The sequence below is a fragment of the Sphingomonas sp. BL2 genome, assembly GCF_056680015.1.
This window is the reverse complement of record NZ_CM155261.1, coordinates 1805746-1862659: the sequence shown is the minus strand read 5'-3', so window position 1 is coordinate 1862659 and position 56914 is coordinate 1805746. Positions and strand designations below refer to the sequence as shown.

The 56914-nt window shown below is 66.3% G+C and carries 53 protein-coding genes (2 of these 53 running past the window's edge); 25 read left to right on the top strand and 28 right to left on the bottom strand.

The features are described 5' to 3' along the window. The 4 genes from glgC to AC1ME3_RS08575 form a co-directional block, all read left to right on the top strand. A protein-coding gene (glgC, locus tag AC1ME3_RS08590; protein WP_480955795.1) for a glucose-1-phosphate adenylyltransferase crosses the window boundary here: on the top strand, nt 1-10 show its 3' portion. It extends 1250 nt beyond the left edge of the window; 10 of the gene's 1260 nt are visible here — the last part of the coding sequence; its start codon lies beyond the left edge, outside the window; its stop codon occupies nt 8-10. A gap of 148 nt (nt 11-158) precedes the next feature. Continuing rightward, complete coding sequence (gene glgA / locus AC1ME3_RS08585; protein ID WP_480955639.1) at nt 159-1604, top strand: glycogen synthase GlgA; 1446 nt, start codon at nt 159-161, stop codon at nt 1602-1604. Beyond that, the gene (locus AC1ME3_RS08580; RefSeq protein ID WP_480955638.1) at nt 1601-3220 is read left to right on the top strand and encodes an alpha-D-glucose phosphate-specific phosphoglucomutase; all 1620 of its coding nucleotides are present in this window, start codon (nt 1601-1603) and stop codon (nt 3218-3220) included. Before glgA ends, AC1ME3_RS08580 begins: the two co-directional genes overlap by 4 nt. Before the next feature lie 18 nt (nt 3221-3238). Further along, nucleotides 3239-4075 (top strand): HpcH/HpaI aldolase/citrate lyase family protein, encoded by an 837-nt coding sequence (locus tag AC1ME3_RS08575; RefSeq protein WP_480955637.1) that lies wholly within the window; start codon nt 3239-3241, stop codon nt 4073-4075. A gap of 137 nt (nt 4076-4212) precedes the next feature. Here the strand turns inward: AC1ME3_RS08575 and AC1ME3_RS08570 are convergent, their stop codons facing one another. The 5 genes from AC1ME3_RS08570 to AC1ME3_RS08550 form a co-directional block, all read right to left on the bottom strand. Beyond that, nucleotides 4213-4503 carry a plasmid stabilization protein gene (locus tag AC1ME3_RS08570; RefSeq protein WP_480955636.1) on the bottom strand — a complete coding sequence of 97 codons (291 nt, stop codon included), beginning with the start codon at nt 4501-4503 and terminating at the stop codon, nt 4213-4215. A 65-nt stretch (nt 4504-4568) separates the two neighbouring features. Beyond that, nucleotides 4569-5150, bottom strand: coding sequence for an ABC-type transport auxiliary lipoprotein family protein (locus AC1ME3_RS08565; RefSeq protein ID WP_056061054.1), 582 nt, complete (start codon nt 5148-5150; stop codon nt 4569-4571). Between the two features lie 8 nt (nt 5151-5158). After that, on the bottom strand, nt 5159-6124 hold the full coding sequence (locus AC1ME3_RS08560) for an MlaD family protein (RefSeq protein ID WP_056484780.1): 966 nt from the start codon (nt 6122-6124) through the stop codon (nt 5159-5161). Next, nucleotides 6124-7032 carry an ABC transporter ATP-binding protein gene (locus AC1ME3_RS08555; RefSeq protein ID WP_192975118.1) on the bottom strand — a complete coding sequence of 303 codons (909 nt, stop codon included), beginning with the start codon at nt 7030-7032 and terminating at the stop codon, nt 6124-6126. The genes AC1ME3_RS08560 and AC1ME3_RS08555 overlap by 1 nt, the downstream gene beginning before the upstream one ends. After that, nucleotides 7032-8141: an MlaE family lipid ABC transporter permease subunit gene (locus AC1ME3_RS08550; protein WP_480955635.1), complete on the bottom strand. Its 1110-nt coding sequence runs from the start codon at nt 8139-8141 to the stop codon at nt 7032-7034. Before AC1ME3_RS08550 ends, AC1ME3_RS08555 begins: the two co-directional genes overlap by 1 nt. Before the next feature lie 62 nt (nt 8142-8203). Here AC1ME3_RS08550 and AC1ME3_RS08545 point away from each other — a divergent pair, with 62 nt between their 5' ends. Continuing rightward, nucleotides 8204-8908 carry an HAD family hydrolase gene (locus AC1ME3_RS08545; protein WP_480955634.1) on the top strand — a complete coding sequence of 235 codons (705 nt, stop codon included), beginning with the start codon at nt 8204-8206 and terminating at the stop codon, nt 8906-8908. Between the two features lie 792 nt (nt 8909-9700). Continuing rightward, complete coding sequence (locus tag AC1ME3_RS08540) at nt 9701-11113, top strand: PKD domain-containing protein (protein WP_480955633.1); 1413 nt, start codon at nt 9701-9703, stop codon at nt 11111-11113. A 400-nt stretch (nt 11114-11513) separates the two neighbouring features. Here AC1ME3_RS08540 and AC1ME3_RS08535 read toward each other — a convergent pair whose 3' ends face one another. From AC1ME3_RS08535 to AC1ME3_RS08525, 3 genes are all read right to left on the bottom strand, one after another. After that, complete coding sequence (locus tag AC1ME3_RS08535) at nt 11514-12782, bottom strand: DUF445 domain-containing protein (RefSeq protein ID WP_480955632.1); 1269 nt, start codon at nt 12780-12782, stop codon at nt 11514-11516. A 501-nt stretch (nt 12783-13283) separates the two neighbouring features. Beyond that, on the bottom strand, nt 13284-16505 hold the full coding sequence (locus AC1ME3_RS08530; protein ID WP_480955631.1) for an efflux RND transporter permease subunit: 3222 nt from the start codon (nt 16503-16505) through the stop codon (nt 13284-13286). A gap of 4 nt (nt 16506-16509) precedes the next feature. Further along, nucleotides 16510-17700, bottom strand: a complete 1191-nt coding sequence (locus AC1ME3_RS08525) for an efflux RND transporter periplasmic adaptor subunit (protein WP_480955630.1) — start codon at nt 17698-17700, stop codon at nt 16510-16512. A 228-nt stretch (nt 17701-17928) separates the two neighbouring features. Here AC1ME3_RS08525 and AC1ME3_RS08520 point away from each other — a divergent pair, with 228 nt between their 5' ends. Further along, complete coding sequence (locus tag AC1ME3_RS08520; protein WP_480955629.1) at nt 17929-18663, top strand: SIMPL domain-containing protein; 735 nt, start codon at nt 17929-17931, stop codon at nt 18661-18663. 234 nt (nt 18664-18897) lie between these two features. On the opposite strand, the gene AC1ME3_RS08515 is transcribed toward AC1ME3_RS08520, so the two are convergent. The 3 genes from AC1ME3_RS08515 to AC1ME3_RS08505 all read right to left on the bottom strand — a co-directional run bounded on the left by AC1ME3_RS08515 (nt 18898) and on the right by AC1ME3_RS08505 (nt 19879). Continuing rightward, nucleotides 18898-19155: a GlsB/YeaQ/YmgE family stress response membrane protein gene (locus AC1ME3_RS08515; RefSeq protein WP_056061084.1), complete on the bottom strand. Its 258-nt coding sequence runs from the start codon at nt 19153-19155 to the stop codon at nt 18898-18900. Between the two features lie 93 nt (nt 19156-19248). Then, nucleotides 19249-19548 (bottom strand): CtrA inhibitor SciP, encoded by a 300-nt coding sequence (sciP, locus tag AC1ME3_RS08510; RefSeq protein WP_056061087.1) that lies wholly within the window; start codon nt 19546-19548, stop codon nt 19249-19251. 103 nt (nt 19549-19651) lie between these two features. Beyond that, nucleotides 19652-19879 (bottom strand): hypothetical protein, encoded by a 228-nt coding sequence (locus AC1ME3_RS08505; RefSeq protein ID WP_056061089.1) that lies wholly within the window; start codon nt 19877-19879, stop codon nt 19652-19654. A 195-nt stretch (nt 19880-20074) separates the two neighbouring features. On the opposite strand from AC1ME3_RS08505, the gene mnmA reads away from it, so the two are divergent. Together mnmA and AC1ME3_RS08495 are read left to right on the top strand one after the other, a co-directional pair. After that, complete coding sequence (gene mnmA, locus AC1ME3_RS08500) at nt 20075-21196, top strand: tRNA 2-thiouridine(34) synthase MnmA (protein WP_480955628.1); 1122 nt, start codon at nt 20075-20077, stop codon at nt 21194-21196. 14 nt (nt 21197-21210) lie between these two features. Then, nucleotides 21211-21459, top strand: coding sequence for a UvrB/UvrC motif-containing protein (locus tag AC1ME3_RS08495; RefSeq protein WP_480955627.1), 249 nt, complete (start codon nt 21211-21213; stop codon nt 21457-21459). Nucleotides 21460-21630: 171 nt separating this feature from the next. On the opposite strand, the gene AC1ME3_RS08490 is transcribed toward AC1ME3_RS08495, so the two are convergent. Genes AC1ME3_RS08490 through pdxH form a run of 3 tightly spaced genes read right to left on the bottom strand, consistent with a single transcriptional unit; the run spans nt 21631 to nt 23955 of the window. Then, entirely contained in the window at nt 21631-22422 is a 792-nt protein-coding gene (locus AC1ME3_RS08490; protein WP_480955626.1) for a PhzF family phenazine biosynthesis protein, read from the bottom strand. Nucleotides 22423-22432: 10 nt separating this feature from the next. Next, the gene (locus AC1ME3_RS08485) at nt 22433-23380 is read right to left on the bottom strand and encodes a cation diffusion facilitator family transporter (protein WP_056484804.1); all 948 of its coding nucleotides are present in this window, start codon (nt 23378-23380) and stop codon (nt 22433-22435) included. Next, nucleotides 23377-23955 (bottom strand): pyridoxamine 5'-phosphate oxidase, encoded by a 579-nt coding sequence (gene pdxH / locus AC1ME3_RS08480; RefSeq protein WP_480955625.1) that lies wholly within the window; start codon nt 23953-23955, stop codon nt 23377-23379. The genes AC1ME3_RS08485 and pdxH overlap by 4 nt, the downstream gene beginning before the upstream one ends. 110 nt (nt 23956-24065) lie before the next feature. Here pdxH and ku point away from each other — a divergent pair, with 110 nt between their 5' ends. The 4 genes from ku (at nt 24066) to AC1ME3_RS08460 (ending at nt 31414) form a co-directional block, all read left to right on the top strand. Beyond that, nucleotides 24066-24947: a non-homologous end joining protein Ku gene (gene ku / locus AC1ME3_RS08475; protein WP_120299473.1), complete on the top strand. Its 882-nt coding sequence runs from the start codon at nt 24066-24068 to the stop codon at nt 24945-24947. A 111-nt stretch (nt 24948-25058) separates the two neighbouring features. Next, nucleotides 25059-27575 carry a DNA ligase D gene (gene ligD / locus AC1ME3_RS08470; protein WP_480955624.1) on the top strand — a complete coding sequence of 839 codons (2517 nt, stop codon included), beginning with the start codon at nt 25059-25061 and terminating at the stop codon, nt 27573-27575. 373 nt (nt 27576-27948) lie between these two features. Then, complete coding sequence (locus AC1ME3_RS08465) at nt 27949-30387, top strand: circularly permuted type 2 ATP-grasp protein (protein WP_480955794.1); 2439 nt, start codon at nt 27949-27951, stop codon at nt 30385-30387. 133 nt (nt 30388-30520) lie between these two features. Beyond that, nucleotides 30521-31414: a transglutaminase family protein gene (locus AC1ME3_RS08460; RefSeq protein ID WP_480955623.1), complete on the top strand. Its 894-nt coding sequence runs from the start codon at nt 30521-30523 to the stop codon at nt 31412-31414. A gap of 111 nt (nt 31415-31525) precedes the next feature. On the opposite strand, the gene AC1ME3_RS08455 is transcribed toward AC1ME3_RS08460, so the two are convergent. Beyond that, a complete protein-coding gene (locus tag AC1ME3_RS08455; protein WP_480955622.1) occupies nt 31526-31669 on the bottom strand; it encodes a hypothetical protein in 144 nt (47 codons plus the stop codon). 94 nt (nt 31670-31763) lie between these two features. Here AC1ME3_RS08455 and AC1ME3_RS08450 point away from each other — a divergent pair, with 94 nt between their 5' ends. The 7 genes from AC1ME3_RS08450 (at nt 31764) to AC1ME3_RS08420 (ending at nt 36672) form a co-directional block, all read left to right on the top strand. Continuing rightward, nucleotides 31764-32702 (top strand): DnaJ C-terminal domain-containing protein, encoded by a 939-nt coding sequence (locus AC1ME3_RS08450; RefSeq protein ID WP_480955621.1) that lies wholly within the window; start codon nt 31764-31766, stop codon nt 32700-32702. 82 nt (nt 32703-32784) lie between these two features. Further along, nucleotides 32785-33660, top strand: coding sequence for a YihY/virulence factor BrkB family protein (locus AC1ME3_RS08445; RefSeq protein WP_247599659.1), 876 nt, complete (start codon nt 32785-32787; stop codon nt 33658-33660). An 11-nt stretch (nt 33661-33671) separates the two neighbouring features. Next, nucleotides 33672-34475 carry an enoyl-ACP reductase FabI gene (fabI, locus tag AC1ME3_RS08440; RefSeq protein WP_480955620.1) on the top strand — a complete coding sequence of 268 codons (804 nt, stop codon included), beginning with the start codon at nt 33672-33674 and terminating at the stop codon, nt 34473-34475. Then, nucleotides 34475-34723, top strand: a complete 249-nt coding sequence (locus AC1ME3_RS08435) for a DUF4160 domain-containing protein (protein WP_056484816.1) — start codon at nt 34475-34477, stop codon at nt 34721-34723. The genes fabI and AC1ME3_RS08435 overlap by 1 nt, the downstream gene beginning before the upstream one ends. After that, nucleotides 34707-35060, top strand: a complete 354-nt coding sequence (locus tag AC1ME3_RS08430) for a DUF2442 domain-containing protein (RefSeq protein WP_480955619.1) — start codon at nt 34707-34709, stop codon at nt 35058-35060. Before AC1ME3_RS08435 ends, AC1ME3_RS08430 begins: the two co-directional genes overlap by 17 nt. Beyond that, the gene (gene aroC, locus AC1ME3_RS08425; protein WP_480955618.1) at nt 35057-36124 is read left to right on the top strand and encodes a chorismate synthase; all 1068 of its coding nucleotides are present in this window, start codon (nt 35057-35059) and stop codon (nt 36122-36124) included. Before AC1ME3_RS08430 ends, aroC begins: the two co-directional genes overlap by 4 nt. 56 nt (nt 36125-36180) lie before the next feature. Beyond that, a complete protein-coding gene (locus AC1ME3_RS08420) occupies nt 36181-36672 on the top strand; it encodes a hypothetical protein (protein ID WP_480955617.1) in 492 nt (163 codons plus the stop codon). 62 nt (nt 36673-36734) lie between these two features. Here the strand turns inward: AC1ME3_RS08420 and AC1ME3_RS08415 are convergent, their stop codons facing one another. The 5 genes from AC1ME3_RS08415 to AC1ME3_RS08395 all read right to left on the bottom strand — a co-directional run bounded on the left by AC1ME3_RS08415 (nt 36735) and on the right by AC1ME3_RS08395 (nt 42521). Beyond that, nucleotides 36735-38024 carry an adenylosuccinate synthase gene (locus AC1ME3_RS08415; protein ID WP_056061123.1) on the bottom strand — a complete coding sequence of 430 codons (1290 nt, stop codon included), beginning with the start codon at nt 38022-38024 and terminating at the stop codon, nt 36735-36737. Between the two features lie 30 nt (nt 38025-38054). Next, on the bottom strand, nt 38055-39155 hold the full coding sequence (locus AC1ME3_RS08410; protein ID WP_480955616.1) for an ATP phosphoribosyltransferase regulatory subunit: 1101 nt from the start codon (nt 39153-39155) through the stop codon (nt 38055-38057). Further along, a complete protein-coding gene (locus tag AC1ME3_RS08405) occupies nt 39152-39535 on the bottom strand; it encodes an endonuclease domain-containing protein (RefSeq protein WP_480955615.1) in 384 nt (127 codons plus the stop codon). Before AC1ME3_RS08405 ends, AC1ME3_RS08410 begins: the two co-directional genes overlap by 4 nt. Before the next feature lie 127 nt (nt 39536-39662). Continuing rightward, nucleotides 39663-41240 carry a phosphoglycerate dehydrogenase gene (gene serA / locus AC1ME3_RS08400; protein ID WP_480955614.1) on the bottom strand — a complete coding sequence of 526 codons (1578 nt, stop codon included), beginning with the start codon at nt 41238-41240 and terminating at the stop codon, nt 39663-39665. A gap of 126 nt (nt 41241-41366) precedes the next feature. Then, nucleotides 41367-42521 (bottom strand): phosphoserine transaminase, encoded by a 1155-nt coding sequence (locus tag AC1ME3_RS08395; protein WP_480955613.1) that lies wholly within the window; start codon nt 42519-42521, stop codon nt 41367-41369. A gap of 234 nt (nt 42522-42755) precedes the next feature. Here AC1ME3_RS08395 and AC1ME3_RS08390 point away from each other — a divergent pair, with 234 nt between their 5' ends. Beyond that, complete coding sequence (locus AC1ME3_RS08390; protein WP_480955612.1) at nt 42756-43409, top strand: extensin family protein; 654 nt, start codon at nt 42756-42758, stop codon at nt 43407-43409. Between the two features lie 46 nt (nt 43410-43455). Next, a complete protein-coding gene (locus tag AC1ME3_RS08385) occupies nt 43456-44340 on the top strand; it encodes an LOG family protein (protein WP_056484830.1) in 885 nt (294 codons plus the stop codon). A gap of 141 nt (nt 44341-44481) precedes the next feature. Here the strand turns inward: AC1ME3_RS08385 and AC1ME3_RS08380 are convergent, their stop codons facing one another. Continuing rightward, nucleotides 44482-45201: a c-type cytochrome gene (locus AC1ME3_RS08380; RefSeq protein WP_056061807.1), complete on the bottom strand. Its 720-nt coding sequence runs from the start codon at nt 45199-45201 to the stop codon at nt 44482-44484. Nucleotides 45202-45347: 146 nt separating this feature from the next. Between AC1ME3_RS08380 and AC1ME3_RS08375 the strand changes: the two genes are divergently transcribed. Next, complete coding sequence (locus AC1ME3_RS08375) at nt 45348-46250, top strand: prephenate dehydratase (RefSeq protein ID WP_480955611.1); 903 nt, start codon at nt 45348-45350, stop codon at nt 46248-46250. Between the two features lie 143 nt (nt 46251-46393). On the opposite strand, the gene AC1ME3_RS08370 is transcribed toward AC1ME3_RS08375, so the two are convergent. From AC1ME3_RS08370 to AC1ME3_RS08360, 3 genes are all read right to left on the bottom strand, one after another. Beyond that, nucleotides 46394-47704 (bottom strand): sensor histidine kinase, encoded by a 1311-nt coding sequence (locus tag AC1ME3_RS08370; protein ID WP_056485281.1) that lies wholly within the window; start codon nt 47702-47704, stop codon nt 46394-46396. Between the two features lie 97 nt (nt 47705-47801). Continuing rightward, nucleotides 47802-48467: a response regulator transcription factor gene (locus tag AC1ME3_RS08365; RefSeq protein ID WP_055881618.1), complete on the bottom strand. Its 666-nt coding sequence runs from the start codon at nt 48465-48467 to the stop codon at nt 47802-47804. Nucleotides 48468-48490: 23 nt separating this feature from the next. Next, complete coding sequence (locus AC1ME3_RS08360; protein ID WP_480955610.1) at nt 48491-48805, bottom strand: hypothetical protein; 315 nt, start codon at nt 48803-48805, stop codon at nt 48491-48493. 111 nt (nt 48806-48916) lie between these two features. Between AC1ME3_RS08360 and AC1ME3_RS08355 the strand changes: the two genes are divergently transcribed. After that, nucleotides 48917-50707 carry an ABC-F family ATP-binding cassette domain-containing protein gene (locus AC1ME3_RS08355; RefSeq protein WP_480955609.1) on the top strand — a complete coding sequence of 597 codons (1791 nt, stop codon included), beginning with the start codon at nt 48917-48919 and terminating at the stop codon, nt 50705-50707. 80 nt (nt 50708-50787) lie between these two features. Further along, a complete protein-coding gene (locus tag AC1ME3_RS08350) occupies nt 50788-51024 on the top strand; it encodes a hypothetical protein (RefSeq protein ID WP_480955608.1) in 237 nt (78 codons plus the stop codon). A gap of 44 nt (nt 51025-51068) precedes the next feature. Here AC1ME3_RS08350 and AC1ME3_RS08345 read toward each other — a convergent pair whose 3' ends face one another. The 4 genes from AC1ME3_RS08345 to prsK form a co-directional block, all read right to left on the bottom strand. After that, the gene (locus AC1ME3_RS08345) at nt 51069-51872 is read right to left on the bottom strand and encodes a DUF815 domain-containing protein (RefSeq protein ID WP_480955607.1); all 804 of its coding nucleotides are present in this window, start codon (nt 51870-51872) and stop codon (nt 51069-51071) included. 62 nt (nt 51873-51934) lie between these two features. Next, complete coding sequence (locus AC1ME3_RS08340; RefSeq protein WP_480955606.1) at nt 51935-53878, bottom strand: tetratricopeptide repeat protein; 1944 nt, start codon at nt 53876-53878, stop codon at nt 51935-51937. 70 nt (nt 53879-53948) lie between these two features. Then, complete coding sequence (prsR, locus tag AC1ME3_RS08335) at nt 53949-55307, bottom strand: PEP-CTERM-box response regulator transcription factor (RefSeq protein WP_480955605.1); 1359 nt, start codon at nt 55305-55307, stop codon at nt 53949-53951. Beyond that, nucleotides 55304-56914 carry the 3' portion of an XrtA/PEP-CTERM system histidine kinase PrsK gene (prsK, locus tag AC1ME3_RS08330; RefSeq protein ID WP_480955604.1) on the bottom strand. 429 nt of this gene lie beyond the right edge of the window, so 1611 of the gene's 2040 nt are visible here — the last part of the coding sequence; the start codon falls outside the window, past its right edge — the gene reads right to left on this strand; its stop codon occupies nt 55304-55306. The genes prsR and prsK overlap by 4 nt, the downstream gene beginning before the upstream one ends.

Genomic DNA, 56914 nt, shown 5'->3' with positions numbered 1-56914 from the left:
GACGACGTGAAGACCAACGCAAATCCTCCCCGGCACGGGGACGGGGACCATGCATCGCATGGTGGAGGGGGGCTTCCACAAGCGGTACGGTGGCGGCGAGCCCCCTCCACCATTCGCCAGTGGCGAACGGTCCTTCTCCCCGTGCCGGGGAGGATCTGATGCGCGTCCTCTCCGTCGCCTCCGAAGCCTACCCCCTCATAAAAACCGGCGGTCTCGCAGATGTCGTCGGCGCGCTCCCGGCCGCGCTCGCGCCGCATAACGTCGCGCTCACGACCTTCCTCCCCGGCTACCCAGCCCTCGCCGCCGTCACCAAGCGCGCGAAAGTCGTCCACCGCTACACCGACCTGCTCGGCACCGAAGCCCGCATCCTGAAAACCAAGATCGGCGACCACCCACTTCTGGTCCTAGACGCCCCCGCCCTCTTCGCCCGAGGCGGCGGCCCGTACGGCGACGCGACCGGCGCAGACTGGTCCGACAACTGGCGCCGCTTCGCCGCGTTCAGCCGCGCCGCCGCCGACCTCGCCTCGGGCACGGTCCCCGGCTACGACTTCGACATCCTCCACGCGCACGACTGGCAGGCGGCGATGGCCCCCGCGTATCTCCGCTACGCCCCCGGCCCCGGAGCCCCCGCGAAGACGGTCGTCACGATCCACAACATCGCGTTCCAGGGACGCTACGGCCACGACATCTTCGCCGACCTCGCGCTCCCCGACAAAGCCTTCGCGCTCGACGGCGTCGAATATTACGGCGGCGTCGGCTTCCTCAAGGCCGGTCTCGAAGCCGCCGACGCGATCACCACCGTCAGCCCAACCTACGCCGCAGAAATCCGCCGCGGCGAATTCGGCATGGGTCTCGAAGGCCTCATCAACGACCGCGCCGGCCGCGTCACCGGGATCGTCAATGGCATCGACCCCGCCGTCTGGAACCCGGAGACCGACGCGTCCCTCCCCGCCCGCTACACCGCGCGCACGCTCGCCCGCCGCCGCACCAACAAGCGCGCGATCGAAACCCTGTTCGGCCTCGACGCCGGCGACGGCCCGATCTTCACCGTCATCAGCCGCCTCACCTGGCAGAAGGGCATGGACGTCCTCGCCGGTGCGCTCGACGAACTCGTCGCACTCGGCGGCCGTCTCGCGCTGCTCGGCTCGGGCGACACCGAGCTCGAACTCGCCTTCCTAACTGCCGCCGAACGCCACCCCGGCCGGATCGGCGTGCGAATCGGCTATGACGAGCCGGTCTCGCACCTGCTCCAAGGCGGCGCCGACGCGATCCTGATCCCTTCGCGGTTCGAACCGTGCGGCCTGACGCAACTCTACGGCCTCGCTTACGGCTGCATCCCGGTCGTCGCGCGCACCGGTGGGCTCGCCGACACCGTGATCGACGCGAACGAAGCCGCGATCGCCGCAGGGGTCGCCACCGGCGTCCAGCACGACGGCGTCACGCCCGAAGCACTCAGCCACGCGTTGCGCCGAACGCTGGCCCTCTATGCACGCCCCGATCGCTGGTCCATGTTGCAGCGCAACGCAATGCGCGCGGACTTCTCGTGGGACGAGAGTGGCCGCCGCTACGCAGACCTTTACGCAAGCCTGACGGGGACCGCATGATCCGCACCGTATCGACCACGCCGTATACCGATCAGAAGCCCGGCACCTCGGGGCTGCGCAAGAAGGTGAAGGTCTTCCAGCAGCCGAACTACGCCGAGAACTTCGTTCAGAGCGTGTTCGACGTCGTCGCGGATAAGGCCGGCGCGACGCTCGTCATCGGCGGCGACGGCCGCTTCCTCAACCGCGAAGTGATCCAGGTCGCGATCCGCATGGCCGCGGCGAACGGCTTCGGCCGCGTGATCGTCGGTCGTGGCGGCATCCTGTCGACGCCCGCCGCCAGCCACATGATCCGCAAGCGTGGCGCGATCGGCGGCCTCGTCCTCTCCGCCAGCCACAACCCAGGCGGCCCCGACGAGGATTTCGGGATCAAGTACAACATCGCGAACGGCGGCCCCGCCCCTGAGTCCGTGACCGACGCAATCAACGCGCGCACGCTCGAGATCGACCGCTGGCTGACCGTCGATGCCGACGATATCGACCTCGACACCGACGGTGAAGTCACGGTCGGCGATATGCCCGTCGAGGTCGTCGACCCGGTCCAGGACTACGCCGCGCTCATGGAAACGCTGTTCGACTTCGACGCGATCCGTGCAGCCAAGCTCACCATGGCGTTCGACGCGATGAGCGCGGTCACCGGGCCCTACGCGACCGAGATCCTCGAACGCCGCCTCGGCTTCGCGCTCGGCACGGTCCGTAACGGCGAGCCCCTCCCCGATTTCGGCGGCCACCACCCCGACCCCAACCTCGTCCACGCGCACGCCCTGTACGAGACGATGATGGCTCCGAATGCGCCCGATTTCGGCGCAGCGTCGGACGGCGACGGCGACCGCAACCTGATCATCGGCAAGCACCGCTTCGTCACCCCCTCGGACAGCCTCGCGATGCTGGCTGCCAACGCACATCTCGCGCCCGGCTACGCAGGCGGCCTCAAGGGCATCGCCCGCTCGATGCCGACCAGCGCCGCCGCCGACCGCGTGGCCGAAGCGCTCGGCATTCCCGCCTACGAGACCCCGACCGGGTGGAAGTTCTTTGGTAATCTGCTCGACGCCGGCATGGCGACGATCTGCGGCGAGGAAAGCGCCGGTACCGGCTCCGACCATGTCCGCGAGAAGGACGGCCTGTGGGCGGTCCTCCTGTGGCTCAACATCCTCGCGGTCCGCGGCGACAGCGTCGACGCGATTGCCCGCGATCACTGGGAAAAGTTCGGCCGTAACTATTACGCGCGCCACGATTACGAAGGCGTCGAGACATCGCGTGCCGACGCGTTGATGGCGGCCTTGCGCGCGAGCCTCGCCACCCTTCCCGGTCAGCAATATGGCGACCTCACCGTCGAGACCGCGGACGAGTTCGCCTATACCGACCCCACCGACGGCTCGATCAGCCGCAACCAGGGCGTCCGCATCCTGTTCGAAGGCGGCAGCCGCGTCGTGTTCCGCCTCTCGGGCACCGGCACCACGGGTGCGACGCTGCGCGTGTACCTCGAACGCTACGAGCCCGTCGGCGGCGACCTCGACCGCGATACCGGCGAGATGCTCGCCAGCATCGTCGCCGCCGCAGAGTCGATCGCGGCCATCACGCAGCACACCGGCCGCACCGCCCCCGACGTCGTCACCTGATCCGCAACGGCCGATAGCATGACGACCAGACGCCGCCGCAGCGCGCTCTACATGCCCGCCTCGAACGCCCGCGCCATCGCCAAGGCGCGGACGCTAGCGTGCGACGTCGTCATCCTCGACCTGGAAGACGCCGTCGCCCCCGACGAAAAGGCCGCAGCCCGTGACCGAGTGGTCGAGGCGGTCCGCGAAGGCGGGTTCGGCGAACGCGAACTGGTGGTGCGGGTCAACGGCCTCGACACCCCCTGGTACGCCGACGACATCGCCGCGATCCGCGCGATTGGCGTGGACGCGGTACTCGTCCCCAAGGTCTCGTCGGTCGCCGATCTGCTCGCGGTCCGCGCATCGCTCGGCGAGAACGGCCCGCCAATCTGGGCAATGATCGAGAGCTGCGCTGCGATCCTCGCACTCCCCGCCCTCTCCGCAGCAGCGGCCGAAACGCGCCTCACCGCGCTGATCGTCGGCACCAACGACCTCGCCAAGGAGATGCGCTGCCGGCTCGGCGCCGATCGCATGCCGCTGATCCCTGCGCTCATCGCAACGATCATGGCCGCCCGTGCTGCCGGGATCGTGGCGCTGGACGGCGTCTGCAACGCCCTCGACGACCCGCCCCGCTTCACCGCCGAGTGCACGCAAGGCGCAATGCTCGGGTTCGACGGCAAGACGCTGATCCACCCGTCCCAGATCGATGCGGCCAACGCCGGTTTCGGCCCCAGCGAGGAGGAATTGGCATGGGCCCGCAAGGTCGTGGCGGCGTTCGCGAAACCGGAGAATGCCGATAAGGGTGCTATCCGCCTCGATGGCCAGATGGTGGAACGTTTGCACCTTGCCGAGTCGGAAGCCACGCTCGGACGCTGAAGCGCTAACAAGCACGTACCCAAACACCGTCCGTCATCCTGACGAAAGTCAGGATCCAGAGCCATGAAGCGCACCACAAGTAACTCTGGATCCTGACTTTCGTCAGGATGACAGATGCTTCGATGACGCCCTCCGGCTTACCCAGCCTTCTTCCGCCGGGTCTCCCAACCCTTCTTCGCCGCCGCAGACTTCGCCGCATCGCTACGCCCAGCCGCCTGCTTCCCGCCCTCATGCGAAGACGCATGCGTATCGGGCTTGCCGCGGCCCGAGCCGGACAGGTTACCCCCGCCCGAATCCTTGTTCACCGCAGCCCAAGCCCGTGCCTCGGCCTCCTTCTCGGGAACACCGCGCTCTTCATAGCCGTCCGCGATATGCGCGGCCTTGCGCTTCTGCTTGTCGGTATATGCGCTCTTGTCGCCCTGTGGCATCGTCGCTCTCCTCGTCAGAGAGCGTCAACGCTCAGGCCGACGCCGCGTTCAGAACGAAGGGGCGTTCACCGACCGATCCAGTCCGCCACCTGCGTCGCGACCTGGTTCGCCGCCTGGTTGATCCCGGCCGCCGCCGAGGGCGCATCGATCGCCGACACCGGCACGCGCGCTTCGAAGCGATGCTTCTCGACCGTCGTCTTGCCGACACGCGTCAGCGACGCATCGAACGTCACAACCGCTTCACGCGTCGTCGCGTCGAGCCCGAACGACCGCAGTTCGCCACCGAGCAACCCGCCGGGATCGCCAACCGACTGCGCCGTCGACAGCACCACCAGCCCGGTGCGCGCCGCAACCGTATCCGACACCAGCCGCGAGAACAGCCGCGCCGGGGGCTCGGCCCACTGCGCGTCGGTCACGTACGCGATCGAGGTTGGCGTCGCCTGCACCGGCACGCGCGCGGTCGCGAGCGACTGCGGTACGACCGGGACCTGGATCGTGATCGACTTCGCGGTCGCCGAATCCTGGTTCTGGCCGACCGGCACCGACGATGCGCTTGTCAGCGTCAGCAGCGTGGGGGGCGGTTTCGCGCCGAAGCTGATGCACCCGGCAAGTGGCAGCATCGCGATCAGGATGAGCGGTGTCTTCATGGCGTGCCTCACTTACCCTTGTAATCCGGGAGCTTCTGCTGCCCGATCAGCGAACTCGCACCCTGCTGGTCGACCTTCTCGGCGACCGACGACAGCGCCGCGGCGGTCGTGCGGAGGTCGCGGACCAGACGGTTGGCCTCGGGGATCGTCGTCTTGGAGAAAGCCTGCAAGCCTGGTCGCGCATCGCCGATCGCGGCGTTGAGCGTTTCGGCGCTTTGCTGTGCGGAGGTGATCGCCTTGTTCAGGTTCGCCATCGCCGGCTTCACGTCCTCGGACAGCACGCCATTGGTGGTCTTGGCGAGCACACCGAACTGCTGCGCGGCATCGCCCGCCTGCTGGATCGCAACCCGCGTCTGCGCAAGCGTCGCGGCGATCTCGGGCCCACGATCGGCGAGCGCATCCGTCAGGCGATTGGTGTTCTCGAGGATACCCGCGATCGACGCCTGGTTACGGTCGGTCAGCAAGCCCGTCAGGCGCTCGGTCAGCGTCGACAGGCGCTCGAGCAACTGCGGCGCCGAGTTCAGGATCGCGCCCAGGCCACCGAGCTTGGTCGGGATCACCGGCACGCCGTACGGGCATTCGGTCGGCGTCTTGGTGTCGGGGCAACCGATCGCAGGCGCCCCCTTGCGCGCGCCATCGAGCGAGATCTGGCTGACGCCCGTGAAGCCGACGCCCGAGATCGACGCGGTCGTGCCCTGCAGCACCGGCGTCTCGTCGTTGACGCTGATCCGGACGCGGACGAACTGCGGATCGTTCTTCCACAGCGAGATCGTCTTCACCTGACCCGACGGCACGCCCGAGAACACCACGGCGGAGCCGCGCGCGAGTCCGTCGACCGACTGGCGGAAGAAGATGTCGTATTCCTTCTCTTCCTTGCCGCCGATCCGCGCGATCCACACGGTGAACAGCGCCAGCAGGGCCAGCAGGATCAGCACGACGGCGCCGACTAGGACGTGGTTCGAACGGGTTTCCATCAGCGCGTCCTTGCTTCTTTCTCGGCGTATGTCGCGTCGGCGTCGTCCGGCGCGGACTGCTTGGACTGGACTTCGGTAGGATGTTGGGCAGCTTGCTCGTCGGCGCGCTCGTGCGCCTCCTGCGTCGCGACCGCGGCACGGCCGCGTGGCCCCTTGAAATACTCTTCGATCCACGGGTGATCGAGCGCGATCAGCTCGTCGATCGTGCCGACCGCGATGACCTTCTTGTCGGCCAGCACCGCAACCCGGTCGCAGATCGCATACAGCGTATCAAGATCATGCGTGATCAGGAACACCGTCAGCCCGAGCGTCTTCTGCAACGACTGCGTCAGCCCGTCGAACGCCGCCGCGCCGATCGGATCGAGCCCCGCAGTCGGCTCGTCGAGGAACAGCAACTCCGGGTCGAGTGCCAGCGCGCGGGCCAGACCCGCACGCTTCTTCATGCCACCCGACAGCTCGGCCGGAAACTTGTTCGCGGCATCGGCGGGCAAGCCCGTCATCACCACCTTGTACGACGCGATCTCCGCGAGCAGCGCCGGCGACAGGTCCGGATAGAATTCGCGCAACGGCACTTCGACGTTCTCGGCCACGGTCAGCGTCGAGAACAGCGCACCACCCTGGAACAGCACGCCCCAGCGCTTGCGGATCTCGGTCGCCTCGGTTTCCTCGCGGCCGATATTGGGCTCGCCGAACACCGTGATCTCACCCGCGACCGGCGTCTGCAGCCCGATGATCGAGCGCATCAACACCGACTTGCCGGTACCCGACCCGCCGACCACACCGAGGATCTCGCCGCGCCGCACGTCGAGGTCGAGCCCCTCGTGCACCACCGAATCGCCGAACGCGTTCTTCAGCCCCTTCACGGAGATGATGAAATCGTCTGTCTTATTGTCCGTCTTGCGGGGCATCAGTCCCAACCCAACCAGGTGAAGAACACCGCGAAGAACGCGTCGAGCACGATCACCAGGAAGATGCCCTGGACCACCGCCGACGTGGTGCGCAGCCCGACCTGCTCGGCGTCCGATTCGACCTGCATGCCTTGGAAACAGCCCGCGATCGCGATAATCGCGCCGAACACCGGTGCCTTGATCAGCGAGATATAGAGATCGGTGATCGGCACGACTTCGCGGATGCGCGCGATGAACGTCACTGGCGGGATCCCGAGCTGCACCCAGCACAGCAGCCCGCCGCCGATGATCGCGATCACCGATGCATAGAAACCGAGCAGCGGCATCATCACGATCGCGGCAAGCACGCGGGGCAGCACCAGCGCCTCCATCGGCGACACGCCGATCGTCCGCATCGCGTCTATCTCTTCGGTGAGCTTCATCGTGCCCAACTGCGCCGCGAACGCCGAACCCGAGCGGCCGGCGACCATGATCGCGGTCATCAGCAAACCGAGTTCGCGGATCGTCAGGCGACCGACGAGGTTGATCGTGAACACCTCCGCGCCGAACTGCCGCAGCTGGACCGCGCCCTGCTGCGCGATGACCATGCCGATCAGGAAGCTCATCAGCCCGACGATGCCGAGCGCGGCGACGCCGACGACCTCGAAACGCTGGACCACGGCGTTGAACCGGAAGCGGCGCGGGTGGCGGATGACGCTGCCGAACGCGATCGTCGTCGCGCCGAGAAACCCGAGCAGGCCGAGCATCGTCTTGCCCGACAGCACGACCGCATCGCCGATCTCGCCGACCACGCGGGACACCGCACCGACCTTCGCAGGCCTCGCGGCGATCGGCTGGTCGGAGGCGACGACCTGGTCGAACAGCGCCTGGTCGTTCTCGTCGAGCCCGTCGATCGTCGCATCGTTGCGCGCGGCGAACCGGTGGACGACCCACGCGCCGATCGTGTCGATCCGGTCGACCCCGCTGAGATCGACATGCTTCACCGAAGCCGCGTCGATCGCCTCGAGCCGATCGGGCAGATTGCCGATCTTCGCGAGCGACAGATCGCCGGTAAAGCGAAGCGTGCCGGTATCGGCACCGTCCTGCTGGAAATCGGCCATCGCGCTCATCGGGGGCACCTTTGCGGCAAAGTGACTGGATCGGCAAGATGAATGCGGCGTAAGCGACGACGATGATCGAAATGCCTTCCGCCTCCCCGTCCGTCCGTCTCGCGATCTACGACATGGACAAGACGATCACGCACGCGCCGACCTGGACGCCGTTCCTGCTCCACACCGCGAAGAAGGGCGGCGCGCCGTGGCGGCTGGCGCTCGTCCCGTTCGCCGGAGTCGCCGCGCTCGGCTATGTCGGCAAGCTGATCAGCCGCGGCCGGCTCAAATACCTGATGCAGCGAATGATGCTCGGCAAGCGCATGACGCCCGCCGAAGAACGCCGCGCCGCCGAAGCCTTCGCCGACCGCGTCATGCGCGACGGCGTCTTCACCAGCGCCCGCGCCCAGATCGAGGCCGACCGCGCCGCCGGCTACCGACTGGTCATGGCGACCGCATCGTACCGATTCTACGTCGAGGCGATCGCGCGACGATTGGGTTTCGACGCGGTGATCGGCACCGAGAGCCTGCGCGACCGCGACGGCGTCCTGCTCGCCGGCATCGACGGCGAGAATTGCTACGGCCCGGCCAAACTCCGCATGATCCAGGCCTGGATGAACCGCGAAGGCATCCCCCGAGACCACGCCCATATCCGCTTCTATTCCGACCATGTCTCGGACGCCCCGACCTTCGAATGGGCCGACGAACCCTTCGCGGTGAATGCGCATGGCCCGTTGCGGTTGCTGGCGAAGGCTAAGGGTTGGGCAATGCCGGATTGGGAGCGGTAGCTATTCGCCCGACGAATAATCAGTTCATCAAGTTGGCAGTTAAGTATCGCTCAATGCCGGACACTCTGGTCGCAAATTAGAGCTCTCGACCGCGGTCATTCACTTAGGTCGATCTTTCGCATGCCGGTCGGGGTTGATTACTAGTGCTGGCTGCATTTTAAGTCTAGCGCATTCCGATTGAGGTCGCTGAGGTTTCTCTGATCCGAGCGGATTCATTATCCCAGCAGTGCTGCTTAGACGTGTGATGGTCCCTCTGCTCACCAGGCACTACGTACGCAACATTCGGCCCAGCTCGAAGCGGCCGGTTCCACAAATGCTTATCGCAGGAACGTTAGTGGCGCGGCTGTCGAGCGGCGCTAGCTCAAGCGCGCGACCGGCGCGCTTGTTGCCAACGACGTGCTTGTGGTGACATCGCCTGATCACCTCCCTGTTTGGGCTCAATCAGGCGACGATATCGCGATTTTAGCGAAGTATGGCTGAATAGCAGGATTCGAGCGGAAAGCCGCCATCGCATTCAGTGTTGCGATGATGTCCAAATCCCGCAGGCGAGGAATGTCTATGCATCAGGGAAAATCCCGGATTGTCGCCGTTCTAAACCTAATGCAAAACCGATACCTCCTATATAATAGATTTCAGAATAAAGGGGCACATCTCTAGTTAAATGGCTTCAGTTTATCCGTAATCGTGATCGGGAACCGAACCGGCCTAATGCAATTTAGCCAGGCAATATGCCATTATTTCAGAGCTTACTTACAAAGTACTATAAGATTTTAAATATAACGGGGGAAATACGTGATAAAACTGAAAATGCTGACCGTGACAGGAAGTATGACATTGGCTGCCCTGCTTGGGGGATGTGGGGATGATGGAGGTTCTAGCAGCGGAAATATACCCGTTGTTACCGCGCCGACGCCTACGCCGACGCCAACGCCAACCCCCACTCCGACGCCAACGCCGACCAACACAGTTCCGGTTGCCAATCCCGGCCCCAATCAGAATGTATTGACCAAGACGTCGGTGACGCTGGACGCCAGTGCCAGCGTAGATGCGAATGGCGACCCGCTGACATACAAATGGGCGTTTAAGTCGCGACCATCGGGCAGCGCCGCGGCCCTGTCGTCCGTAACGGACGCAAAGCCAACGTTCATGGCAGATGTTGCCGGCTCTTATGTCGTGACCTTGATCGTTAACGACGGCAAGGTCGATAGTGCGCCGGTCGATGTCACGATTATGGCTACGGTCGCTAACGCGGCTCCCGTCGCCAATGCAGGCCCGGATCAGAGTGTCAAAAACGGCATTCTGGTAACTCTTGATGGCAGCGCAAGCAACGATGCCAACGGTGATGCGCTTACCTACCAGTGGACGATGGATGCCCGTCCTTCGGGGAGTACGGCGACCTTGTCGTCCGCCGCTGTTGCAAAGCCCACATTCATTCCTGATGCTGCCGGAAATTATACCCTGTCGCTTATCGTTAGTGACGGCTCGCTAAAGAGCGTGGCCGATAGCGTAACGATTACGTCGAGCAGGGCGAACGCTGCGCCTGTCGCCAATGCCGGTAAGGATCAGAATGTCCCAACACGGTCGACTGTTACGCTGGACGGACGGAGCAGCAGCGACGCCGATGGCGATACGCTGAAATATGATTGGAATTTGACGTCGAAGCCCGCTGGCAGTGCCGCGTCATTATCGACGAACACGCAATCGGTAACCAACTTCAGCGCGGATGTGGCCGGTACCTACGTCGCAACGCTGATCGTCAACGACGGCACTGTGAATAGTGCGCCTGCTACTGTGGCGATTACGGCGGTAGCTCCCTCTTTGATGCTGTACCAAATTGACGAAATTACAGGTCAGCAACAGCTTCTAAAGCTGCCTTACACAAATTCTGCATCAATCCAGAAGTCACAGACTTGTGTAGGGACAAACTGCCCAACCACAGTTACTATCGATAAATTCCGATTTACCGCCACTGGCGGCAGCTTTACGGTCCAGAATCTCACAGCGGTCAATTTGACGACTGGTTCGAATGTTGCTGTGTCTTTCGCAGGGCTGACCAATGGTACGGTAGTATCAAATGGACAAGCGGTCAGCTTCAGCCTGCAGTCAGACTTTACGCGTAATCGGAGCGTCAATTTGCGCTATGAGTTTACGATCAAAGAGACGGGTGATAAGTTCACTTACACAGTAGAGCTAAAAACCAACTGATATATGCAAATCATGCGAGGTTAAGGCGGGGTTTTCCCCGCCTTAATTTTATCTACTATACAAAAAAACCGAGCTGCAGGTGAACTCCCTGAAGGTATTCTTGGACGGCTTGGATCATGTCGCCTTGCTCATAATGCTGCTAAACGTTCGGCTCTGGCCATAGGCGCGACCCTCGTCAATTCGGCACGCAACGGCGCTTCTGCGTCGAAAACTCTAAAAGCCGTCGGGCCGCAATCCTTCCCAACCCAGACATTCGATGCCGGCAAACACCGTCCCATCTCGATCCTGTTTTTGGAGCCAACCTTTCCAAGTCTTACGTATCACAGACAGCCACAAACCACCGGACGATGTTTGGAAACCTGCCGCCCCGCGCGATCAAACCGATCACACACCGCCCCCATCACAACAGCACATCGACGCTGTGGATCACCAGTCCGACCAGCCCGCCGACGATCGTGCCGTTCACGCGGATATACTGCAGGTCGCGGCCGACGGCGTTTTCCAGGCGGCGGGTGATCGTGTCGGCGTCCCAGCTGCGGACCGTTTCCGAGACCAGCTTGACGATGCCGTCGCCATAGTCCGCCGCCGCGCCGACCGCCGCACGTCGCACGAACCGGTTGATCGTCCGCGACATGCGCGGATCGTGCTGCAACGTCTCGCCGAGCTGGCGCAGGATGTCGCCGAGCTTGCCGGCCATTGCCCGCTCGGGATCGCGCGCGATCGCCAGCAACGCGCCGCGTGCCTGCTCCCACAGGCCGTCGAGCCAGCGCTGCATCGCCGGATTGTCGAGCAGGTCGTTCTTCATCGTCTCGACGCGCTCGCGCATCCGGCGGTCATATTGCAGGTCCCAGGCGAGCCGATCGAGCCCCTCCTCCGCCTTCAGGCGCAACGGATGCTCGGGGTCCTCCGCCATCTCCGCGAGCAGCTTGTCGATACCGCTGATCAGCTTGTCCGCGACGGTCGTGTCGAGCCCGGTCCAGCGCAGGATCGAGCCGGCCTTGTCGTGGACCATCGCGCGGACGAGGTGGTCGTTTGCGGCCAGCGTCTTCGCCGCCCAGCGGATCGCGCTTTCGAGCAGCGGCGCGTGGCGGCGCTCGGCGATCGCGGCCTTGAGCAACTGGCCGAGGATCGGCGAGACCTCGGTGGCGCGCAGGCGGGCGCCGATCCCGGCCTTGACCATCCCGCCGAGCCGCGCCGGATCGAGCCCCTCGAGAACCTGCGCGACCAGCTTCGACGCGCCCTGGCGAAAGCGCCCCCCTGCCCCCTCGGGTGGATCGGTCAGCCAGCGTGCGATCGCGCCCGCCACGTCGAGGCGGCGGGTTCGCCTGGCGATGACGACGGGGATCAGGAAGTTCGCGCGGAGGAACTGCGCGAGCGTGTCGCCGATGCGGTCCTTGTTGCGCGGCACTATGGCTGTGTGCGGGATCGGCAGACCGAGCGGATGGCGGAACAGCGCGGTCACCGCGAACCAGTCCGCGAGGCCGCCGACCATCGCCGCCTCGGCGAACGCGCGGACGAACGCGAAGGCGGGGTGGACGGGGACGAGCGCGCGGCTGACGAAGAAGGTCGCGGCCATGAACACGAGCAGCCCGGTCGCGACGATCCGCATGCGGACGAGGGCGGGCGGCGTTGCTTCGCTCGCCGGGCGCGTGCGGATTGAAACTGTCATGCCCGAAACAATCCCCCAGCGCGGGGATAGTTCACGAGCGGGGCGGACGATCCGGCTTTCGCCCGGCGAGCGCTCGATTCAGGTGCGCTCGACTGGTCGAATTTGGCCATCCCCGCGCGTGATCGGCTGGATTCCGAGCGGTTCGCGCTCGACTGCCACCCGGCTTCCGACCGATGCCGGCATGACCGGTCTACGCTCGACCGCCGCGTGTTTGACTTGCCCGTGCTCGACCAGACGGCTCGCGCTGGTGACGTTCGTGCCGTATTCCTCGACGCCAGGCCGACGCGCGATGCTTTTGGCCCGCCCGCGCTCGCCTGGCCCATGCTCGACCGCCTGGCTTTCGACTTAGTCCGGCATGACCGGTCTACGCTCGACCGGCACGCGCTCGACCTCCCCATGCTCGACCCGACGGCCCATGCAGGCGCCGTTCGTGCCGTATTCCGCGACGCCCCGCCATCGCGCGGAACTCCGGCGTCGTTCAACACGAGGGGCGCGATGGCGTCACTCGGCTGGCTGTGTGCCATCGCCGAGCTTGGGGGTTGCCGGTCCGAGCCGTGGCCCCGACGGTCCGGCGAGCCCGATCACTTCGCTGCCGTCGTCGCCGGGGCGATAGGTGAGCAGGCTGCGGCCGAGGCGTGGGCCGATATACCGCTCGATCCCGACTGCGAGGCTGAACGCCGCGGGGACGATCAACAGCGTCAGGATGGTCGACAGGACGAGCCCGCCGATCACGACGATACCCATCGGCGCGCGCCACGATCCGTCGCCGCCGAGCGACAGCGCGGTCGGGATCATGCCCGCGACCATCGCAACCGTAGTCATCACGATCGGCTGCGCGCGCTTGTGGCCGGCATCGACCACCGCGGTCCAGACGTCGACGCCCTTGCCCATCTCCTCCAACGCGAAGTCGATCAGCAGGATCGAGTTCTTCGCGACGATGCCGAGCAACATCAGGATACCGATGAACACCGGCATCGACACCGGGTTGCCCGTCGCCCACAACGCGATCAACCCGCCCAGCGGCGCGAGCAAGAGCGAGCCCATGTTGACGAACGGCGGCAGCGCGCGGCGATACAGCAGCACCAGCACCGCAAACACCAGGAACGTCCCCGCGATCACCGCCAGGATGAAGTTGTTGATCATCTCCGCCTGGAACTTGGACTGCCCCAGCACGAGTTTGTTCACGCCAGTCGGCAGGTTGGCCATCGTCGGCAGCGCGTCGATCTGCTTCTGTGCGACACCCGAGACGATGCCCGGCGCGAGATCGGCGCCGATCGTCAGCTGACGCTGCTGGTTGACGCGGTCGATCTTGGTCGGGCCGGAGCCGAGCGTGATCTCCGCCACCAGGTTGAGCGGCACAGAGCCACCCGAGGCGGTCGAGACCGGCAGGTTCTGGATTGTCGAAAGTTCGCTGCGGGCGCCCTGGTCGAGCGCAACGCGGATCGGGATCTGGCGATCGGACAACGAGAAGCGCGCCGAGTTCTGGTCGATGTCGCCGAGCGTCGCGATCCGAATCGCCGACGACAGTGCCTGAGTCGTCACGCCGAGATTGGCGGCAAGATCGAAGCGCGGCTTGATGACGATTTCCGGGCGCTGCATGTTGCCGGCGACGCGCGGCGCGACCAGCGTCGGCAGGCGCGACATCTCGGTCACGATCTTTTGCGCGGTCGCGTCGAGCAGCTTGGGATCGTCGCCGCCGAGCGTCACGCTCATGTCGCGCGTGCTGCCGCCCCAGCCATTCTGCGAGCGGAACGAGACGCGCGCATCGGGGATCGCCGCGAGCTGGGGTGCGAGGCTGCGCTCGAACTCCGTGCTCTTCATTTTCCGATCGTCCTTGAGCGTCGCGGTAACGCGGCCGGCATTGACCGAACCGTTGGCACCGCTGCGCGCGTAGACGGACTGGACGTCGGGCTGCGATCCGATCAGCGCCGCGACTTTCGTCACGACCGCCTCGGTTTGCGCCAGCGTCGTCCCCGGCACCATGTCGATCACCGCCATCGACGTGTCGTTGTCCTGCGCCGGCTGGAACGTCATCGGCAGGACCGCGAACATGGCGATCGTCATCAGGAACGCGAACAGGCCGAGCCCGAGCACCCAGAAGCGGTGATCGCGGAAGCGGCTGGTCAGGCGGTGGAAGCCGCCACGGGCGGCCGAGGCCTTCGCCTTGCCGGTCTCCAGCGTCCATTTCAGCGTCGCCATATAGCCGTCCATCAGGACGCCCTCGCCGTGCACGGCGGGGCCGGCGGACTTGAGGAAATACGCCGCGAGCATCGGCGTGACGAGACGCGCGACCGCGAGGCTCATCAGCACCGAGGCGACCACCGTCAGGCCGAAATTCTTGAAGAACTGCCCCGAGATACCCGGCATCAGGCCCACCGGCAGGAACACCGCGACGATCGCCATCGTCGTCGCCAGCACGGCGAGACCGATCTCGTCGGCGGCGTCGATCGACGCCTGATAGGCGGACTTGCCCATCCGCATGTGGCGGACGATGTTCTCGATCTCAACGATCGCGTCGTCGACCAGCACGCCCGCGACGAGGCTGAGCGCGAGCAGCGTCATCTGGTTCAGGTTGAAGCCGAGCAGGTCCATGAACCAGAAGGCCGGGATCGCCGACAGCGGGATCGCGAGCGACGAGATCACCGTAGCGCGCCAGTCGCGCAGGAACAGGAACACCACGATCACCGCGAGCACCGCGCCCTCGATCATCGCGTGGATCGCGCTCTCATACTGCATCTCGGTGTATTTGACGCTGTTCGAGCGCAGCACGAAATGCACGTTCGGGTTGCGCTTCTCCATCGCCGCGAGCTTCTTCACCGCCTCGTTGAAGACGGTGACGTCGGACGAACCCTTGGAGCGCTGGAAATCGAAGCTGATCGTCTGGCGGCCGTCGATTGCCGCGCGGCTGCGCTGTTCGGCGTAGAGATCGCGGACCTGTGCGATGTCCGCAAGCCGCACGGTACGGCCGTTGCCGACACTGATCTGAGTCTGGGCGAGTGCGACCGCGTCCTTCGCGTTGCCGAGCACGCGGACCGACTGTTCGGACCCCGCGATCTCGGCACGGCCACCCGCCGCGTTCAGATTGACTTGGCGGAGTTGGGCGTTGACCTGGCTCGCGGTCAGCCCCTGGCTTTGCAGCTTGAGCGGATCGAGGATGATGCGGATTTCGCGACTGACGCCGCCGTTGCGGTTGACCGCGGCCATGCCCGGGACCGACAGCAATTCCTTCGCGACGTTGTTGTCGATGTACCAGCTGAGCTGTTCGACCGTCATGTCCTTGGCGATCACGGAATAGCTGGCGAGATCGTTGTCGGTGGTGTTCGCGCGAAACACCTGCGGCTCGAGGATACCCTCGGGCAGGTCGCTGCGGATCTGTGCGATCGCGTCGCGGACGTCGGTAACGGCGCGGTCGATCGGCGTGCCGATGCTGAGCTGGACGACGGTCTGCGACTGGCCCTCGGTAACGGTCGAGGTGATCTCGTCGATGCCCTGGAGCGAACGCACCGCCGCCTCGACGCGCTGCGTGACCTGCGTCTCGAGCTCGGTCGGCGCGGCACCCGGCTGGTTGATCACGACGATCGCGATCGGGAAATCGATGTCCGGATCGTTGTTCACGTCCATCCGCATGAAGCTGACGATACCCGCCAGGGTCAGCGCGATGAACAGCACGATCGGCGGCACCGGGTTGCGGATCGCCCAGGCCGAGATGTTGCGAAAGTTCATGAGCTCAGCTCGCTTTCTTCGTGACCGGCTTCACCTTCTGCCCGGGCGCCAGGAACCCGCCTGCAGACAACACTACTCGCTCGGTCCCGTCGAGTCCGCTGAGGATCGTCACGCCCGCATCGGAGACCTGGCCGATCTTGATATCGCGGCGCACGGCCTTGTTATCGGCGCCGATGATATAGACGAAGCTGCCCTTCTCGTCGCTCTGCAGCGCCGAATCAGGGAGCAAAGGTGCCTGGGTCGCGCCGCCGACAATCGTTGCCGCGGCGAACCCGCCGGGCCGCAACGCAGGGTCGTACTTGACCGCGATGCGCGCGATGCCCTGGCGGCTCTGCGGGTCGATCACCGGCGAGACCTGCCACACCTCGCCCGGAAAGCCCTGGGTGGTGCCGACCGGGACGACCGTCGCTCGCGCGCCGGCATGGAGCCCGGCGAGGTCCGCTTCGCTCAACTGCGCGCGCATTTCCATCTGGCCGTCCGCGGCCATGCGGAACAGCACGCCGGTACCTGCGCCAACGACCTGGCCCGATTCGACGCCGCGCGTGAGCACGAGGCCTGCGGCGGGCGCACGAATATCGAGACGACCGTTGCGCGCGCGCGCCTCGCCGAGCGTCGCCTGCGCCACCTTCACGCGCGCGGCGGCGGCGTCGCGCGTCGCAGCCTTGCGCTGGAGATCGGCCTTCGAGATGAAGCCGCGATCGACGAGCTGCTGGGCGCGATCGAGTTCGGCCTGCGCGATCGTCTCGTCGGAACGCGCGACGCTGACCGAGGCGGCAAGCGACGCGGCGGTCTCGGTCTGGACCGAGCGATCGACCGTCGCCAGCACTTGGCCCGCCGCGACCCACTGGCCCGGCTCGACCAGCACGCGCGTGATCATCCCGCCCTCGCCTGCGACGCCGACCGGCATCTCGCGCCGCGCGGCGATCGTGCCGGTGGCGGAAATCGTGCGGTCGACGGTCTTGCGGCCCGGCACCACAACCGAGACGGTCGGCACCTGTTCGACGACCGGACCGGCGGCGGCCTCCTTCTTGCCGCCCTTGAACGCGAAGACGGCGGCGACGATCGCCAGCACGACGACGACCGCGATGATGATGTTGCCACGGCGGTGCGACGGCGCGGTGTAATCGGGAAGCACGAGCCGGTCCTCGGTCTCGCCACCGTCAATCTGGCCGACGGTCTTCGTCTCGTAGTTCATGCGCGTCACAATCCCAATTTCGACCGGTCTTGTCTCGACCCGCTTCGCCATTCACCGGCTGTGTTATCTGAATAAGTCACCGTGCTCAAGCCCCTCGACGAGCGCAGGATGCAGACATGCTTCGATTTCGATCTATTCGCAATGCGGTTCGCGGAGTTTGCGCACCGTTCAGCTTGTGTTGAACCGATCCGGGCGACACGCACGGACAGTTCAACGGGAGACACCATCATGAAGACCGCATCGTTCCTGACCATCTTGGCGAGCGCCACCGCGATTCTTCCTACCGCCGCCAATGCCCAGGCCGCGCCGACCACGGTCGAGCCGATGGTGCCCGCCGCCGGGACCGTGCTGGACGTGACCGCCGAGGGCCGCACGACGCGCGTGCCCGATCTCGCGACGATTCGCGCGGGGGTCGTGTCTCAGTCGCCGACTGCCGCCGCGGCGCTCACCGACAATGCGCAGCGGATGGCCAAGGTGCTGGACGCGCTGAAGCGGGCGGGCGTCGCACCGCGTGACGTCGCCACCTCGAACGTCCAGTTGTCGCCACAATATCGCTACGCCGACAACCAGCCGCCGGTGATCACCGGGTATCAGGCGACCAACACCGTCTCGATCCGCTTCCGCGACGTCGCCAAGTCGGGGACGATCCTCGACGCGCTGGTCGCACAGGGTGCAAACCAGATCGACGGGCCGAACCTAACGATCGACAAGCCCGACGCGGCGCTGGACGAGGCACGGACCGACGCGATCACGCAGGCCAAGCGCCGCGCCGATCTCTACGCCAAGGCGGCGGGGCTGCGCGTGTCGCGAATCGTCTCGATCGCGGAATCGGGCCAGGATACGGGTGGTCCGGCACAACCGATGTTCATGGCGCGTGCGGCGATGGCCAAGGACAGCACGCAGATCGCGCCCGGCGAGAAGGACGTGACGGTCACGCTGTCAGTCCGCTTCCTGCTGAACTGATGCTCTCTACGATCCTCCCCCGCCAGGGGGAGGTGGCTGGCACTTGCCAGACGGAGGGGGAGGATCGGAAAACCGCTGTTTCGCGCCCTCCCCCTCCGTCACCTTCGGCGACACCTCCCCCTGGGGGGGAGGATGCAAAGGCCGGCTGCGGATCGGGCAAATAATCTCACGCACGAAAAAAGGGCCGCCCGGTTGCCCGGACGACCCTTTATCTTCGCGTGACGATGCGAACTCTTAGCGGACGCTACCGCGACGCACGAGGTTCACGATCGCGAGCAGGATGATCGCACCCAGAAGCGACACGATGAACGAGGTCAGCGTCAGCGGCTGGTTGTTGATCGAGCCACCCGACAGGATCAGGCCACCGATGAACGCGCCGACGATGCCGACGATGATGTTCAGGAAGATGCCCTGCTGCGCGTCGGTGCGCATGATCATGCTAGCGATCCAGCCGATGACGCCGCCGATGATCAGCCAAAGAATGAGACCCATGATATTTTCCCTCCGTTGAACCCGTATCCGGGCGATGGCGGAAAGACGTGCGAACGGCGTTTTTTGTTCCGCTCGCGTTTTGAGTTTTGCCGTTCAATACTTTTGTTGGCGCTCGTACAACGACTTATAGTGCTGGATCCGCGTCACGCGCAGTCCGGGCATTCCCGACCGATCGATCGCCCGCTGCCAACCGGCGAACTCCTCGACCGTCAGGCCGTAGCGCGCGCAGACATCGTCGACGCTCAACAGCCCGCCATTCACCGCGGCGACCACCTCGGCCTTGCGCCGAACGACCCAGCGCGTGGTGCTGGGCGGTGGCAGGCTGTCCAGCGTCAGCTGCTCGCCCAAGGGCCCGATGACCTTGCCGGGACGGATTTTCTGGTTCTCGATCATTTGAAACCTCTGATCGGGGCGGGGGGCCCCCTCTCGATACGCACACACGACCTGTAATCGCAGGTCTTGAAGATCGGCTGAAACGCCGCGGTAAACAGCATCTTCATTCCTCCTTCCAACGGGTCAACGCCGCGGCCATCGGCCCGTTGAACGCACCGTGGAGTGGCGCGAACAACTTCGGATCGATCGTGGCGCGAGCAAATCCCGCCTGCACCGCCGCTGTCGGGCTCGCTGCCTGCCGGGCGGCGATACCGACGATCAGGACGGCCAGGTCACCCGGAAGAACGGTGACCTCTGCGTCGCGATCGAAACGGGGAAAACTCAGGTCCAACGGGTCACTCGCTTCATTCTCGGAAGCCCCTGTCTAGGCCAAGGGGATGAAGACTGCGTAAAACACTCGCCATGAAGCCGGCGATTTGTCGCATCGCCGCATTCGCCGGTCGCGTTTTTCACTCGCCTTGGCCTGATCAAGGTTAATCGACGCATCGTTTTGCAACGGAGTGCCTCCGCGCTTATGTAGCGCCGCATGGATCAGACCGATTTTCAGCTCGGGGCCAGTGCCGATACGGGCATGGCCGGAAAGCGCATCGTCGTGGCGATGTCGGGCGGCGTCGACAGTTCGGTCGTCGCCGCGCTCGCGCATGCCACCGGCGCCGAGACCATCGGCGTGACGCTCCAGCTCTACGATCACGGCGAGGCGGTCGGCCGCGCAGGCTCGTGCTGCGCCGGCCGCGACATCCGCGACGCCCGCGCGGTGTGCGATCGGCTGGGGATCGCGCATTACGTGTTCGATCACGAAACCAGCTTCCGTGAGCAGGTCGTCGACAAGTTTGCCGACGAGTATCTCGCCGGCCGCACGCCGATCCCGTGCGTCCAGTGCAACATGGGGCCGAAGTTCACTGACCTGCTGAAGCTCGCGCGCGATCTCGGCGCGGACTGCCTCGCGACCGGGCATTATGTCCGGCGGGTCGAGGGCGCGCACGGCGCCGAACTGCACCGCGGGGCGGATCCCGCGCGCGACCAGAGCTATTTCCTGTTCGCGACCACGCAGGCGCAGCTCGATTACCTGCGCTTTCCGCTCGGCGGCCTACCCAAGGCGCGCGTCCGCGAGATCGCGGCCGAACTCGGCCTCGGCGTCGCGGCCAAGCCGGACAGCCAGGATATCTGCTTCGTGCCTGACGGCGACTACGCCGGGCTCGTCAAAAAACTGCGCCCCGAGGCGGCAGAGACCGCGGGCGACATCGTCGACCTCGGCGGCGCGAAGCTCGGCGAGCATCGCGGGCTGATCCACTTCACCGTCGGCCAGCGCCGCGGACTGGAAATCGGCGGGAGTCCCGAGCCGCTCTATGTGGTCCGCGTCGAGCCCGAGACGAAGCGCGTCGTCGTTGGCCCCCGTCGCGCGCTGGCTGTCGGGGCAGCACGGATGACCGACATCAACTGGCTGGGTGGCGATTTCACCGGACCGTTGACCGCCAAGGTGCGATCGATGGCGAAACCCGTCCCTGCCCGTCTGGTCGGCGACCGCGTGGTGTTCGATGCGCCCGAATACGGCGTCGCGCCCGGTCAGGCGGCAGTACTCTATGCGGGCGAGCGCGTGCTCGGCGGCGGCTGGATCGCGGAAACCGAAGCGGCACTCGTCGCCGCCTGACGCGTTGATGCGGCATGGATATCGACGATCTACGCCGCGAGATGGAAGCCGCCGCCGCGGCGATGGATTTCGAGACCGCGGGCAAGTTGCGCGATCAGATCAGTGTGTTGCGCGGCGGCGGCGAGGTGGCGGACACCGCGGGCCTGACGCGCCAACAGCCGGGCGCGATGGGGCTTGGAACGAGCCAGCAGCGGATGACGCCGCCGCCCGGCTGGGTGAAACCGAAGAAGCCCGATCCGATGACCAAGGGGCGGAAGCGGTAGGCGCGCTGATCGCCCTTCGGGGCTACCTCTGGAAAAGAGCACCACCCCGGCGGAGGCCGGGGCCCAATTGGGACACGAGAATTGGCGGCAGCTGCGCGTCGTTACTGCGACCTTGCCAACTGGACCCCGGCCTTCGCCGGGGCGGTAGTTGTTAAAAAGCGGGCCAAGACATCAAGGCAGCAGGAACGTACCCTCGATCGTCGTCACGCACGATCCGCCCAGCACCACCCGGTCACCCTCAAGCCGACACGTCAGCTTTCCACCGCGCGCGCTCGCCTGATACGCTGTAAAGCTGTTCCCCAAGGTCGGCGCCCAATACGGCACCATCACCGCATGCGCTGAGCCCGTCACCGGATCCTCATCGATCGCATAATACGGCGTGAACACGCGGCTGACGATGTCGCTCGCCTCCCCCCGCGCCGCTACGATCGCGACGATGGGGAATCTCGCCAGTGCTACGTAGTCCGGCTTCAGGTCGCGAACGATCGACTCGTTCTCAACGATCACGAGCGCATAGCCCTTCTCGTGCCACAACGTCTCGACGGGCGACTCGATGTTCAACGCGGCAACGATCTCCGGGATCGCCTTCGGGCTCGGTCCCCAGGCCGGCAGCTCCAGCGTGTACCCGCTGTCCGCCCGCGCGACCTCCAGTATCCCAGCCTGCCGCGTCCGGAACCGCACCCGGTCGAGCGCAGTATCCGACGACAGCACGAAATGCCCGCTCGCCAACGTCGCATGACCACACAAGGCCACCTCGGCCCCCGGCGTGAACCAACGCAGGTCGAAATCGACGCCCTCGTCGTCCGACGCGACGATGAACGCCGTCTCACTCAGGTTGTTCTCCTGCGCGATGTTCAGCAGCACGGCGTCGTCGAGCCACGCCGACAGCGGCATCACCGCAGCCTGGTTGCCGCCGAAGGGCGTGTCGGAAAACGCATCGATCTGCGCGAACGGTATTCTCATGCCTAAATCCTCAAACCCGCTTGCCGAACCAATGCGGCGTCACGTCCGCCTCGACCAGCGGATTGTCGGTATCGACATGCCCCTCCGGATCGAGATGGATCAGTACCTCGACCTTGGGGAACGCGGTGCGCAGGTTCCGCTCGACCGCCTCGACGATGTCGTGCGCATGTTCCACGGTCAGGTCACGTGCCACCTCCATGTGGAACTGCGCGAAATCGTGGCTGCCAGAGCGGCGCGTGCGGAAATCATGGATTCCCCGAATGCCAGGCTGGCGCGCGGCAACATCGAGGAATTGCGCGCGGAAATCCTCAGGCCATTCCTTGTCCATCAGCTGGTCGATCGCATTCGACGACGCCTGGAACGCGCCCCAGGCGAGCCACAGCGCGATGACGATGCCGAAGATGGGATCCGCGCCGCTCCACCCGACATATTGATCGAGCACCAGCGCGACGATCACCGACCCGTTGAGCAGCACGTCCGACTGGTAATGGACGTTGTCCGCGAGGATCGCGACCGAGCCCGTCTGGCGGATGATCTTACGCTGATAGGCGAGCAGGAACACCGTCGCCGCGATCGCGATCACCGACACGCCGATGCCGAACTCGGCGCCGGTGGTCGGCTGCGGATCGCCGAACGCCAGGATCGCGCGCCACGCGATGCCGACCGCCGACGCGGTGATCAGCATGACCTGGAACAGCGCCGCGAGCGCCTCAGCCTTGCCGTGGCCGAAGCGGTGATCGTGATCCGCCGGCGTCGCCGCCAGCCGCACGCCGTACAGCGTGACCAGCGACGCGAGCAGGTCGAGCGCGGTATCGGCGAGCGAGCCGAGCATCGCCACCGAGCCCGTCGACCACGCCGCAAAGCCCTTCAACAGCAGGAGGAAACACGCCATCGCGACGCTGGCGAGCGCCGCGCGTGTTGCGAGGGGTATGACCTTGCGCCGTTCGTCCTGCGTCATGGGAACAACAGCCCTTCGCTCCAGTTGCCGTCATCGCGAACGAACAGCCGCCGTTCGTGGAGCCGATGCGCACGGTCCTGCCAGAACTCGATCCGCGTCGGCGTGACACGGTAGCCACCCCAATGCGGCGGCCTTGGCACGTCCTGCCCGTCGAACTTCGCGGTCATTTCGGCAAAGCGCTGCTCGAACGTCTCGCGGCTGTCGAGCGGCCGGGACTGCTCCGACGCCCAGGCGCCAAGCTGCGAATCACGACCACGCGAGGCGAAATAGGCGTCGGACTCTTCGTCCGTCGCCCATGATACCGGACCCTCGACGCGGATCTGACGGCGCAGCGACTTCCAGTGGAACAGCAGCGCACCCTGCGGATTGGCGGCGAGCTCGCCTGCCTTGCGGCTTTCGCGATTGGTGTAGATCACGAAGCCGTCGGGGCCATGCCCCTTCAACAGCACCATGCGCACCGAAGGCCGCCCCTCGGCATCGGCGGTCGCAAGCGCAACCGCGTTCGGGTCGTTCGGCTCGGACTGCTTGGCTTCGGCGTACCAGCTGTCGAACAGCGTGAAGGGATCGTCTGACATGCCGCGCGCCATAGCGGGATTTGGGCCGAAACGAAACTTGGGAACGACTCTACCGTGCCGATGATTGACCCAGGTAATCGAATCGTTTCCGCAACGAAGGAACATCCAGGGTGGCAGCGCGCGCATATTGGCAGGGGCAGATCCGGCTGGCTTTGGTCTCGATCCCGGTCGAGATCTATTCCGCGACCAAGTCCGGCGCGGCGGTGTCGTTCAAGCAGATCCACGAGCCGTCGGGCCAGCCGATCCACTACGACAAGGTCGTCACCGGCGTTGGCCCGGTCGACGCCGACGAGATCATGAAGGGCTATGAGGTCTCGAAGGGCGAATACGTCCTGCTGGAGCAGGACGAGATCGATGCGGTGAAGCTCGAGTCAAAGAAGACGCTGGAACTCACGCAGTTCGTCGATGCGAGCGAGATCGACGTGCTGTATTACGAGAAGCCGTATTTCGTGGTGCCCGCGGACGATCTCGCGGAGGAGGCGTTCATCGTTCTGCGCGAGGCGTTGAAGCGGACGAAGAAGGTCGGGCTCGGCCAGCTTGCGATGCGCGGGCGCGAATATGTCGTGAGCCTTAAGCCGTGCGGGCGCGGGATGGTGCTGGAGACGCTGCGCTACGCCGACGAGGTGCACAAGGCGCAGGGGTATTTCCGCGAGATCCCCGATGACAAGCCGTCCGAGGAACTGCTTGAACTCGCCGAGGCGCTGATCGAAAAGCGCAGCGCGGACTTCCATCCGCAGGAGTTCCACGATCGCTATGTCGACGCGCTGAAGGACCTGATCGAGCGCAAGCGCAAGTCGAACGGGAAGAAGATCATCGAGGACAAGGACACCGGCGGAAAGACGGGATCGAACGTGGTCGATTTGATGGCGGCGTTGAAAAAGTCGATGGAGAAAAGTGGGGGTGCGGCAGAGAAGGCGCCGGCGAAGAAAGCCCCTGCCAAGCGCGCGCCTGCCAAGACGGCGGCCAAAGCGCCAGCCAAAAAACGTGCTTAAGCTCCCATCCCTGAAAGGGAGGGGTTGGGGGTGGGTCGCTCACCGTAATAGCGCCCCGCCCGCCAAGCGGCTGCCCCACCCCCGGCCCCTCCCTTCCAGGGAGGGGTGAAGATGGTCGACGATCCCCTAGCGCTCTACAATTCCAAGCGGAACTTCACGAAAACCGCCGAACCCGCAGGCACGCTGGCCCCCGGCAACGGCAACAGCTTCATGGTCCAGAAGCACGACGCCACCCGCCTTCACTGGGATTTCCGCCTCGAAATCGATGGCGTCCTGAAAAGCTGGGCAGTCACCCGCGGCCCCAGCCTCGACCCCAACGAAAAGCGCCTCGCCGTCCGCACCGAGGACCACCCGCTCAGCTACGCCACCTTCGAAGGCACGATTCCCGCGGGCGAATACGGCGGCGGCACGGTGATGCTGTGGGACCGCGGCACGTGGTCGCCGATCAAGGGCAAGTCGGCCAAGGACCTCGACAAGGGTCACCTCCACTTCGTCCTGGATGGCGAACGGATGAAGGGCGAATGGCTGCTGATACGCCTGAAGCCCCGTGCGAAGGAAAAACGCGAGAACTGGCTGCTCAGGAAGATTGACGATGCGGCCGCTGGCGGCACCGACACGCTCGTCGAAGAAGCGCTAACCAGCGTCTCGACCGGCCGCACGATGATCGAGATCGAAGAGGATAAAAAGCCGGCACGCCCCCCCAGCCCGTCATCCCAGCGAAAGCTGGGATCTCAAGCGGTGAAAACGGGACAGGAGCCGCGGGAGACCCCAGCTTCCGCTGGGGTGACGAAGGGGGCGGGGCGAGCGAGTAACACGCCGCCGGAGTTCCAGGACCTGCAACTCTGCACCCTCGTCGACGCCGTCCCCACCGGCTCCGCTTGGCTCCACGAAGTCAAATACGACGGCTACCGCGCGCTGATCTCTGTCGCCAACGGCAAGGCGAAGGTCTTCACCCGCACCGGCCTCGACTGGACCGACAAGTTCGCCGCAATCGCCGACGCCGCCGCCAAACTCCCCGTAAAATCCGCGCTGATCGATGGCGAGATCGTCGCGTTCAAGGACGGCCATCCCGATTTCTCGACGCTGAAGGACGCGATCTCCGCGGGCGGCGACATGACGTTGTTCGCGTTCGACCTGCTCGCACTCAACGGCGAAGACCTGACTGGCCTCTCCAACCTCGACCGCAAGGCGCGGCTGCAACCGCTGATCCCCGGGGACGAGGACCGCCTCCGCTACTCCGACCACGTCATCGGCGCGGGCGAGCAATTGTTCAAGACGATGTGCCGCGAAGGCCTCGAAGGCATCGTCTCGAAACGCGCCGACGCGCCCTATGCGGGCAAGCGGACCAAGACGTGGCTCAAGGTCAAATGCACGCACCGCCAGGAATTCGTGATCGTCGGCTGGCTGCCGTCCGACAAGAAACGCGGGTTCAAGTCGCTGCTGCTCGGCGTCCGCGAGGGCAAGGGCTTCAGGTATGCGGGGAAGGTCGGCACCGGGTTCGACCAGGCGTTGATGGACGAGATCCGCGACAAGCTCGACGCGCTCGACCGGAAAACGCCGACGGTCGAGGCCCCCAAGGCGGCGGTCCGCGGCGCGAAATGGGTGACGCCGAAACTGGTCGCGGAGGTTGCCTTCGCCGAGGTCACGCCCGACGGCGTGCTCCGCCATTCGAGCTTCATTGGCCTGCGCGAGGACAAGGCCGCGAAGGACGTCCTCGCCGAGACGCCCGCCCCGCCGCCCGATGTTCATGAGAGCGCCGCGCCCGAGACGAGCATCAAGGTCAGCAGCCGGGACCGCGTGATCTTCGACAAGTCGGACGTCACCAAGGGTGATCTCGCGGACTATTACGTCGCGGTATCGAGGATCATGCTGCCGGTCGCGGGCAACCGGCCGATCAGCCTCGTCCGCTGCCCACAGGGCCGCTCGCGCGCGTGCTTCTTCCAGAAACACGACGCGGGGAGCTTCGGCGACGCGGTGCATCAGGTGCCGATCCGCGAAAAGAACGGCTCGACCGAGGACTATCTGTATGTCGACGACGCGGACGGGCTGGTCGCGTGCGTGCAGATGGGGACGATCGAGTTCCACGGCTGGGGCTCGTCGAATGCCGCCTTGGAAAAGCCGGACCGGCTGGTGTTCGATCTCGATCCCGACGAGGGGCTCGACTTCGGCGACACGAAGAAGGCTGCCGAGCATCTGAAGAACCAGTTGGCGGAACTGGGGCTGGTCAGCTTCCCGATGCTGTCGGGCGGCAAGGGCGTGCATGTCGTCGTACCGCTGACTCCGGACGCGGAATGGCCGGCGGTGAAGGACTTCGCGGATCGCTTCGCGCGGGCGATGGCGGGGGCGGATCCCGAGCGATTCGTCGCGACGATGGCGAAGGCCAAGCGCAAGGGGCGGATCTTCATCGACTGGCTGCGGAACCAGCGCGGGGCGACGGCGGTGATGCCGTACTCGGCGCGGGCCCGGGCGGGGGCGCCGGTGGCGGCGCCGGTGTCGTGGACCGAGTTGCGGGATATCGAGACGGCCGCGCGGTGGGGCGTAAAGGATGGGGCCGAGTTGATCGCGCGGGCTGGGTCGCGGGCTTTGGCGGGTTGGGGTGTGGCGGATCAGGTGTTGCCAGATTTGTGAGCGGCTCCCTCCACCAGCACCACCCCGGCGGAGGCCGGGGCCCAGTTGGGGAACGGTGCTATCGAAGGGCAGCGCTCCGTTACGACCACCTTTCCAACTGGGCCCCGGCCTTCGCCGGGGTGGTGGTTTGTGGAGGCGACAGCTCGCCCCCTTACTGTTCCCTCGCGAACGCGGGGGTCCAGGGTAACTGAACGCAGCGCTTGGGATTCCTGGACTCCCGCGTTCCCGGAGGAACAGCAGTAACGCGCGGCCCCCGCGACAATTTATGTTGCACCGCCGCGTCGAAAGGTGAAACACCGCCGCCTGTATTCGGGGGCTTGAGGCATTGGACACGGCGGACACGGCGACGCACACCGCGCCCCTTTTCGACGCGATGATCCATGCCGAGCGCTGGATCGCCGACTATTGCGCACGCAGCACCGGCGCCGACGTGCTCTGCAAGGACGCCGACCCCGCCTGGGCGGCGATGTTCGCCGAACTCGCGATGGTCGCCTCGGACGACCTCGGCCACATCCGTGAACGCGTCCAGCGGCATGCCGTCGACATCGGCACCGGCTTCCGGATCGCCGACGAACCAGACGAGCGCCCCTGGCCCGTCTCGCCCGTACCCTTGCTGATCGAGGCCGGCGAATGGGCGGGGATCGAGCGCGGCGTGATCCAGCGCGCGACGTTGATGGAGACGGTGATCGCCGACCTATACGGCAAGGGAACGCTGGTCGCGGACGGCCATATCCCCGCCGCGCTCGTCACCGGCAGCCCGTTCTTCCTGCGGCCAATGGTCGGGCTCGACCCGCCCAGCGGCCGCCACCTCGATTTCATCGCGATCGATCTCGGTCGCGGGCCGACCGGCGAATGGCGCGTGCTCGCCGATCACCTCCGCGCACCCGCCGGCGCCGGCTATGCGCTGGAGAACCGCATCGCGGTCAGCCGGACGCTTGGGGGGTTGCAGGATCGGCTCAACGTCCAGCGCCACGCGCCGTTCTTCGCAGCCTTCCGCGCCGGCATCGCGGCGATGTGCAAGCGGACCGACCCGCGGATCGGGCTGCTCACGCCCGGTCGGTTCAACCCGAGCTATCCCGAACAGGCGCACCTCGCGCGGTATCTCGGGCTGCTGCTGGTCGAAGGTGCCGATCTCGCCGCGCTCGAGGACAAGGTGTATGTCCGCACCATCGGCGGGCTCAAGCGGATCGATGCGCTGTGGCGGCGGCTCGACCCGCGGCTGCTCGATCCGCTGGCGTTCGACACGCATTCGCAGATCGGCGTGCCCGGGCTGATCGACGCGTACGCGGCCGGCAACGTCGTGCTGTCGAACACGCCGGGCTCCGCCGTGCTGGAGGCGCCGGCGTTCTCGGCGTTCCTACCGCAGCTGGCAAAGTCGCTGCTCGGCGAAGACCTGCTGCTGCCCAACATCGCGACGTGGTGGTGTGGGCAGGACGGCGCGCGGGCGCAGGTCAAGGCGAATTTCGACCGCCTGCTGATCGGTCCGGCATTCCATTCGCGGCCTCTCGGCATGACCGGCGGCCCGGTCACGGGCGCCGACATCACTGGCGAAGACCGCACGCGCCTGCTCGCCGACATGGCAAAGCGGCCGCAGGATTATGTCGGGCAGGAACTGGTCCAGCTCTCGACCATGCCGGTCGTGGTCGGCGATGCGCTGGTCCCCCGCCCCTTCACGCTGCGCGTGTTCGCAGCGCGTAACGGCGACGGCGAATGGACCGTCCTCCCCGGCGGGTTCGCGCGGATCGGCGAGCATCCCGACGCGCGGGCGGCGGTGATGGGCGAAGGCATCTGGTCCGCCGACGTCTGCATCTATGGTGCCGAGCCGGTCGCGCCCGTGTCGTTGCTGACCGCCGCGGACTCGTTCCAGGTGCGCCGCAATCCGGGGACGTTGCCGAGCCGGGTGGCGGACAATTTCTACTGGCTCGGGCGGTATCTGGAGCGCGGCGAGGCATTGCTCGGCGCGATCCGCGTGATGCTCGGCAACTCGATCGACGTCGACGGGGGTGCCGTCTTGTCGCCGACCACAGTCGGCAAGCTGGTCGGGCTGATCGTCGGGGCGGGCAGCGCGCCGCATCCGCCGTCGCTGCGCCGTGCCGACCTGACCGCGCTCGCCCGCACCGCGATGGAGGACGAGCGCCGGCAGTCGATCCTGACGCTCAACCGCCATGCGCGCGAGATCGGCGAAGGCTCGCGCGACCGGCTGTCGGCGGACATGGTGCGATTGCTCGAAGCGCCCTTCCCTACGCATCGCGGAATGCTGGAGCGGGCGGGGTCGCTGCAACGGCGCTACGCAGCGATTGCCGGGCTGTCGGCGGAGCATATGGGGCGGACGGCGGCGTGGCGCTTTCACGATCTCGGGCGGCGGATCGAGCGGGCGATGGCGATGGCGCGCGCGATCCGGTTGTTCGGGATGCCGGGCGCGTCGCCGGACGACCTGTCGGTGCTGCTCGACCTGGCCGACAGCCAGATCAGTTACCGGCAGCGTTATCCGACGGGGATCGCCCGGGTGCCGGTGATGGATCTGGTGGCGCTCGATCCAGGCAATCCTCGGTCGTTGGCGTTTTCGGCGGAGAGGATCGCGGCGCGGTTGGCAGAGTTGCCGGTGCTGAGCGACGACGAGATGGCTGAGCCGCAACAGGCGCAAGCGACCGGGTTGCAGGCGATCGTGATGACCGCGACGGCCGCGGAGCTGGACGCGGAGACGCTGGGGGATATCGAGCGGCGTCTCGGCGCGGTGTCGGATGCGCTGGCGCGGCGGTATTTCCTGCAGGGGGCGGAGCCGTTGCGGACTAGCGGGCTGACGTTGGCGTGAGGGGCGTGAGCGGGCGCAACAAACTCCCTCTCCCCTCCGGGGAGAGGGTCGGGGTGAGGGGCAGCCAAGCAGTGCTGCGCCCGGAACAGCCCCTCACCCCAGCCCTCTCCCCGGAGGGGAGAGGGAGCAGATCATGATCTACGATATCCGCCACGTTACGACGTTCGATTATGGCGCGAGCGTGAAGTTTGCGCGGTGCAATCTGCGGTTGAAGCCGATCGACTGGCCGGGGCAGCATCTCGATAGCTACGCGCTGTCGGTGCATCCGGCCGGCCGCACCAGTGCCGCGCGCGCAGAAGCCGGGCTCGCCAACGTTACGCGGCTGGTGGTCGACAGTCCGGTTCGGCACCTGACGATCGAGAGCCGGTCGCGGATGACGGTGGACCGCCTCGTGCCCGTGCCCGATGCCAGCGATCCGACGCTAGGCGAGATCGCGGCGATGGCGCGGGCGAGCACCGATCTCTCCGCGGCTAGCCCTGCGAACTACATCTATCCCTCGCCGCTGATCCCGCTCGACCAGGCGATCGCCGACTATTGCGCGGTCGATCTCGATCCTTCCCGGGGCGCGCTGGAGGCCGGGATCACGCTCGCGCGGCGGATCCAAGTGGAGTTCGAATTCGATGCCGACGCGACGCTCGTCGATACGCCGCCGCATGAGGCGTTCCTCCAGCGCAAGGGCGTGTGCCAGGATTTCGCGCAGATCATGATCACCGGCTTGCGCGCGGCGGGGCTGCCCGCGGCCTATGCGTCGGGATATATCCGGACGATCCCGCCCGAGGGCCAGCCGCGGCTGGTCGGCGCGGATGCGACGCATGCGTGGGTGTTGCTGTGGTGCGGGCCGGTGCGCGGCTGGGTCGGGGTCGATCCGACCAACGGGATCTGGATGGCGAGCGATCACATCGTGATGGCGGTCGGGCGGGACTATGCCGAGATCGCGCCGGTCGACGGGGTGGTGCTCGGGTCGGGGGCGCAGAACATGGATGTCAGTGTCGATGTGGCGCCTTTGGAGGACACCCAACTCTCCTAACCCACTCCGTCACCCCGGACCTGTTCCGGGGTCCACCATTCCGCGTACTCAGCTTTCTCGATGTTGCGGAACCGTGGATGCCGGAACGAGCCCGGCATGACGGAACGGGCGTTACTTCTCGTCGTGTGGGTTCGGATACGAGCCGCCGCCGCTCTCGCCGCCCTCGTCCTTGGCCGGCGCGTCGTTCACGCCGTCCTTTTCCTTCGCGCCGTCGTCTTTCTTCGGCACGCCCTGCATCGGTTGTTTGTCGGTCATGATCGTTCCTCTCGTGCAACCAAACACCCCGCGCGCAATTGCGTTGCGCGGGCGATCCCCCCACATAGACGCGCAAGGTATAATGGGGACGTAAGTGGCCGATCCGTACAAGACTCTGGGTGTAGCGCGCGACGCGACCGAAGCCGACATCAAGAAGGCGTACCGCAAGCTCGCGAAAGAGCTTCATCCCGATCGCAACAAGGACAATCCGAAGGCGTCGGAGCGGTTCAGCACGGTCACCAACGCGTACGACCTGTTGAACGACAAGGACAAGCGCGCCCGGTTCGATCGCGGCGAGATCGACGGCGACGGCAACCCGGCGTCGCCGTTCGGCTTTGGCGGTGGCGCCGGCGGGCGACCGCAGCCCGGCGGCGGCTTCCGGAGCGAGGGCTATGAGACCGGCGCCGGCGGGGCCGACATGAGCGACATCTTCGAAGGCCTGTTCGGCGGCGCGCAGCGTGGCGGCGGCGGTGGGTTCTCCGGCGGCTTCGGTCGGCGCCCGCAGCCCAAGGGCGAGAATGCCGCGTATCGCCTGCAGGTCCCGTTCGTCGAAGCGGCCACGTTGGAACCCCAGCGCGTGACGCTCGCAGACGGCAAGACGCTCGACCTCAAGCTCCCCGCCGGGGTCGAGAGCGGCACGCAGATGAAGCTGGCCGGCAAGGGCGAGCAGGGTCCGGGCGGCGCAGGCGATGCGATCCTGACGATCGAGGTCCAGCCGCACAAGTTCTTCACGCGCGACGGCGACGACGTCCGCCTCGACCTGCCGATTACGCTGGCCGAGGCGGTCCTGGGCGGGTCGGTCAAGGCGCCGACGGTCGACAAGCCGGTGATGCTGACGATTCCTAAGGGCACCACCTCAGGCAAGACGCTGCGCCTCAAGGGCAAGGGTTTTCACAAGAAGGGCGGCACGCGGGGCGACCAGTTGGTCACCCTGATGATCGACATTCCCGCCAGCGATGCGGCGCTGACCGCGTTCGTCGAAAGCTGGGATGGTCGCGAAGCCGGGAACCCGCGGGGGGCCATGGGCGTCTGAACCCGTTGTGAATGACAATACCCTAACGCCCGAAGCGCGCGCGCACGATCATGGTGCGACGCGCGCCCGTCTCACCCGCGGCATGGCGAAGGTCAGGCCAGGCAGTTACGCGTTCGAGATCGTCAAACGCGCGGCCGTCGGCGTGTTCAACGATGGCTTCATCCACGCGGGGAACCTCGCCTATCTCGCGTTGATGACGGTGTTTCCGTTCTTCATCGTTGCGGCAGCGATCCTGTCGATCTTCGGGCAGAGCGTCGAGACGGTGCGCGCGGTCGAGTCGTTCCTCAACGTCCTGCCACCGAACGTCGGCGACCTGTTGCGCAAGCCAATCGCCGACGTGCTTGCCGCGCGGACCGGGTCGCTGTTGTGGCTTGGTGCGCTCGTCGGCCTGTGGACGGTCGGCAGCTTCGTCGAGACGATCCGCGACATCTTCCACCGCGCCTACGGAATCAAGGCAACCGCGCCATTCTGGAAATCGCGGCTCGGCTCGTCAGCTGTGATCATCCTATCGGTGGTGATCGCGCTGCTGTCGTTCCTCGTCCAGGGTATCCTCACCGCGGCCGAGCAGTTCATCTATCGCCTCCTCCCCTTCGCGCAGGACGCCGCCGGCTGGGTCGGCCTTTCTCGTCTTATCCCCGGCCTGCTCATGTTCGGAGCGCTGTACCTGCTGTTCTATTCGGTGACGCCGTCGCGCTATCGCTATTCGAAGTGCCGCAAATGGCCGGGTGCGCTGTTCACGACCGCCTGGTGGGTCAGCGCGACCGCGCTGCTGCCGGTGATCCTGTCGCGGCTCGGCGGGTACGACCTGACCTATGGCAGCTTGGCGGGTGTCGTCATCATGCTGTTATTTTTCTATGTCATCGGGCTCGGGCTCGTATTCGGCGCGCATCTCAACGCAGCACTGGCGGAACCACCCGAAACAACGCTAGAGCAGCCTGCTACGGATATGCAGGTATAGGCGGGGACGGCGTGAACGGTTTGATGGCGGGCAAGCGTGGGCTGATCATGGGCTTGGCGAACGACAAGTCGCTAGCCTGGGGGATCGCCAAGAAGCTGTCCGAAGCGGGTGCGGACCTCGCGTTCAGCTACCAGGGCGAGACGATGAAGAAGCGCGTCCGCCCGCTCGCCGAGCAATTGGGCGTGGCGCGGCTGTTCGATTGCGACGTGTCGGACATGGGTGCGCTCGATGCGACCTTCGACAAGCTGGCTGAAGAATGGCCGACGATCGACTTCGTCGTCCACGCGATCGGCTTTTCGGACAAGAACGAGTTGCGCGGGCGGTTCGTCGACACCAGCCTCGACAATTTCCTGATGACGATGAACATCTCGGTGTATTCGTTCGTCGCGGTCGCGCAGCGTGCGGCCAAGATGATGACCGAGGGCGGCGCGATGCTGACGCTCAGCTATTACGGTGCGGAGAAGGTCATCCCGCATTACAACGTGATGGGCGTGGCGAAGGCGGCGCTGGAGACGAGCGTGCAGTATCTTGCGGTCGATCTTGGTCGCGACAATATCCGCGTGAATGCGATTTCGGCGGGGCCGATCAAGACACTGGCCGCAAGCGGCATCGGCGATTTCCGCCTCATCCTGAAGTGGAACGAGCTGAACTCACCGCTGAAGCGCAACGTGACGATCGACGACGTCGGCGGCGCGGGGCTGTATCTGCTGAGCGACCTGGCTTCGGGCGTAACGGGCGAGACGCACCACGTCGACGCCGGCTACAACGTGATCGGCATGAAGGCCGAAGACGCCCCCGATATCGCTTTGGCTTGATGCCGACGGTCTTCCGGCTACATGGCCTGCGGTTCATGATCTTCCTCGACGATCACGCACCAGCGCATGTCCATGTATTCGGCGACGGCGAAGCGAAGATCGAGATCGGAGGCGACGGGCGGTCTCCGCGCATGATATATGCGGAAGGACTGAGCGGAGCGATGCAGCGACGCGCGTTGACTGCCGTCGCTCGGAACCAGAGAATGCTGCTGATGAAATGGGTCGAAATCCATGACCGAGCTGACTGAGGAAGAGATCCTGGCGGCGAACGAGCGCGGTCGCATCGCAATGGCGACCAAGCCAAGGGCGAAGAGCGCGCGATACGATCGCGATGAGGATCGTATCGTGGTCGATCTGGTGAATGGGTCGACGTTCGCGTTTCCGCCGCAGCTGTTGCAGGGCTTCGATCGCGCGACCCCGGACCAGATCGCGGAAGTCGAAATTCTGGGTGTCGGATTTGGTCTGCATTGGGAGTCGCTCGACGCGGACTTTACCGTAGCCGGACTCATGGCTGGCCGCTTCGGCACGGCGCGCTATATGGCAGAGCGGTTCGGCGCCGCCTGGGACGCGGTCGCAGCGGAATGAGCTTCAATACGTTTGGACGACTGTTCCGCCTCACCACTTGGGGCGAGTCTCATGGGCCTGCGCTCGGCGCAGTCGTCGACGGGTGCCCACCTGGCATCCCGCTCACCGAGGCTGACATTCAGCCCTGGCTCGATAAGCGCCGCCCGGGCACCTCGCGCTTCACGACGCAGCGGCGCGAGCCGGATACGGTGCGCATCCTCTCGGGCGTGTTCGAAGGCCGCACGACAGGGACGCCGATCAGCCTGATGATCGAGAACGTCGACCAGCGCTCGAAGGACTATTCGGACGTTGCCAAGGCCTATCGCCCCGGCCACGCCGACTATGCCTATGACGCGAAATACGGGTTCCGCGATTTCCGTGGCGGCGGGCGCTCCTCCGCGCGCGAGACCGCGGCACGCGTCGCCGCCGGTGCCGTCGCGCGGCTCGTCGTCCCGCAGGTCCGTGTCCGCGCATGGGTCGAGGCGATCGGCGGCGATGCGATCGACCCCGCGAACTTCGACGACGCGCAGATCGACCAGAACCCGTTCTTCTGCCCCGACGCCGAGGCAGTACTCCGCTGGGAAGTGCTCGTCGACGCCGCCCGGAAATCCGGCTCGTCGCTTGGCGCGGTGATCGCGTGCGAGGCGACCGGCGTGCCCCCCGGCTGGGGCGCGCCGCTCTATGCCAAGCTCGATTCCGAACTCGCCTCCGCCTGCATGAGCATCAACGCGGTCAAGGGCATCGAGATCGGCGACGGGTTCGCCGCTGCCGCTCTGTCGGGCGAAGCGAACGCCGATCCAATGCGTCCCGGTATCGACGGTCCGGAATTCCTCGCCAACCATGCCGGCGGCATCGCTGGAGGCATCGCGACCGGCCAGCCGATCACCTTGCGCGTCGCGTTCAAGCCGACCAGCTCGATCCTCACCCCGGTCGAGACGATCAGCCCGACCGGCGAAGCCGCGACGATCGCCACCAAGGGGCGTCACGACCCGTGCGTTGGGATCCGCGGAGTCCCCGTGGTCGAGGCGATGGTCGCCCTTGTCCTGGCCGACCAGGCACTGCTGCATCGAGGCCAGTGCGGCTGACGCTGGAACATAAGCCGGACTTAAGCGCTTGCCCTTCAATAACATAGGAGAGCGAAATGCGTATTCTGACTTCGATCGCAGCGGCAGCGCTGATCATTCCGGGCGTGGCACTGGCACAGACGGGCACCGGCGGCTCGATGGGCGGCACCACGGGTGGCACGATGAGCGGCAGCACCATGGGCGGTTCGACCGCAGGCAGCACGACCGGCGGCATGTCGACCGGTACGATGGACCAGGCCAACCCCTCGACCAGCACCCGTTCGACCACAACGCGCACGCAGCGTGGCACCAAGGCTCGCAGCCGTACGCGTGGCACGACGTCGGGCACCATGAGCGGCACTGGCACGACGGGCAGCACGATGTCCGGCACGACCGGTAGCACGATGTCCGGCACGATGGGCGGCACGACTGGTACGATGGGCACCACCGGCACGATGGGTGGAACGATGGGCGGCTCGACCGGAACCACGGGCACGATGGGTGGCACGACCACCGGCACGATGGGTTCGACCACGGGCGGGACAACCGGCACGACCACTCCGCGCTGATCCGACCTCGCTACAGTAAATGAAAAGCCGGGCGAGCGATCGCCCGGCTTTTTCGTGTCTGCTCAGTCCGAGAATGGATCGCGAACTAGGATCGTGTCGGCACGCTGCGGGCTGGTCGACACCAACGTCACCGGGCAGCGAATCAACTCCTCGATCCGGCGGATATACTTGATCGCCTGCGCGGGCAGGTCGGCCCAGCTGCGCGCACCGGCAGTCGTCTCCTGCCAGCCTTCCATCGTCTCATAAATCGGCTCGACCAGCGCCTGGTCCGCCGCATGTGCCGGGAAGTAATCAAGCGTCTCGCCGCGCAGCTTGTAGCCGGTACAGATCGACACGGTCTCGAACCCGTCGAGCACGTCGATCTTGGTCAGCGCGATCCCGGTGATGCCACCGACCGCCGCCGCCTGGCGCACGAGCACCGCGTCGAACCAGCCGCAGCGACGCTTCCGCCCGGTGACCGTCCCAAACTCATGCCCGCGTACGCCCAAGCGCTCGCCCGTCTCGTTCTCGAGCTCGGTCGGGAAAGGCCCCGAACCAACGCGTGTCGTGTAAGCCTTGGCAATCCCGAGCACGAAGCCCACCGCCGACGGTCCAAGGCCCGAACCACCGGCGGCTGCGCCTGCGATGGTGTTGGACGAGGTCACGAACGGATACGTGCCGTGATCGACGTCGAGCAGCACGCCCTGCGCGCCCTCGAACAGAATCCGCTTGCCGGCCGAGCGCGCGGCATTGAGATCGCGCCAGACGGGCTTGGCGAACGGAAGGACGAAACCGGCGATCTCGCGCAATTCGGCAATCAGGCGCGCGCGGTCGATCGGCGGCTCGCCGAACCCTGCGCGAAGTGCGTCATGATGCGCGGTAAGGCGATCGAGCTGCGGCCCAAGATCGTCGAGGTGCGCGAGATCGCACACGCGGATCGCGCGGCGGCCGACCTTGTCCTCATACGCAGGCCCGATGCCGCGGCGAGTGGTGCCGATCTTGCCAGCGCCACTCGCGTCCTCGCGCAAACCATCGAGATCGCGGTGGAACGGCAGGATCAGCGCACACGTATCAGCGATCCGCAGCGTCTCCGGCGTCGCGACGACGCCCTGTGCGCCGAGCCGCGCGATCTCGTCCTTCAGCGCCCAAGGATCGAGCACCACGCCGTTGCCGATGAACGACGGCGTCCCGCGCACGATGCCCGACGGCAGCAGCGACAACTTGTACACATTATCGCCGACGACCAGCGTGTGGCCGGCATTGTGGCCGCCCTGGAACCGCACGACCATGTCGGCACGCTCGGCGAGCCAGTCGACGATCTTGCCCTTGCCTTCGTCGCCCCATTGCGCGCCGATGACTGCTACGTTGGCCAAACTCTATCTCCTGAGGATTACGCGCAGCGCCTACAGCGCGCGGGGCTCGCCTGCTACCCATAGATGCGTGCAGACTTGTGCTTCGGGGGTGTCGCCGGCGTCGAGTGCGGCGACGGTAACCCAGCCTTGCGCGCGCATCGCTGCGCCTTCGCTGGCGGGCGTACCGAACGGGAGGAAGAGGCGGCGACGGTCGACGGTGGCGACGCGCTCGACCAAGGCGTCGGCGAACAGCGAGAAGCCCGTCGCGGCTTCCTCGGCACCGTTCTCGTGGACGATGGTGTAGGTGCCACCGCGGCCGACTTCGCGTGCGCTACCGTCGGCGAAGAGCGAGAAGCCGAGCCAGCTCTGGTATTCGAACCCGTGCCGCTCGGTCGGGTCGAGCGTCAGCGCAACGCGGCCGTCAATCGCTTCAGCAATGCGCGCGAGACCGTCGAGACGCGAAGCCAGCGCACCGGTCGTGTCGAACCTACGAAGGCGGTCCATCGCCTGGTCGAACGGCCCTGCGGCTTCGATCAGGGGGAGGTAGGCGGGCGCGAGTGCGGCGACAGCGCCGGCGTCCTTCGCGTCGAGCCGATCGCGCAAGGTGGCGACCAGGTCATCCGCGACGGGGAGCGGGCCAGCGGCGAGCGTCGGCACCAGGTCGGGCAGCGTAAAGTCGATCGATGCGCCGGTAACATCGGCGGCGGCAATCATGTCGACCGCGACCGCGACGAGCTCCTGTGCCGCAGCGACCGAGTCGAGCCCGATGAGTTCGCAGCCGATCTGCCGGGTCTCGCGCGCGGGCGCGAGCTGCGATGCGCGCAGTTTGAGGACAGAGCCAGCGTAGCTCAGCCGAACCGGCCGAGGGTGATGCCCCATCCGCGTGGCGGCGATCCGCGCGACCTGTGCGGTGATGTCGGGGCGGATCGCCAGCGTGCGCTGCGACACCGGATCCACGAAGCGCACTGCGTCGTGCAGCCCGCCGGCTTTGAGGCGCATCTCCAGCCCATCGGCAAATTCGGCGAGCGGCGGATCGACGCGCTCGTAGCCGTGGAGACGCGCTGCTTCGAGCACGCGGGCCTCCAGCGCCGCGGCCGAATCGGCGAACGGCGGGAGGCGATCTCGGAAACCTTCGGGGAGGAGTGCGGTCACTGCTCCCTCTCCCCTGCGGGGAGAGGGTCGGGGTGAGGGGCTGCCACAAGCGCAGCAGATATGACCTGCCAGACCCCGTCCATTTCGGACATGATGTCGGCGTTGCTGAACCGTATCACGCGATATCCCTGTCTTTGGAGCCAATCCGTTCGGCTTGCGTCGCGCGCTTGGTCACTATGCGTATCGCCGTCAACCTCGATGACGAGTTTCGCGTCGCGTGCGCAGTAGTCGGCGATGTAGGGGCCGATGACGAACTGGCGGGTGAATTTGGTGTTGGCGATCTGCCGGTTACGGAGATGGCGCCAGAGTTTCGCTTCTGCCGGAGTGGGATCGCGCCGCATCCGCTTTGCGCGATCGAGAAGTAGGTCGTCGACCTTCACTGCTCCCTCTCCCCCTTCCGGGGAGAGGGTCGGGGTGAGGGGCGCCGCGAGCGATGCCCCTCCCAACTACCCCTCACCCAACCCTCTCCCCGGAGGGGAGAGGGCTTAAGCAAGAAGCCTAACAGGCTTAGAAGTTGAGGCCCATCGCGGTCTTCACGCCGGGGAGCGCGCGGACATTCGTCAGCAGCTCCGGCGTTACCGCTTCGTCAACGGAGAGCAGCAGCACCGCCTCGCCCCCAGCCGAACGCCGCCCAAGATGGAACGTCCCGATATTCACCCCAGCCTCGCCAAGAGCCGTCCCAAGACGACCGATGAACCCCGGCGCATCCTCGTTGACGACGTACAGCATCGGCCCGGCGAGATCGGCCTCGATCTTGATCCCCAGCAGTTCCACCAACCGCGGCGCCGAATCGCCGAACAGTGTCCCCGCAACAGACCGCTCGCCATCCTCGGTCTTCACCGAAACGCGGAGCAGCGTATGGTAATCCGCCTCACGCTCGGTGCGGACCTCGCGAACCTCAAGACCACGCTCGCGTGCCAATACAGGCGCGTTGACCATGTTGACCGTCGCGGTCTGCGTCTGGAGATAGCCGGCGAGCACCGCACTCACGATCGGCTTCGCGTTCAGGTCGGCCGCCGCGCCCTCGGTATGCACCGAAATCCGCGACACAGCGCCGGTCGTCAGCTGACCGACCAGCGACCCAAGCTTCTCCGCCAGCGCCATGTACGGCTTCAACTTCGGCGCTTCCTCGGCCGACAGCGACGGCATGTTGAGCGCGTTGGTGACGCCGCCCGACATCAGGAAATCGGCCATCTGCTCGGCGACCTGGATCGCGACGTTGACCTGCGCCTCGGTCGTCGACGCGCCGAGATGCGGCGTGCTGATGAAGTTCGGCGTGTTGAACAGCGGCGAGGCCTTGGCAGGCTCCTCGACGAACACGTCGAGCGCGGCGCCGCCGACCTGCCCCGAATCGAGCGCCGCCTTCAGCGCGACCTCGTCGATCAGGCCGCCGCGCGCGCAGTTGATGATGCGGACACCCTTCTTGGTCTTGGCGAGCGCCTCGGCCGAGAGGATGTTGCGCGTCTGGTCGGTCAGCGGCGTGTGCAGCGTGATGAAGTCGGCGCGCGCGAGCAGTTCGTCGAGCGTGACCTTCTCGACGCCGATCTCGATCGCGCGCTCGGGCGTCAGGAACGGATCGAACGCGACGACCTTCATCTTCAGGCCGCGCGCACGGTCGGCGACGATCGAGCCGATATTGCCCGCACCGATCAGGCCGAGCGTCTTCGACGTCAGCTCGACGCCCATGAAGCGGTTCTTCTCCCACTTGCCGGCCTGCGTCGACGCGTCAGCTTCCGGGAGTTGCCGGGCGAGCGCGAACATCAGCGCGATCGCGTGCTCGGCGGTGGTGATCGAGTTGCCGAACGGCGTGTTCATCACGACTACGCCCTTCGCCGACGCGGCGGGGATGTCGACGTTATCTACGCCGATGCCGGCGCGGCCGACGACCTTCAGGTTGGTGGCGTGCTCGAGGATTTCCTTGGTCACCTTGGTCGAGCTGCGGATCGCGAGGCCGTCATACTCGCCGATGATCGCGATCAGTTCGGCAGGCGTCTTGCCGGTGATCTCGTCGACCTCGACGCCGCGCTCGCGGAAGATCTGCGCCGCACGAGGATCCATTTTGTCGGAGATGAGGACTTTAGGCATGGGATTTCTTTCTTCTCCCTCTCCCCTCCGGGGAGAGGGTCGGGGTGAGGGGTGGTACGGGGAGGTGGCGTGCGTGGCAGCCCCTCACCCCAGCCCTCTCCCCGAAGGGGAGAGGAAGCGAGAATATTAAGCCGCCTTGGCGGTCGCGTAGGCCCAGTCGAGCCAGGGACCGAGCGCTTCGATATCGGCGGTGTCGACGGTCGCGCCGCACCAGATACGAAGCCCCGGAGGCGCGTCGCGGTAACCCGCCACGTCATACGCAGCCCCCGCCTTCTCCAGCGCCGAGGCCATCGCCTTGATCAACGCCTCGTCCGCACCCTCGACCGTCAGGCACACGCTGGTCTTCGACCGCGTCGCCGGATCGACCGCCAGATGCCCGAGCCAGTCGCGCTCCGCCACGATCTTGTCCAACGCCGCCGCATTCGCATCCGAGCGCTTGATCAGACCGTCCTCGCCGAGCGACTTCGCCCATTCGAGGCTGAAGATCGCATCTTCGACAGCCAGCATCGACGGCGTGTTGATCGTCTCGCCCTTGAACACGCCCTCGGTGAGCTTGCCCTTCGAGACGAGGCGGAACACCTTCGGCAGCGGCCAAGCCGGTGTGTACGTCTCGAGCCGCTCGACAGCGCACGGCCCAAGGATCAGCACGCCGTGCGCGCCCTCGCCGCCGAGCACCTTCTGCCACGAGAAGGTCGCCACATCGATCTTCGTCCAGTCGATGTCGTAGGCGAACACGCCGGACGTCGCATCGGCGAACGAGAGCCCCTCGCGGTCGTCGGGGATCCAGTCGGCATTCGGCACGCGCACGCCGCTGGTGGTGCCGTTCCACGTGAACAGCACGTCGTTCGACCAGTCGACCGCATCCAGATCGGGCAGCTGGCCGTAATCGGCGCGCACCACCGTGGGGTCGATCTTGAGCTGCTTGACCGCGTCCGTGACCCAGCCCTCGCCGAAGCTTTCCCACGCGAGCGCGGTGACGGGCTTCGCGCCCAGCATCGTCCACATCGCCATCTCGTACGCGCCGGTGTCGGATCCGGGGACGATGCCGATGCGGTGCGTATCGGGGAGCTTGAGCAGTTCGCGCATCAGGTCGATGCTGTACTGGAGGCGGGTCTTGCCGATCTTCGAGCGATGCGAGCGACCGAGCGATGCGGTGGCAAGCTTGTCCGCGGACCAACCCGGAGGTTTCGCGCAGGGACCGGAGCTGAAAAAGGGACGCGCCGGCTTCGTAGCGGGCAGCGTAGGCGCACCTGTAGCGGGTGCGTAGGTCGTATCAGTCATGTATCTCTCCTCACAGAGAGCACGCGCGGCGTTGGGACCGCGTGGCCCGTCGCCGGCCCTAACGGCGTCCGCGGGCGTGTCAACCGCGTTCGATTGCAAGCGCGCGGCGGCGGGACTCGCCCCACCGTGCGCCAAACTCGCTCCGTCACCCCGGGCTTGTCCCGCGCTTCACCGTGCCGCACGGCCTTAGGCATGGGGGACAAGACGATGAGTGGATGCCGGAACAGGCCCGGCATGACGGAGTGGGTGGTAGTAGCGACTCTCGCACTGACTTTAGCCGGCTGCGGACGTGCCGATCGCCCCACGGCACCGACCAAGACCCGCCCCAACCTCTCAGTCCCAAGCAACCGCGAAACCGCGCAGTGTCTCGCCGACCTGCGCCAACTCCACGTCTCGTTCCAGGTCCTGCCCGACCGCGAAACGGGGCCGGGCTGTGGGCTCAACGGCACCGTGAAGCTGGTCGATATCGGCGTCCCCGTCGCCAACCTCACCGCGGTCCGCTGCGGCGCAGCGCGCGCGTTCATCGGCTGGACGCGCAACGCGGTCGCACCGGCCGCGTATCAGATGCTGGGCAGCGAACTCGCGCGGATCGACAGCATGGGGAGCTACGCCTGCCGCAACGTGGTCGGCTCCGCAGGCAACACCAGCCGCCGCTCGGGCCACGCGATCGCCAACGCGATCGACGTCGGCGGGTTCGTACTGAAGGACGGGCGGCGAATCACCGTGCTCAACGACTGGAACTCGTCCGACCCGCAGGTCCGCCAATTCCTCCAGACGATCCGCGCGTCGGCATGCAAGCGGTTCGGCACGGTGCTCAGCCCCGACTACAACGCCGCCCACCGCAACCACCTCCATCTCGAAGACGATCACGCCAATTTCTGCCGCTAGCGCACCGCTCTAGCCCTCCCCTCGCGTTTCCTCTAATCGCGCCTGAATGACCGATACACGAGTACCATCGCGCGTTTTTCCGAACGCCAGCCAGGATGCCGAGTCCGCCCGCGACTCCGTTTCCACACCCCAGACGCAGCACCCGCATTACCGGCTCGCCTTCCAGGACATGGATTTCCTGTTGCGCGAAGACCTTCGGCCGGTGCGGTTCCAGCTCGAACTGCTGAAGACCGAACTCGTCCTCGACGAGGCGAAGATCGGCTCGACGTTCGTATTCTACGGCTCCGCGCGCATTCCCGAGCCGTCGAAGGCGCAGGCGCTGCTGAAGCTCGCCACCGACGAGAAGTCGAAGAAGATCGCCGAGCGGCTGGTCGAGAAGTCGAAATATTACGACGTCGCGCGTGAGCTGGCGGCCAAGGTCAGCGTCCTGCCGCGCGACGAGCGGGGCTGGCGGCAGTTCGTGGTGTGTTCGGGTGGCGGTCCGTCGATCATGGAAGCCGCCAACCGCGGTGCTGACGACGTCGGCGCCGAGTCGATCGGGCTGAACATCGTCCTGCCGCACGAGCAGGCGCCGAACCCGTACGTCACGCCGTCGCTGTCGGTGCAGTTCCACTATTTCGCGCTCAGGAAGATGCACTTCCTGCTCCACGCCCGGGCGCTGGCGGCGTTTCCGGGTGGGTTCGGGACGTTCGACGAGCTATTCGAACTGCTGACGCTGATCCAAACGGGCAAGATCCAGCCGATCCCGGTGTTGCTGTTTGGCCGCCAGTTCTGGGAGCGGGTCGTGAATTTCGATGCGCTGGTCGAGGAAGGCGTCGTCAGCGAGAAGGACCTGGGAATCTTCCGCTATGTCGAGACCGCGGACGAGGCCTGGGACGCGGTGCAGTCGTTCTATCGCGAGCGTGCCGAGAAGGAAGCGGCCGAGGGCTGAGCTTTCCCGGGGGGAAGTACTCCTCTTCTCCCTCTCCCCCTTCTGGGGAGAGGGTCGGGGTGAGGGGCAGCCAAGCAATGCTCCACCTGGAACAGCCCCTCACCCCAGCCCTCTCCCCGCAGGGGAGAGGGAGCAGGAAGATTACTTCTCCGAGCGGGCGCCCTTACGGGCTGCTTCCGGATCCACCGACGGCGCGCCCGAGGCCGGCGTTCCGGTATTCGCGATATCCGCAGTCGGCGCGCCCTTGGTCGCAGCCGCTTCCGCCGCATTCGCCGTCGCAGGCTGATCCTTAGCCGCAGCATCCTTGGCCGCCGCCGGAGCAGCACCAGCCGCAGGCGCCGCCGGCAACGGCAGGTTCGAGCCCTGCTGGTTCAGATACAGGATCACGTTCGCCCGGTCCTGCGCATTGCCAAGCCCCGCAAACGTCATCTTCGTCCCCGGCGCGAACTTGCGCGGCGAGGTCAGCCAGGCGTTCAGCTTGTCGAAGTCCCACTTGCCGCCGATCCCGGCCAGCGCCGACGAGAAGGCGTACCCGGCCTTGCCCTTGGCGATTTCCTCGCCGACCGTGCCGTACAGGTTCGGGCCGACGCCGTTCGCGCCGCCCTGGTTGATGGTGTGGCAGGCGGCGCACTTCTTGAACACTTCGGCGCCCTTGGCGGCGTCGGCGGTCGGCAGCAGCGAGGCGATCGGCACTTCGGCGGCCGCACCCTCGCCGCCCTCGGCAACGACGCCCTCGATCGCATAGCCCATCTTCTCGGGGCGCTCGCCGTGGAACATCATCCCGCCGACGATCGACAGCCCGAGCGCCGCACCACAGCCTGCGAGCACCCAGCCGGCGATCGTATTGGTCCGATTGTCCATCTTGTGCATCCGCCCTGTTCTGTTTGGGATAGCCATAGAAAACGCGAGCGCGCACCGCAAGCCGCGCTTGAAGGGCGGGTGAATGGCGGGCGGCGGCGCTTTACGCGGCTTGAACAGGCAGGCAGCGCGCTTTAGGCGCTCGGCGCATGGAAAACTTCGCCGCACCCGCCCGCCCGATCGTCGCGCGGATGACCGACGCCGCCGCCGCCGAGCCCGCGCGCGCCGTCGCGTTCCAGGGTGCACCGGGCGCGAACAGCCACGTCGCCGCGGTCGAGGCGTTCCCCGACGGCCTGCCCCTGCCCTGTTTCGATTTCTCCGACGCGATCGACGCGGTGAAGGACGGCCGCGCCGATTGCGCGATCATCCCGATCGAGAATTCGCTGCATGGCCGCGTCGCCGACATCCATTTCCTGCTCCCCGAATCGGGGCTGGTGATCACCGGCGAGCATTTCCTGCCTATCCGCCATGCGCTGATGGCCTGCGGCCCGCGCGACGGCATCCGCAAGGCGATGAGCCATCCGCAGGCTCTCGGCCAATGCCGGCACTGGCTGAAGGCGCACGGGATCGAGCCGGTGAGCTATCCCGATACGGCTGGCGCAGCGGCGGTGGTAGCGGAGTTGGGCGACCCGGCGATCGCCGCACTTGCGCCGCCTGCCGCGGCGGGGCTGTATGGCCTCGACCTGCTCGCGACCGACATCGCCGATGCGGACCACAACACGACACGGTTCGTCGTGCTGGCACGCGGCGGCAAGCCTCCCGCGGCGCAGGAACCGGTTGGCGGCGAATGGATGACGACGCTGATCTTCGAGGTCAGGAACGTCCCCGCCGCGCTATACAAGGCGGTCGGCGGCTTCGCGACAAACGGCGTGAACATTACCAAGCTGGAAAGCTACCAGCGCAACGGCAGCTTCTCCGCGACGGAATTCTATGCGGACGTGGTCGGCAAGCCGGGCGACGCGAACCTCGACCACGCGATGGAGGAACTGGGGTTCCATTCGAAATGGCTGCGCGTGCTGGGCACGTATCGCCAGGCGCGATCGCGGGGGTGATGTGACACTGATCCTCCCCCGCTAGGGGGAGGTGGCTGGCCCTTGCCAGACGGAGGGGGAGGCAGAGGACAACGTGTGTTCCGTGTCCTCCCCCTCAGTCGCTTCGCGCCACCTCCCCCTTGCGGGGGAGGATCGAAACGGCGTCAGTTAGCCGCGGGCAACCGCAACCGGACCAGCAACCCACCCAGGTCCTCGCTCTCCTCAAGCGCAACCGTCCCCTCGTAGATCTCCGCGACATCGCGCACGATCGCGAGCCCGAGCCCCGTCCCCGGCTTGCCCGTGTCCAGCCGCACACCGCGATCAAAGATCCGCACCCGCTCCTCTTCCGGAATGCCGACCCCGTCGTCCTCGACCAGGAACTCGACGAACCCTGACTGCGCACCGACCGTCACGAACACGCTGCCGCCACCATATTTCGCCGCGTTCTCGATCAGGTTGCCGAGCATCTCGTCGAGATCCTGCCGCTCGACATGGACCTGCAACCCGCGCGGCCCGGTCACGTCGATGCGCACATGCCGGTAAAGCCGACCGACAGCCCGCTCGACCGACTCCAGGCTCGGCCAAACATCCGCACGGCTATGCGCAGACCCACGCCGCCCGACCGCCCGCGCCCGCGCGAGGTGATGGTCGACCTGCCGCCGCATCGTCCGAGCCTCACGGATGACCGTGTCGGCGAGGTCGTCCGACTGCGCCGTCGCCGCGTTCATGATCACCGTCAGCGGCGTCTTCAGCGCATGCGCAAGGTTGCCCGCGTGGCGCCGCGCTTCCTCCGCCTGGCGCTCGTTATGCTCGATCAGCGCGTTCAGTTCCTCGACCATCGGCGCGACCTCGACCGGCATCGCACTCGACACGCGGTTAGACTGCCCCGCGCGCATACGGGCGATCTCCTCGCGCACACGGCGCAGCGGCCACAGCCCATAGAACGTCTGCAGCGCCGCCATCACGATCAGCCCGAGCGCGAGCAACGCGAAGCTGCGCACGAGCGTCCGCCGCAACGTCGTGATCTGCGCATCGAGCCCGTCGCGGCTCTGCGCCACCTGGAACCGCCAATGCACCTTCGACCCGGGGATCACCGCGTCCCGCTCGACCACGCGCAGCTTCTCGTCCGGAAATTGCGTGCTGTCATAGAAATGCGCGTTGCGGTCGTCATGCGTCCCGCCGAACGCGAGCCGGCGATCCCATAGCGAACGTGACGGGAAATCCTCGCGACCCTTGCCCGACACCTGCCAGTACAGCCCCGAATACGGCTCGACGAACCGCTGGTCGGCCGCCGCCTCGCGCGAGAAGATCACCTCGCCGTCAGGGCCGATCTCGGACGAATTGAGCAGCGACCGCAGCACATATTCGAGCTGGTCGTCGAAATTGCGCGTCACCGCGGCCGACAGCACCCGGTCGAGCGCGAACCCACCGCCGCTGAGCAGCACGCCGATCCACACCGCCGCGATCAGGATCATCCGCCGCGACAGCGATCCCTTGACCGCGGCGGGCACGCGGATCGGCCCGTCCGCTATCGGCGTGTCTGTGACCGGCGCGCTGTCCATCGTCAGCCGATCAGGCGTCCGGATCTTCGAGGCTGTAGCCGAGCCCGCGAATCGTCGTGATCACGTCCTGGCCAAGCTTCTTGCGGATTCGCGTCACGAACACCTCGATCGTGTTCGAATCCCGGTCGAAGTCCTGATCGTAGATATGTTCGATGAGTTCTGTGCGGCTTACCACCTTGCCCTTGTGATGCAGCAGGTAGCTCAGCAGCTTGTATTCCTGCGCGGTCAGCTTCACCGGCTCGCCGGCGCGCGTCACCTTGCCGCTGCGCGTGTCGAGGCGGATGTCGCCCGCGGTCAGCTCGGACGAGGCATTGCCCGACGCTCGACGGATCAGCGCACGAAGACGCGCGATCAATTCCTCGCTCTGGAACGGCTTGGCGACGTAATCGTCCGCGCCTGCGTCGAGCCCGGCGACCTTATCCGACCAGCTGTCGCGCGCGGTCAGCACCAGCACGGGCATCACCTTGCCCTCCTTGCGCCAGCGATCGAGCACCGTCAGCCCGTCGATCTCCGGCAGGCCGAGATCGAGCACGACCGCGTCGTAATTCTCGGTCGAGCCGAGGAAATGCCCCTCCTCGCCATCGACCGCGAGATCGATCGCGTAGCCGGCCCCTTCCAGGGTATTCTTCAATTGCTGGCCGAGATTCGGCTCGTCCTCAACGATCAGAACGCGCATGATACTCCTCTCGATTGGGGTTTTCAGCGACCCGTGCGGCCGACGATCTGGCCGGTACGGCCATCTACGTCGATCCAGATGACGGTTCCATTGCGCAGGTATTTGAGCGTGTAAATGGCACTGCCCGAATCATAGTCGAAGCCGAGATACTGGGCGTCTCCCATCGTCGGGCGGACGCGCGCCTCGATTTCGCGGACCGAAAGCAGGCGTCCGGTCTTGCGCCCTTCGAACGCGGACATCTGATCGCTGCGGCGCTGATCCGCTCCGGCAACCATAGGAGCAGCACCGATCAACACGGGCGCCGCGGCCAAGGTCGCGAGGAAAAGCAACATCTTCATTGCCGTGGCATAGCCGCCACCCGTTGAACACCCTGTGAATGGTCGCGCTCACACGGTCCTGCGAACAGTGTAACTTGCCTGCATCACCTGCCGCCCCTACGTGGCGGGAACATGGCAGCACCAATCTTAGCATTCGAAGGCCTCGGACTCGTCCAGGGCTCGGGATGGCTCTTTCGCAATCTCGACATCCATATCGGACCGCGCGACCGGCTCGCGCTGATCGGCCGCAACGGCGCCGGCAAGACGACCTTGCTCAAACTGCTCGGCGGCAGCGTCCAGGCGGACGAGGGACGCCGGACAATCGTCCCCGGCACCCGCGTCGTCATCCTCGAGCAGGAACCCGATCTGCGCGGTTTCGCGACGCTGCGCGATTACGTGATGGCGGGCGACGATGCGCCGGTGAACTACGAGGCGGATTCGATCGCCGACCAGCTCGGCATCGACCTGTCACGCGAGGCGGCTTCGGCGTCGGGCGGCGAGCGGCGTCGCGCGGCGATCGTTCGCGCGCTGTCGCAGGATCCCGACGTGCTGCTGCTCGACGAGCCGACCAACCATCTCGACATCGGCGCGATCGAGTGGATCGAGGACTGGCTCAAGCGCTTCCGCGGTGCGTTCGTCGTGATCAGCCATGACCGTACCTTCCTGACTCGGCTCACCAAGCAGACGCTGTGGCTCGATCGCGGCGCGATCCGTCGCGCGGAGATCGGTTTCGGCGGGTTCGAGGCGTGGACCGAGCAGGTCTATGCCGAGGAACAGCGCCAGGCCGAGAAGCTCGACGCGCGGCTCAAGCTGGAAGAGCATTGGCTGCTCCGCGGCGTCACCGGGCGGCGCAAGCGCAACCAGGGGCGCCTGACCAAGCTGCACGAGATGCGCGCCGAACGCGCCTCGATGATCGGGCCGCAAGGCTCGGCCAACCTGACGACCGCGAGCGACGACACGAAGTCGAAGGTCGTGATCGACGCCAAGAACGTCACCAAGGTGTACGGCGACCGCACGATCATCGGCGACTTGACGTTGAGGGTCACCAGAGGTGACCGCATCGGCATCGTCGGCCGCAACGGCGCCGGCAAGTCGACCCTGCTGAAGCTGCTGACCGGCGAGATCCAGCCCGACAGCGGCACGATCAAGCTGGCGCAGACGCTGGATGCGGTGGTGATCGACCAGCAGCGCAGCCTGATGGCGCCCGAGAAGACGGTGCGCGAAGTCGTCGTCGACGGCGGCGAATGGATTGACGTGCTCGGCGTGCGCAAGCACATCCACGGCTATCTGAAGGACTTCCTGTTCGACCCGAACATGGTCGATGCGAAGATCGGCTCGCTGTCGGGTGGCGAGCGCTCGCGATTGTTACTAGCGCGCGAATTCGCCAAGCCGTCGAACCTGCTGGTGCTCGACGAGCCTACCAACGATCTCGATCTCGAGACGCTCGACCTTTTGCAGGAGGTGATCGGCGATTACGACGGCACCGTGCTGATCGTCAGCCATGACCGCGACTTTCTCGACCGCACCGTGACGATCACGCTCGGGCTCGACGGTTCAGGCACGGTCGACGTTGTTGCGGGTGGGTACGAGGATTGGGAAAAGCGCCGCGTGTCGACGACGACCGGCAAGCGTGCGTCGAAGAAGGTCGCGGCCACGGCGCCGGTCGCTACCGCTCCCCGCGCGAAACTGACCTACAAGGACCAGCGCGACTACGAACTGCTGCCCAAGCGAATCGAGGAACTCGACGCGCAAATGGCCGCGGATGCGGTCAAGCTCACCAAGCCAGACCTTTATATGCGGGACAATGCGACGTTCGCGAAGCTTACGAAGGCGATCGAAACCGCACGCGCGGAGAAGGACGCGGCCGAATTACGCTGGCTGGAACTCGCCGAAATGGTCGAAGGCACGTCGATAACAAGCTAGACCGTCGTGAGTTTGCGTTGGAACTCGTTGACAAATGTTGCGTTGCGATGCATGGAACGACGACTATTTTGGAGATATTTATGAAGCTCAAGGCTCTTACCGGCGGCGCTCTTGCCGTTGCAATGATGACCACCTCGGTTGCAGCGTCGGCTGCTCCTGCCAGCCTGTCGGTTGCGAACGCACGCGTTGGCTCGGCAACGTCCGGCAAGAACGAGCTCGCGGGCGGCGGCGGCATCTTCGCCCTCCTGATCGTAGCTGGCGTTGCAGCGATCGGCGTTATCGCCATCGTCAATGACGACAACTCGGACAGCAACTGAGGTTGCCGGGCCGGCGCTTCGCGCGTCGGCCCACCGTTTTAAGATTACAATGCCTTGCCAGCGCGACCGGCTAGATCGACGACATACTGCCACGCGACGCGGCCCGAACGGCTGCCCCGACGTGTAGCCCAACCGATGGCTTCGCCCGGTTCGAACTCCAGATTATGTGTCGCCGCATAGGCCGCAACGATCGCCAGATACCCTTCTTGATCAAGCGCATGGAAGCCCAGGCTCAGGCCGAAGCGATCCGATAGCGCCAGATGATCGTCCGCCGAATCGCGCGGGTTGATCGCACTTTCCTGTTCGGCGATGTCCCGCGGCGCCAGATGACGGCGATTGGCGGTCACCAGCAATCGTACATTGGCAGGCCTAGGTTCCGCCCCACCCTCCAGCATCGAGCGAAGCGCCCGCGCCTCGGCCGGAACGTCGAATCCGAGATCGTCGACGAATACGACGAACGTACGCCTGACCTGCGCCAACGCCGCGAACAGCGTCGGCAGTCCGGCAAGCTCGGTGACCTCAACCAGCGCAATGTCGCCGCCCGAACTCTGCACGTCCGCCACCGCACTTTTAACGAGCGCCGACTTGCCGGTTCCCCGCGCGCCCCACAGCAGGACGTCCTGCGCGGCATGACCCGCCGCGAGATGGCGCAGATTGACCAGCAGCGAGGCCTTCTGTCGATCGACACCGATCAGCATATCCAGCGGCAAAGGCGCAAACCCACGCGCGAGCTGGAGCACCCCACCACGCCAGACGTACGCTGGGTGCGCGCGCGGATCGGCGGCCGGCGGCGGGGGTGGCGACAGGCGCTCGAGTGCGGCGGCGATGCGGTCCAGCGGATCGGTCATGCGCGGCTTCTGACGATACGCCTTCCCAGAGGCAAGGGTTCCGAAGGCAGGACCGGCAGCGTTCAGCCAAGCTGGCGGCGGTGGCTCACGATCACCGCATCGCCCGGCGCGAGTCGCACCGCTTTGTCTAGCAACTGGCGCGCGCCACCGACGTTCCCGCTCGCCGCCAAGGCGATACCGTAGGCATCCGCCGCAGCTGCATTCATCGGCGCGAGACTATACGCAGCGTTACCGTAGCGAACCGCAATGGCGCCGTCGTCGCTACCCGCATAGGCGAGCGCAAGGTCGCTTAATACGCCACCATCCCGGTTGCCGACCCTTCGCCGCACCCCCTCCAGCGTCTCGATCGCCTTGTCCCAATCCCCCGACGCGACCTGCCAATGCCCCAGCAGGCGCAATCCGGTCAGGCTTTGCGGGTTCTGCGACAGATACAGCGCCAGCGAGGTCGCCGCGTCCTGCGGGCGACCGGCGCGCCCAAGCGCATCGACCAGACGCAACATCGTCGGTTCGTCGAAGGACAGATCCGCGGCATGTGCATAGACGCCGGCCGCCTCGGGATAGCGCCCGGCAACAACCAGTGCGTCCCCAAGCGCCAGTTGCGCGGCAGGTGCGCCGGGGCTCGCCGTGACCAGCGCACGCGCCCGAGCAATTGCGCCCGCAGTATCCCCACGCGCGATCTGGCCGCGGATCACCCCCAGCACATAGGTCGGGTCGCTGGACGCGGCATCGGCAACGGCCAACAATGCGCCGACCGAATCGTCCGTACCGAATATCCCCGCGGGCGCCGTCCGCCCCCCCGCCGCACGATCGACGAACTGCGCCGCGGTCGAGGTATCCCCGGTCGCGTCGAACGCTCGCGCGATCACCGTCAGCGCGTAACTGTCCGCATCGGCGCGCAGCCCGATCGGTCGCAGCACGCTAAGCGCGCCCTGCGAGTCCCCAGACCGAAGCAGCGCCGCGCCCAGCAGTCGGCGCGCGGTCACGTTAAGCGGCTGGATCGCGACCAACTGTCGCCACGTCACCGCCGCCTGTTCGAATTTGCCCTGCGCATAGTAGAGACTGCCCGACAGCAGCATCGCACCCGGCAAGCCGGCAACCGCGCCACCGGCTCGCTGCAGCAGCCCGCGCGCCAGATCAGTGCGTCCGGCGCGCGCGGCCGATATCGCCTGAAGGTACAACGCCTGCGGGCTGCCCGGCCGCGCCAGCAGCGCGCGACGCGTCGCCGCCAGCATGTCGGCATTCCGACCCGCCTCGCCCAGCGTCGCCGCATATTCGATCAGCGAGGGGTGATAATAGGCGTCGCGCTGCAACGCCGCCTCGAACCACGGTAGCGCGGCAACGAGCCCGTAGCGGCTGCGGATCACCTCCCCCTGCAACGTCAGCGCCGCAGGTTCGCCCCGCGCCAGCGTCACCGCGCGCGTCGCCGCGACGGACGCGCCACCGACATCGCCCGCCGTCAACCGGATGCGGCCAAGATCCGTCCATGCAGCACCATCGTTCGGCGCCTGCTCGAGCAGCGCCCGAAGCACCGCCTGCGCCTCTACCGGCTTGCCTTGCGACGCCAGCGCCCGTGCCTGGATTCGCGCGGCGTACCCGGCATACCGCGGTTGCGCCTGCGCTGCCTCGTCGATCGCGCCATCGGGGTCGCCCTGCAGCAATCGTGCATGTGCCTGAAGCTGATGCAGGCGATCCGCGGGCAACCCCGCGTCGGTCGCCCGCGCCAGTTCCGCCTCCGCCGCAAGCCCGTCGCCCAGTTCGAGATATGCGCGCGCCAGTACCGCATGCGCGATCCCCAACGTCGGGGCAGCCTTGATCGCGGCCTGCGCGTTGGTCCGCGCGGCACTGTAGTTCCCCGCCGCCAGCGTCGTCAGGCTGTCGACCAGCGACCGGCGCGCATCTGGCCGCGGCGGACGAGTCGCGAGGGCGATCGCGATACCGACGATCAGCAGACACAGGACGCCGATCGCAACCAAGCGTGTGTATCTCGCGGTAACGACGCCGCGCATTTTTAGGCGCCGCCGCCGGTCCCGGCTCAGCAACGGATAACGATGCGTGTGCGTCGCCGCGGATCCGGTCTCAGGCATGGAGATCATAGCTTTTCAGGAGGTCGTACAAAGTCGGACGGCTGATCCCGAGCAACCGCGATGCGCCCGAGATATTGCCGTCGGCTCTCGCCAGCGCCTGGCGGATCGCTTTCCGGTCGGCGAGTTCGCGAGCCGCGCGCAGGTTGAGCGCGGCGGCCTCCTCGCCCTTCCCGTCCAGGTCGAGATCGGTCGCCGTGACGAGCTTGCCGTCGGCCATGATGACCGCGCGCTTGATCCGGTTCTCCAGCTCGCGGACGTTGCCCGGCCAGCCCCAGCCGTCGATCGCGGCGCGCGCATCAGGGGCCAGGCCGGTGACGACGGGGTTCATCGTCCGAGCATAGCGCGTGACGAAGTGCCGCGCGAGCAGCACCGCGTCGCCGGTCCGCTCGGCCAATGTCGGTATCCGCACGACGATCTCCGCGAGCCGGTAATACAGGTCCTCGCGGAACCGCCCGTCCGCGACCATCGCGTCGACGTTCTGGTGCGTTGCGCAGACGATGCGCGTATCGACCGGGATCGCTTTCCGGCCTCCGACGCGTTCGATCACGCGCTCCTGGAGGAACCGCAACAGCTTCACCTGGAGCGCGAGCGGCACGTCGCCGATCTCGTCGAGGAACAGCGTCCCGCCCGCGGCCTGTTCGATCTTGCCCTCGGTCGTCTTCACCGCGCCGGTGAACGCGCCCTTTTCGTGACCAAACAGTTCGCTTTCGAGCAACGTCTCGGGGATCGCCGCGCAGTTGATCGCGACGAAATTCCCCCGCGACCGCGGCGACGCATCGTGCAGCCCACGCGCCAGCAGTTCCTTGCCGGTGCCGCTCGCCCCGAGCAGCATCACCGAGACATTGGCGGGCGCGACCCGCTCCAGCGTGCGCGTGACCACCGCCATCTCGGGCGAAGCGCTGATCAACCCGCCGAACCCGCCCGCGTCCATCCGTGCCGCGAGCCGGCGGTTCTCGGCCTCCAGCTCATGGACGTGAAACGCGCGGCTGACGATCATGCCAAGCGCGTCGATGTCGATCGGCTTGGCATAGAAGTCCCAGGCGCCATCCGCGATCGCCTGCAACGCACTTTCGCGCGCGCCGTGCCCGGAGGCGACGATCACCTTGGTATCCGGCTTCATCGCGAGAATATCGCGCAGGGTCGCAAACCCCTCGGTGACGCCGTCCGGGTCGGGCGGCAGACCGAGATCGAGCGTAACGACCGCGGGCTCATGCGCACGCACCGCATCGAGCGCCTGCGCCCGATCGCTCGCGACGACGATCTCATAGCCCTCATACGCCCAGCGCAATTGCCGTTGCAGCCCGAGGTCGTCCTCGACGATCAGCAGGACGGGGCGCTCGTTTCCGCTCACGCGGCCACCTCCAGCGCCGCGACCGCGGCCAGCAGGATGCGGAAGCGAGTGCCCTCCCCCTCGCGGCTGACGATTTCGAGCGCGCCGCCCATCGCATGTACGAGTTGCCGCGCCTCGAACGCGCCGATCCCGAAGCCGGCGGGTTTGGACGACACGAACGGCTTGAACAGCTGGTCACGGACGAAGCCCGGCGTCATGCCGCAACCATGATCAATCACGTCGATCGCGACCTGCTCGCCGACGGTCTCGACCGAGAGCAGGACAGGCGCGTCCGCACCGCTCGCCTCGACCGCGTTCTGGACGAGCTGCCCCAGCACCTGTTCCAGCCGCGCCGCGTGACCTAGCGCGCAGGCCGGACCGCCGCGCGCGACGATCGGGTGCTGCGCCTTGCGGTCGGTCGCGACTCGCTCGACGATCGCGACGACGTCGAGCGGCTGGAGCGGTTCACCGCGGACGGGCCCGTGCTGCGACAGGCGGGCGAGCAGCGCGTTCATGCGATCGGACGAATCCTTGAGGGTGGCGACCATGTCGACGCGGAAATCGGGGTTGTCGGCGTGCCGCTCGGCGTTGCGCGCGACCAGCGTCAGCTGGCTGACGAGGTTCTTGATGTCGTGCAGGATAAACGCGAACCGGCGGTTGAACTCGTCGAACCGAGCCGCATCCGCCAGCGCTGCATGCGCGCGATCCTCGGCAAGGTAACTCGCCGCCTGCCGGCCAGCGACCCGAAGCAGGTCGAAATCCTCCCAGTCGAGCGCACGGTCGACCGGTGGGCGCGCCAGCACGATCGCGCCAACCAGGGTACCGCCGTGTACCAGCGGCACGATCGCCCACGCCTCGGGACAGTCGCGGAGCCAGTCGGGAACGCTCGCCACGTCGTCACTCATCGCGGTGCCGGCGCGGACGCGGTCCAGTTCGACGATTCGCGCCTCCTGCGCGAGATAGCTCGCCAACCCTTCGTCACGAGGACCATCGGCAGATCCCGCCCAGTTCCACGTCGCGCCCGGCCCCAGCGAAGCTCCATCTGGGACTAGCAACAGGCCTCCGGGCGAGTCGGTCAGGTCGGCGATCGACTTCACGACTCGACAATCGAGCGACTCTGCGCCGGAATCGGGCCGACCCAGCGTATCGGTGAAGCGCTGCCATTCCGCACGGTAGTCATAGCGATGGCGGAACAGATGCTTCGCGACCTTCACCTTGGCCCATGCCCGCAACCACGGCGTCGACAGCAGCGCCACCACCATCGCCGTCGCGCCGAACACGATCGCCGTCTGCGCCACCCGCGCATAGGGTCCGGCGAGACTGGCGACGATGGCGGTCGCTAGCGCGGTGATGCCCATGTAGAGGATCAGCGCGATCGCCGACAACGCGCGCACCGCAATCGGTCGCGACAAGGCGAGCGTCCAGTCGCCGCTGCGATGCACGCCGACGACCAGGAGCGCGGCGACGCCGATCATCGCGACGCCCCGCGCGACGATGACGATCGGCGCTGCCACCGTCGAAGAATAGTCCGAGGCGGACACCAGCAGGTCGACGCTCCACATCGCGGCAAGCGCCAGCATGACCAGCCGGACTCCGCCTCGCGAGGCCGGCGCGGCTTGATACAGATG

Coding starts and splice junctions, on each gene's coding strand:
- glgA (WP_480955639.1), top strand. CDS start 159: ATGCGCGTCCTCTCCGTCGCCTCCGAAGCCTACCCCCTCATAAAAACC.
- AC1ME3_RS08580 (WP_480955638.1), top strand. CDS start 1,601: ATGATCCGCACCGTATCGACCACGCCGTATACCGATCAGAAGCCCGGC.
- AC1ME3_RS08575 (WP_480955637.1), top strand. CDS start 3,239: ATGACGACCAGACGCCGCCGCAGCGCGCTCTACATGCCCGCCTCGAAC.
- AC1ME3_RS08570 (WP_480955636.1), bottom strand. CDS start 4,503: ATGCCACAGGGCGACAAGAGCGCATATACCGACAAGCAGAAGCGCAAG.
- AC1ME3_RS08565 (WP_056061054.1), bottom strand. CDS start 5,150: ATGAAGACACCGCTCATCCTGATCGCGATGCTGCCACTTGCCGGGTGC.
- AC1ME3_RS08560 (WP_056484780.1), bottom strand. CDS start 6,124: ATGGAAACCCGTTCGAACCACGTCCTAGTCGGCGCCGTCGTGCTGATC.
- AC1ME3_RS08555 (WP_192975118.1), bottom strand. CDS start 7,032: ATGCCCCGCAAGACGGACAATAAGACAGACGATTTCATCATCTCCGTG.
- AC1ME3_RS08550 (WP_480955635.1), bottom strand. CDS start 8,141: ATGAGCGCGATGGCCGATTTCCAGCAGGACGGTGCCGATACCGGCACG.
- AC1ME3_RS08545 (WP_480955634.1), top strand. CDS start 8,204: ATGATCGAAATGCCTTCCGCCTCCCCGTCCGTCCGTCTCGCGATCTAC.
- AC1ME3_RS08535 (WP_480955632.1), bottom strand. CDS start 12,782: ATGACAGTTTCAATCCGCACGCGCCCGGCGAGCGAAGCAACGCCGCCC.
- AC1ME3_RS08530 (WP_480955631.1), bottom strand. CDS start 16,505: ATGAACTTTCGCAACATCTCGGCCTGGGCGATCCGCAACCCGGTGCCG.
- AC1ME3_RS08525 (WP_480955630.1), bottom strand. CDS start 17,700: ATGAACTACGAGACGAAGACCGTCGGCCAGATTGACGGTGGCGAGACC.
- AC1ME3_RS08520 (WP_480955629.1), top strand. CDS start 17,929: ATGAAGACCGCATCGTTCCTGACCATCTTGGCGAGCGCCACCGCGATT.
- AC1ME3_RS08515 (WP_056061084.1), bottom strand. CDS start 19,155: ATGGGTCTCATTCTTTGGCTGATCATCGGCGGCGTCATCGGCTGGATC.
- sciP (WP_056061087.1), bottom strand. CDS start 19,548: ATGATCGAGAACCAGAAAATCCGTCCCGGCAAGGTCATCGGGCCCTTG.
- mnmA (WP_480955628.1), top strand. CDS start 20,075: ATGGATCAGACCGATTTTCAGCTCGGGGCCAGTGCCGATACGGGCATG.
- AC1ME3_RS08495 (WP_480955627.1), top strand. CDS start 21,211: ATGGATATCGACGATCTACGCCGCGAGATGGAAGCCGCCGCCGCGGCG.
- AC1ME3_RS08490 (WP_480955626.1), bottom strand. CDS start 22,422: ATGAGAATACCGTTCGCGCAGATCGATGCGTTTTCCGACACGCCCTTC.
- AC1ME3_RS08485 (WP_056484804.1), bottom strand. CDS start 23,380: ATGACGCAGGACGAACGGCGCAAGGTCATACCCCTCGCAACACGCGCG.
- pdxH (WP_480955625.1), bottom strand. CDS start 23,955: ATGTCAGACGATCCCTTCACGCTGTTCGACAGCTGGTACGCCGAAGCC.
- ligD (WP_480955624.1), top strand. CDS start 25,059: ATGGTCGACGATCCCCTAGCGCTCTACAATTCCAAGCGGAACTTCACG.
- AC1ME3_RS08465 (WP_480955794.1), top strand. CDS start 27,949: ATGATCCATGCCGAGCGCTGGATCGCCGACTATTGCGCACGCAGCACC.
- AC1ME3_RS08460 (WP_480955623.1), top strand. CDS start 30,521: ATGATCTACGATATCCGCCACGTTACGACGTTCGATTATGGCGCGAGC.
- AC1ME3_RS08455 (WP_480955622.1), bottom strand. CDS start 31,669: ATGACCGACAAACAACCGATGCAGGGCGTGCCGAAGAAAGACGACGGC.
- AC1ME3_RS08445 (WP_247599659.1), top strand. CDS start 32,785: ATGGCGAAGGTCAGGCCAGGCAGTTACGCGTTCGAGATCGTCAAACGC.
- AC1ME3_RS08435 (WP_056484816.1), top strand. CDS start 34,475: ATGCCGACGGTCTTCCGGCTACATGGCCTGCGGTTCATGATCTTCCTC.
- AC1ME3_RS08430 (WP_480955619.1), top strand. CDS start 34,707: ATGACCGAGCTGACTGAGGAAGAGATCCTGGCGGCGAACGAGCGCGGT.
- aroC (WP_480955618.1), top strand. CDS start 35,057: ATGAGCTTCAATACGTTTGGACGACTGTTCCGCCTCACCACTTGGGGC.
- AC1ME3_RS08420 (WP_480955617.1), top strand. CDS start 36,181: ATGCGTATTCTGACTTCGATCGCAGCGGCAGCGCTGATCATTCCGGGC.
- serA (WP_480955614.1), bottom strand. CDS start 41,240: ATGCCTAAAGTCCTCATCTCCGACAAAATGGATCCTCGTGCGGCGCAG.
- AC1ME3_RS08395 (WP_480955613.1), bottom strand. CDS start 42,521: ATGACTGATACGACCTACGCACCCGCTACAGGTGCGCCTACGCTGCCC.
- AC1ME3_RS08390 (WP_480955612.1), top strand. CDS start 42,756: ATGACGGAGTGGGTGGTAGTAGCGACTCTCGCACTGACTTTAGCCGGC.
- AC1ME3_RS08385 (WP_056484830.1), top strand. CDS start 43,456: ATGACCGATACACGAGTACCATCGCGCGTTTTTCCGAACGCCAGCCAG.
- AC1ME3_RS08380 (WP_056061807.1), bottom strand. CDS start 45,201: ATGGACAATCGGACCAATACGATCGCCGGCTGGGTGCTCGCAGGCTGT.
- AC1ME3_RS08375 (WP_480955611.1), top strand. CDS start 45,348: ATGGAAAACTTCGCCGCACCCGCCCGCCCGATCGTCGCGCGGATGACC.
- AC1ME3_RS08370 (WP_056485281.1), bottom strand. CDS start 47,704: ATGATCCTGATCGCGGCGGTGTGGATCGGCGTGCTGCTCAGCGGCGGT.
- AC1ME3_RS08365 (WP_055881618.1), bottom strand. CDS start 48,467: ATGCGCGTTCTGATCGTTGAGGACGAGCCGAATCTCGGCCAGCAATTG.
- AC1ME3_RS08360 (WP_480955610.1), bottom strand. CDS start 48,805: ATGAAGATGTTGCTTTTCCTCGCGACCTTGGCCGCGGCGCCCGTGTTG.
- AC1ME3_RS08355 (WP_480955609.1), top strand. CDS start 48,917: ATGGCAGCACCAATCTTAGCATTCGAAGGCCTCGGACTCGTCCAGGGC.
- AC1ME3_RS08350 (WP_480955608.1), top strand. CDS start 50,788: ATGAAGCTCAAGGCTCTTACCGGCGGCGCTCTTGCCGTTGCAATGATG.
- AC1ME3_RS08345 (WP_480955607.1), bottom strand. CDS start 51,872: ATGACCGATCCGCTGGACCGCATCGCCGCCGCACTCGAGCGCCTGTCG.
- AC1ME3_RS08340 (WP_480955606.1), bottom strand. CDS start 53,878: ATGCGCGGCGTCGTTACCGCGAGATACACACGCTTGGTTGCGATCGGC.